Origin of the sequence: Defluviimonas salinarum (assembly GCF_026013545.1) — a bacterium.
In the GTDB taxonomy this organism is placed as follows: domain Bacteria; phylum Pseudomonadota; class Alphaproteobacteria; order Rhodobacterales; family Rhodobacteraceae; genus Albidovulum; species Albidovulum salinarum.
Genome location: NZ_JAPDOG010000016.1, coordinates 57,672 through 106,959, shown reverse-complemented (window position 1 = coordinate 106,959; position 49,288 = coordinate 57,672). Strand labels below are relative to the sequence as shown.

48 protein-coding genes (1 of these 48 running past the window's edge) are annotated in these 49,288 nt (G+C 64.5%); 21 read left to right on the top strand and 27 right to left on the bottom strand.

Features of this window, described 5'->3' with window-relative positions:
• Positions 1-789 (bottom strand): Tn7 transposase TnsA N-terminal domain-containing protein (locus OM960_RS16940; protein WP_264772784.1); only part of this gene is annotated, 789 nt, incomplete at its 3' end.
• A 473-nt stretch (positions 790-1,262) separates the two neighbouring features.
• On the opposite strand from OM960_RS16940, the gene OM960_RS16935 reads away from it, so the two are divergent.
• Complete coding sequence (locus OM960_RS16935) at positions 1,263-1,931, top strand: hypothetical protein (RefSeq protein ID WP_264772783.1); 669 nt, start codon at positions 1,263-1,265, stop codon at positions 1,929-1,931.
• A gap of 266 nt (positions 1,932-2,197) precedes the next feature.
• Positions 2,198-3,256, top strand: a complete 1,059-nt coding sequence (locus OM960_RS16930) for an endonuclease domain-containing protein (protein WP_264772782.1) — start codon at positions 2,198-2,200, stop codon at positions 3,254-3,256.
• Positions 3,257-3,381: 125 nt separating this feature from the next.
• On the opposite strand, the gene OM960_RS16925 is transcribed toward OM960_RS16930, so the two are convergent.
• The 4 genes from OM960_RS16925 to OM960_RS16910 are packed head-to-tail and all read right to left on the bottom strand — an operon-like array spanning position 3,382 to position 6,159.
• Complete coding sequence (locus OM960_RS16925; protein WP_490372114.1) at positions 3,382-3,831, bottom strand: ubiquitination-like system serine protease family protein; 450 nt, start codon at positions 3,829-3,831, stop codon at positions 3,382-3,384.
• 5 nt (positions 3,832-3,836) lie between these two features.
• Positions 3,837-5,246, bottom strand: coding sequence for a ThiF family adenylyltransferase (locus tag OM960_RS16920; protein ID WP_264772781.1), 1,410 nt, complete (start codon positions 5,244-5,246; stop codon positions 3,837-3,839).
• On the bottom strand, positions 5,243-5,623 hold the full coding sequence (locus OM960_RS16915; protein ID WP_264772780.1) for an E2/UBC family protein: 381 nt from the start codon (positions 5,621-5,623) through the stop codon (positions 5,243-5,245). The genes OM960_RS16920 and OM960_RS16915 overlap by 4 nt, the downstream gene beginning before the upstream one ends.
• Complete coding sequence (locus OM960_RS16910; RefSeq protein ID WP_264772779.1) at positions 5,620-6,159, bottom strand: multiubiquitin domain-containing protein; 540 nt, start codon at positions 6,157-6,159, stop codon at positions 5,620-5,622. The genes OM960_RS16915 and OM960_RS16910 overlap by 4 nt, the downstream gene beginning before the upstream one ends.
• 155 nt (positions 6,160-6,314) lie before the next feature.
• On the opposite strand from OM960_RS16910, the gene OM960_RS16905 reads away from it, so the two are divergent.
• Both OM960_RS16905 and OM960_RS16900 read left to right on the top strand, forming a co-directional pair.
• Positions 6,315-6,704, top strand: a complete 390-nt coding sequence (locus OM960_RS16905) for an MbcA/ParS/Xre antitoxin family protein (protein ID WP_264772778.1) — start codon at positions 6,315-6,317, stop codon at positions 6,702-6,704.
• On the top strand, positions 6,685-7,431 hold the full coding sequence (locus tag OM960_RS16900) for an RES family NAD+ phosphorylase (protein WP_264772777.1): 747 nt from the start codon (positions 6,685-6,687) through the stop codon (positions 7,429-7,431). Before OM960_RS16905 ends, OM960_RS16900 begins: the two co-directional genes overlap by 20 nt.
• Before the next feature lie 12 nt (positions 7,432-7,443).
• On the opposite strand, the gene OM960_RS16895 is transcribed toward OM960_RS16900, so the two are convergent.
• The 5 genes from OM960_RS16895 to gyrB form a co-directional block, all read right to left on the bottom strand.
• Positions 7,444-8,166, bottom strand: a complete 723-nt coding sequence (locus OM960_RS16895) for a M48 family metallopeptidase (RefSeq protein ID WP_264772776.1) — start codon at positions 8,164-8,166, stop codon at positions 7,444-7,446.
• Complete coding sequence (locus tag OM960_RS16890; protein ID WP_264772775.1) at positions 8,156-11,224, bottom strand: type I restriction endonuclease subunit R; 3,069 nt, start codon at positions 11,222-11,224, stop codon at positions 8,156-8,158. Before OM960_RS16890 ends, OM960_RS16895 begins: the two co-directional genes overlap by 11 nt.
• A 42-nt stretch (positions 11,225-11,266) precedes the next feature.
• On the bottom strand, positions 11,267-12,505 hold the full coding sequence (locus OM960_RS16885) for a restriction endonuclease subunit S (protein WP_264772774.1): 1,239 nt from the start codon (positions 12,503-12,505) through the stop codon (positions 11,267-11,269).
• Positions 12,502-14,952, bottom strand: a complete 2,451-nt coding sequence (locus OM960_RS16880; protein WP_264772773.1) for a type I restriction-modification system subunit M — start codon at positions 14,950-14,952, stop codon at positions 12,502-12,504. The genes OM960_RS16885 and OM960_RS16880 overlap by 4 nt, the downstream gene beginning before the upstream one ends.
• A 257-nt stretch (positions 14,953-15,209) precedes the next feature.
• Positions 15,210-17,648 (bottom strand): DNA topoisomerase (ATP-hydrolyzing) subunit B, encoded by a 2,439-nt coding sequence (gyrB, locus tag OM960_RS16875; protein WP_264772772.1) that lies wholly within the window; start codon positions 17,646-17,648, stop codon positions 15,210-15,212.
• A 330-nt stretch (positions 17,649-17,978) separates the two neighbouring features.
• On the opposite strand from gyrB, the gene OM960_RS16870 reads away from it, so the two are divergent.
• Positions 17,979-18,458: a GNAT family N-acetyltransferase gene (locus OM960_RS16870; RefSeq protein ID WP_263339384.1), complete on the top strand. Its 480-nt coding sequence runs from the start codon at positions 17,979-17,981 to the stop codon at positions 18,456-18,458.
• A gap of 391 nt (positions 18,459-18,849) precedes the next feature.
• Here OM960_RS16870 and OM960_RS16865 read toward each other — a convergent pair whose 3' ends face one another.
• The 8 genes from OM960_RS16865 to mutM form a co-directional block, all read right to left on the bottom strand.
• The gene (locus tag OM960_RS16865; RefSeq protein ID WP_263339381.1) at positions 18,850-19,476 is read right to left on the bottom strand and encodes a LysE family translocator; all 627 of its coding nucleotides are present in this window, start codon (positions 19,474-19,476) and stop codon (positions 18,850-18,852) included.
• 38 nt (positions 19,477-19,514) lie between these two features.
• Positions 19,515-19,955, bottom strand: a complete 441-nt coding sequence (locus OM960_RS16860; RefSeq protein WP_264772771.1) for a VOC family protein — start codon at positions 19,953-19,955, stop codon at positions 19,515-19,517.
• Positions 19,952-21,067 (bottom strand): DNA replication/repair protein RecF, encoded by a 1,116-nt coding sequence (gene recF / locus OM960_RS16855; protein WP_264772770.1) that lies wholly within the window; start codon positions 21,065-21,067, stop codon positions 19,952-19,954. Before recF ends, OM960_RS16860 begins: the two co-directional genes overlap by 4 nt.
• Positions 21,068-21,127: 60 nt before the next feature.
• A complete protein-coding gene (gene dnaN / locus OM960_RS16850; RefSeq protein WP_263339374.1) occupies positions 21,128-22,246 on the bottom strand; it encodes a DNA polymerase III subunit beta in 1,119 nt (372 codons plus the stop codon).
• 115 nt (positions 22,247-22,361) lie between these two features.
• On the bottom strand, positions 22,362-23,726 hold the full coding sequence (gene dnaA / locus OM960_RS16845) for a chromosomal replication initiator protein DnaA (RefSeq protein WP_264772769.1): 1,365 nt from the start codon (positions 23,724-23,726) through the stop codon (positions 22,362-22,364).
• A 532-nt stretch (positions 23,727-24,258) separates the two neighbouring features.
• Positions 24,259-24,525 (bottom strand): 30S ribosomal protein S20, encoded by a 267-nt coding sequence (gene rpsT / locus OM960_RS16840; RefSeq protein WP_263339370.1) that lies wholly within the window; start codon positions 24,523-24,525, stop codon positions 24,259-24,261.
• A 149-nt stretch (positions 24,526-24,674) separates the two neighbouring features.
• Positions 24,675-25,451 carry an enoyl-CoA hydratase gene (locus OM960_RS16835; protein ID WP_263339368.1) on the bottom strand — a complete coding sequence of 259 codons (777 nt, stop codon included), beginning with the start codon at positions 25,449-25,451 and terminating at the stop codon, positions 24,675-24,677.
• A gap of 61 nt (positions 25,452-25,512) precedes the next feature.
• Positions 25,513-26,364 carry a bifunctional DNA-formamidopyrimidine glycosylase/DNA-(apurinic or apyrimidinic site) lyase gene (gene mutM, locus OM960_RS16830; RefSeq protein ID WP_264772768.1) on the bottom strand — a complete coding sequence of 284 codons (852 nt, stop codon included), beginning with the start codon at positions 26,362-26,364 and terminating at the stop codon, positions 25,513-25,515.
• Between the two features lie 84 nt (positions 26,365-26,448).
• Here mutM and ubiE point away from each other — a divergent pair, with 84 nt between their 5' ends.
• Together ubiE and ubiB are read left to right on the top strand one after the other, a co-directional pair.
• Positions 26,449-27,201, top strand: coding sequence for a bifunctional demethylmenaquinone methyltransferase/2-methoxy-6-polyprenyl-1,4-benzoquinol methylase UbiE (gene ubiE, locus OM960_RS16825; protein ID WP_263339362.1), 753 nt, complete (start codon positions 26,449-26,451; stop codon positions 27,199-27,201).
• 3 nt (positions 27,202-27,204) lie between these two features.
• Positions 27,205-28,734: a 2-polyprenylphenol 6-hydroxylase gene (gene ubiB, locus OM960_RS16820; RefSeq protein WP_263339359.1), complete on the top strand. Its 1,530-nt coding sequence runs from the start codon at positions 27,205-27,207 to the stop codon at positions 28,732-28,734.
• A 38-nt stretch (positions 28,735-28,772) separates the two neighbouring features.
• Here the strand turns inward: ubiB and OM960_RS16815 are convergent, their stop codons facing one another.
• Together OM960_RS16815 and OM960_RS16810 are read right to left on the bottom strand one after the other, a co-directional pair.
• Positions 28,773-29,444 (bottom strand): flagellar hook capping FlgD N-terminal domain-containing protein, encoded by a 672-nt coding sequence (locus OM960_RS16815; protein ID WP_264772767.1) that lies wholly within the window; start codon positions 29,442-29,444, stop codon positions 28,773-28,775.
• A gap of 11 nt (positions 29,445-29,455) precedes the next feature.
• Positions 29,456-30,133 carry a flagellar hook-length control protein FliK gene (locus tag OM960_RS16810; protein ID WP_264772766.1) on the bottom strand — a complete coding sequence of 226 codons (678 nt, stop codon included), beginning with the start codon at positions 30,131-30,133 and terminating at the stop codon, positions 29,456-29,458.
• A gap of 1,241 nt (positions 30,134-31,374) precedes the next feature.
• On the opposite strand from OM960_RS16810, the gene OM960_RS16805 reads away from it, so the two are divergent.
• The 7 genes from OM960_RS16805 to OM960_RS16775 all read left to right on the top strand — a co-directional run bounded on the left by OM960_RS16805 (position 31,375) and on the right by OM960_RS16775 (position 35,956).
• A complete protein-coding gene (locus OM960_RS16805) occupies positions 31,375-31,665 on the top strand; it encodes a rod-binding protein (protein ID WP_263339350.1) in 291 nt (96 codons plus the stop codon).
• On the top strand, positions 31,655-32,011 hold the full coding sequence (locus OM960_RS16800; RefSeq protein WP_264772765.1) for a hypothetical protein: 357 nt from the start codon (positions 31,655-31,657) through the stop codon (positions 32,009-32,011). Before OM960_RS16805 ends, OM960_RS16800 begins: the two co-directional genes overlap by 11 nt.
• Positions 32,012-32,213: 202 nt before the next feature.
• Positions 32,214-33,737, top strand: a complete 1,524-nt coding sequence (locus OM960_RS16795; RefSeq protein WP_263339405.1) for a flagellin — start codon at positions 32,214-32,216, stop codon at positions 33,735-33,737.
• An 87-nt stretch (positions 33,738-33,824) separates the two neighbouring features.
• On the top strand, positions 33,825-34,199 hold the full coding sequence (gene flaF, locus OM960_RS16790; RefSeq protein WP_264772764.1) for a flagellar biosynthesis regulator FlaF: 375 nt from the start codon (positions 33,825-33,827) through the stop codon (positions 34,197-34,199).
• Positions 34,196-34,600, top strand: coding sequence for a flagellar biosynthesis repressor FlbT (gene flbT / locus OM960_RS16785; protein ID WP_263339344.1), 405 nt, complete (start codon positions 34,196-34,198; stop codon positions 34,598-34,600). Before flaF ends, flbT begins: the two co-directional genes overlap by 4 nt.
• Positions 34,597-35,424, top strand: a complete 828-nt coding sequence (locus OM960_RS16780) for a DUF1217 domain-containing protein (RefSeq protein ID WP_264772763.1) — start codon at positions 34,597-34,599, stop codon at positions 35,422-35,424. The genes flbT and OM960_RS16780 overlap by 4 nt, the downstream gene beginning before the upstream one ends.
• Before the next feature lie 286 nt (positions 35,425-35,710).
• Complete coding sequence (locus tag OM960_RS16775) at positions 35,711-35,956, top strand: hypothetical protein (protein WP_263339340.1); 246 nt, start codon at positions 35,711-35,713, stop codon at positions 35,954-35,956.
• Between the two features lie 627 nt (positions 35,957-36,583).
• On the opposite strand, the gene OM960_RS16770 is transcribed toward OM960_RS16775, so the two are convergent.
• Positions 36,584-37,201, bottom strand: coding sequence for a TetR/AcrR family transcriptional regulator (locus OM960_RS16770; protein WP_264772762.1), 618 nt, complete (start codon positions 37,199-37,201; stop codon positions 36,584-36,586).
• A 192-nt stretch (positions 37,202-37,393) separates the two neighbouring features.
• On the opposite strand from OM960_RS16770, the gene OM960_RS16765 reads away from it, so the two are divergent.
• The 4 genes from OM960_RS16765 (at position 37,394) to rlmN (ending at position 40,775) form a co-directional block, all read left to right on the top strand.
• Positions 37,394-37,933, top strand: a complete 540-nt coding sequence (locus OM960_RS16765; protein WP_263339337.1) for a YgjV family protein — start codon at positions 37,394-37,396, stop codon at positions 37,931-37,933.
• A gap of 31 nt (positions 37,934-37,964) precedes the next feature.
• A complete protein-coding gene (gene cysK / locus OM960_RS16760; RefSeq protein WP_290428681.1) occupies positions 37,965-38,960 on the top strand; it encodes a cysteine synthase A in 996 nt (331 codons plus the stop codon).
• A gap of 67 nt (positions 38,961-39,027) precedes the next feature.
• Positions 39,028-39,417, top strand: a complete 390-nt coding sequence (locus OM960_RS16755) for a rhodanese-like domain-containing protein (RefSeq protein ID WP_263339334.1) — start codon at positions 39,028-39,030, stop codon at positions 39,415-39,417.
• A gap of 170 nt (positions 39,418-39,587) precedes the next feature.
• Positions 39,588-40,775: a dual-specificity RNA methyltransferase RlmN gene (rlmN, locus tag OM960_RS16750; RefSeq protein ID WP_263339331.1), complete on the top strand. Its 1,188-nt coding sequence runs from the start codon at positions 39,588-39,590 to the stop codon at positions 40,773-40,775.
• Here the strand turns inward: rlmN and OM960_RS16745 are convergent.
• Genes OM960_RS16745 through bioB form a run of 6 tightly spaced genes read right to left on the bottom strand, consistent with a single transcriptional unit; the run spans position 40,772 to position 46,194 of the window.
• A complete protein-coding gene (locus OM960_RS16745) occupies positions 40,772-41,551 on the bottom strand; it encodes a methyltransferase domain-containing protein (RefSeq protein ID WP_263339328.1) in 780 nt (259 codons plus the stop codon). The genes rlmN and OM960_RS16745 overlap by 4 nt on opposite strands.
• Positions 41,548-42,165 (bottom strand): pimeloyl-ACP methyl esterase BioG family protein, encoded by a 618-nt coding sequence (locus OM960_RS16740; RefSeq protein ID WP_264772761.1) that lies wholly within the window; start codon positions 42,163-42,165, stop codon positions 41,548-41,550. The genes OM960_RS16745 and OM960_RS16740 overlap by 4 nt, the downstream gene beginning before the upstream one ends.
• Before the next feature lie 7 nt (positions 42,166-42,172).
• On the bottom strand, positions 42,173-43,456 hold the full coding sequence (bioA, locus tag OM960_RS16735) for an adenosylmethionine--8-amino-7-oxononanoate transaminase (RefSeq protein WP_264772760.1): 1,284 nt from the start codon (positions 43,454-43,456) through the stop codon (positions 42,173-42,175).
• On the bottom strand, positions 43,443-44,084 hold the full coding sequence (gene bioD, locus OM960_RS16730) for a dethiobiotin synthase (protein ID WP_263339322.1): 642 nt from the start codon (positions 44,082-44,084) through the stop codon (positions 43,443-43,445). The genes bioA and bioD overlap by 14 nt, the downstream gene beginning before the upstream one ends.
• Entirely contained in the window at positions 44,081-45,220 is a 1,140-nt protein-coding gene (locus OM960_RS16725; protein WP_264772759.1) for an 8-amino-7-oxononanoate synthase, read from the bottom strand. Before OM960_RS16725 ends, bioD begins: the two co-directional genes overlap by 4 nt.
• Positions 45,217-46,194, bottom strand: coding sequence for a biotin synthase BioB (bioB, locus tag OM960_RS16720; RefSeq protein ID WP_263339319.1), 978 nt, complete (start codon positions 46,192-46,194; stop codon positions 45,217-45,219). The genes OM960_RS16725 and bioB overlap by 4 nt, the downstream gene beginning before the upstream one ends.
• A 244-nt stretch (positions 46,195-46,438) precedes the next feature.
• Between bioB and nadA the strand changes: the two genes are divergently transcribed.
• The 3 genes in view from nadA to nadC are tightly spaced (at most 6 nt apart) and all read left to right on the top strand, a layout consistent with a single transcriptional unit that may run on beyond the window.
• Positions 46,439-47,470, top strand: coding sequence for a quinolinate synthase NadA (gene nadA / locus OM960_RS16715; protein WP_263339317.1), 1,032 nt, complete (start codon positions 46,439-46,441; stop codon positions 47,468-47,470).
• 6 nt (positions 47,471-47,476) lie between these two features.
• Positions 47,477-49,042 carry an L-aspartate oxidase gene (locus tag OM960_RS16710; protein WP_264772758.1) on the top strand — a complete coding sequence of 522 codons (1,566 nt, stop codon included), beginning with the start codon at positions 47,477-47,479 and terminating at the stop codon, positions 49,040-49,042.
• Positions 49,039-49,288 carry the 5' portion of a carboxylating nicotinate-nucleotide diphosphorylase gene (gene nadC, locus OM960_RS16705; RefSeq protein WP_264772757.1) on the top strand. Its footprint extends 593 nt past the window's final position, so only the first 250 of its 843 coding nucleotides appear in the window; its start codon is at positions 49,039-49,041; its stop codon lies beyond the right edge, outside the window. The genes OM960_RS16710 and nadC overlap by 4 nt, the downstream gene beginning before the upstream one ends.

Below are 49,288 nucleotides of genomic sequence, written 5' to 3'. Positions count from 1 at the left end.
ATGTGAAGAGCGCGTCTGCCGGGGCGCGACGCGTTCCCCACACTCAACGACATGCACGCTCAACTGGCCGAGTTTTGCTCCGCCACGTGGACGGTTTTTACGCCGCCGTTGACAATCGCCGTTGCCGAAATGAATCAGGGCCTTCGGACCGAGAGGAACGACCGCGAGATCGCAGGAGAAGATCCCGCGCAACAAGCCGAGGAAAAGATGGCGCTGCGTCAGGGATGTCGCTTCGAGGAGGCGACGCGCAGGCAAAGGGTGATCTGCCGCCACCGGCTCGCGGGACCATTCTGGCATGCACTCGGTTGATCCGACATGCGGTTTAAGGAGCCTCAGATTGCGGACGAGTGTGTCAGGGAAAAGCCCTTCGGTCACCATCTCGATGCGATGGCCGAGACCGCGCACTGCGGCGATCACCTGAGGAAAATCTTCGTGCCTCCCCAGCCAGCGCGTGCCTTTTCCCTCTACGAAGATCGTGCTGCCGTCCCGGAGCGTGAAGCGGAAGTCCGGGGTGTAGACCCAAGGTTTGTAACCGCGATCGTGTCCGGTCGACACGAGATCCTGCTTGGCGGCGTATTCGCGGCCGGTGTTGAGGTCGAAGGTGACGGGCTGGCACTCGATTTTTATCACCCGCGGGTCGACCTCCGCCGCGATCGCGACGTTCGATTCCAGCATGCTTTCAAGCTGATTCACCCCGGACATCTTGGTTCCGGACAGAAGGTTGACCTTCTTCTGAAGACCGAGAGCGTGAATGACACGCGCCGGTGCAGGACGATCGTCGTCGAACATCTCGTGAGCCCCCATTCTCAACCAAAGCGAGAATGCGCGCGTCTTTTCAAAAGAAAAAGGCGAAATTCGGGCTAAGTGCCAGAAAGGCAGACAAAATACCGAGTAGAGACGTCTTCGGATATGCAGGAGTTTCTGCGGAAGTGGCTATCCTGTGTGGTTGTTGCTCCAACGATCCGTACGCGACCGAAGTGTCTCGTTTAGTGGCGCGCCGTGCTCACTTCGGGATGAACGGAAGCCGACCCAGATCGTGCTCCGCCAGGAGTGCCGACCGTGCCACCATGCACGACGGAACCCGCCGTGACCTAAAGCGCGCGCCGGGACGGGCGGTGCGGGCGGATATGCACGCGCGCCCAGCGTGTTTCGAGTTTCCTTTGGCCAACCGCGGTGACATGGTGCGCCAGGCGGATTGAAATTGCTGGTTCTGGCTCATGCTTCGTATAGTCCTTTTCACCCTTTGCGCCGTTTCGGCGCTCGTGTCCCGCACAGCCATCGCCTCGCCTTGGGAACTTGTCGAAGCATGGCAGGATCCGTTCGTTGGCGAGGTCGTTCCCGCTGCGCGCGTTGTAAACGATGATGGCTACAGCTTCGCGATCTTCCGCAGTGCGGACGGCCGGGTGCGGGCCTATTACGCGCTGCCGCCCTCGACATTCGACAGGCTCCCCGCCGAGGGGCGCGTGCTGATGATCCGGCCGGGCACAATGGACAGCGTGGAAATCGAGGCCGAGATCGTGCCAGGCCGGTTCGTCGAAAAGGGTCGAACAGACGGCCTGTCGGTCCGCGACCTGATCTGGCATGGCCAGGAGCCTGCGCCGACGCGTGGGACACTGCGCAACCTGCTCGACAGCGACCGGCTCCATGCTCGCTTCTTCCTCGATGACGGCCGCACCGTCGACACGGACTGGATGCTCGATGGCGCTCCGCCCGTCATCGCACAGGCGCTGACAATCGAGACCGAAGTCGACCAGGCCGAGCGGGACTGGGCGAAGATCCTTGCGGCGACCTTAATCGGGCGAGTGCAAAGCTGTTCCGCGAACGGTCTGAACAGGGCCTGCATCAACACCCTCGACGCGTGTGGCGCGATCCTGGACAAGGATCGTGACACGGTCGGCTTCGAGGCCTGCATGGCGGCCCGGGGGTTCTGATGTGGCCGGGCTCTTTCGCGAGAGACAGGCGGACATCCATCCGCGCCACCCAGTTCAAGACTATTTCGCGGATTCTGTCCGGGCTAAAATCCGGAGCTTTGGATCATTCCTGAGCAGTCGTCGGCTGGTTCGGGCGGCTTGCCGCTTTTCAAGGCTGTCGGCAGACCGGTCGGACCGCATTGTGGGGATTGCCGGGCCGAGAGCCCGCGGATACCGTCGCGGGCATTTCCCCTCCCTGCTTCAGAGGATTTCAATTGAACTTGCCGTTGAGACTTCTTTTCGTCGTTCTCTTCTGCCTGATCGGCCTCGTCTTCCCGCTCGCCTTCGTGCTCGCGGGTCTTGCGGCATGGTCGATCTGGATCGACTGGGCAACTCCAGCGAATGTCACGCCACCGGGTTATGTCGATCACACCAGGCTGACGGCCCGCGACCCGGACTGGTTCAGGCATTTCTCGGAGCGAACCGAATCCCCGGCGGAAGCCGCCTTTCTCGAAGCCACGGTCCGGGCCTTTGATCTCGTGCCTGAAAACGGGCGGCTGGTCGGCAAGGACATGGTGATGGAGCTCCAGGCGCCGGTACCGCCCTACCGGCTGGACTTCCTGGTCGACAGGTTCCTTGCCGTCGAAATCGATGGCGCCGCCTGGCATTCGGCACCGGAAGCGGTCGAGAACGACCGCCGACGCGACCGAGTGCTCCGTAGCCAAGGTTACGACATCCTGCGCATTCCCGCGAAGGTCACGCTCAACAACCCGGGCGAGGCTATCGCGCGGCTGCGCAGCGCCCGCCGCGAGCTTGCCAAGAAACGCGACGAGGCATCCCGGCGCAGGTCCGAGACCTTGCACAAGGCGATGGATGACTGGCGTCCGGGCAATGCTGCCCACTCGCTCGGCCGGGTTCTCGGCGCCGCCGCCCAGGCCACCGCCCAGACCATCCACCGGCTTGATGACAGGGCGCAGGAGATCCATCGCCGCCAGATCGACGCGGCCGCGAAAGCCGCCGAGGAGCTGAACCAGGCACGGGTCGCCTTTGAGCGTGTACAGGCGGAGTTCGACAAGGCCGACCGGGCGCGGTCCGAAGCGGTCAAGGCAATGTTCGCGCGCAGCGAAGAGCCCGGGGTCGACGGCGAGATTGCCGCCCTTAAGCGCGCCCATCATGCCGCCGAGACCCGGGATTGGCAGCGGCTGAACGAGGCAATCCGTCGATACCACGCCGCCGAAGGTACGGAGGCCAGGCCCTACACGCCCGCGGCGCCATGTGCCGACGACCGGCTCTGGCTGTCGCAGGCCCACGAGAAGATCCTGTACCGGGAAGAACTGGGCTTTTGACCCGGAGCGCGGGACATGTAGTGACACGCGAGTTCATTCCTGTGATATCTTCCGGTGAACCGGTTGATCTCCACACATGCCGACTTGGTCGCAACATGGCTCTCGTCTTGCGCGGTAGTGCGGCGTCAGGTGTCTGAGGTCGATCGCGATGGAATACCCTTCAGCTGCGCAGTTGCGACGACCAACTGTAGAGAATGTGAATGGGACCGTTTCATCGGCTGAGCTTTTCTTCCGCTATCCCGACACCATTCTACGCGTCCTTTTCGGATCCAAAAGTGACACCGGCATTCGTTCAGTTGGCGCACGGACGGCGCCGCTGTTGGTCGTGCCAGCCAGTCGATGTTCACTTTCCATCTGGGACGCCGGTTCCGGCTCAGTGATAATTTGAGCACTTCACCGCACCCACCGGGGCACAGAAAGCAGGCCCATTTATCGACCCCGTCCCGAACCACGATCATCTGCCCCAGAAGGATCTGTTCGGCACTGGGGTGGTTTGGGGTGACTTGGGCAACAAGATCACTTCGAGGAATGAGCCGAAGGATTTCGAGGCCCTTTCGCACAATTTCTGCAACCATACCTTTCACCCGATCCTGTCGAGAAACGGTTCGACGTCACCCAGACCCCAGTATTCCTGCTTGCCACAAATCGGGCACCCTGCCCGTGGCTGAACTGCCTGTGTGCGTTCGATGGCCATGTCGAGCTTACGGTAGCGTTGCCACGTCCACCCACCGCTCCCCCGGAAGCCAACGAGGCCGGCGAGAAGCTCATTCACGGCCATGGTCGCGGCCTCGGTGGTGAACGTGACGACCGCCGGTGCGGGGTTCCCCGCGCCGCGGACATAGGCCTCCGTCTTCTGGCGCTCGAATTCGACGGGGTTGCAACGTCGGAGATCTTCTTCCCGCGCCCTGATCGGATCGACTGTCCCCCGACAGGTGAGACAGGCGGTGGTAGGAAACAGAACGCTGACCCGGGCCGCCATTTCGAGCAGCCCAGGTTCGTCTCCGTCGCGCGGCAGCAGAACCAGCCCAACATCAATGACGGGGATCAGATAGAAATGCGACAGGCGGTTCAGAAATAGGCGGCCCGCGTGGTCATCGGTGCAGCCGAAGATGACGTCGCACGACTTCAGGGCATCGCGTGCATGCGGAGCATCAACGCGACCGTGCAAAGCGCGGATTTCAACATCGAGCCCCATTCGCGTTGCCTCTCGGGCCATGACATCCACTTTCAGCACCTTGTTGTCTGCATCCTCTCTCGTTGCGCCGTGGAGGCGGTTCAGATTGGAATGCTCGACAATGTCGTCGTCGATGAGGACGATGCGACCAACGCCAAGTCGAGTGAGAAGTTGCACTACGGGGCTGCCCGTACCGCCACATCCGACAACTGCAACAGAGAGCTGCTTGAGGCGAACATTCACCTCGGGACCGAATGCCAGAGCTTGGCGCGAATGGAATTCCGACGGTGTCGGCTCTGCGAGATCCTGAATGATGATCCCTGATCCGATACAGGACACACGATGGCATGGCTTGGGATGGCTTTCATCCTCCCAGACTCGTGCGCGGTAAAGGTCCATTCCCACTTGAAGGATGCTCAATAGCCGCGTGCCCGGGCCATTCCGGTTCCGGGCCATGATGAAGAGATCGCGCTCGTTGCGATCGTCCTGCCGCGAAAATCCGTCGTATCCATCCGGATGACTGTGGACGATCGCTGGCACGAGACCTTCTTCCTTCGCGCGACGGCAAAGCCGAGCGAAGGAGTTGGTATTCCAGGTGACGTGCTTGGCACTGGCGGAGACCCGATCTTCTTGCGGGATCTCGACAACTTCGTAGGACATGTAGCGTGTCCGTGGATGCAAGCCCCACGGGTCCACGGCAATGTCACTCTTCCCGAAGAGCACGTAGGCCGCACCTTCGATCCCATTGGGATGGGCGAGGAGGGCCTGGATCTGATCACGGTGGCGCTCCTGCAGGATGACGTCCGACCTTTTCATTGCGCCACCTCAAGCGCCTCTTCGACGCGCTTCACCATTGTCCAGAGGCCATCGGTTCCGGGTCGCCAATGGTTATTGTGACGCGACCAGCGTTGCCAGTCTTGGCCGTCGAAGATTAGGCGTGCCTCCGTGCAGCGAGGCGGCTGCTGTTCTGGCATCAGCCTGAGATGCGGAAGGGCATAGAACATGTCCGGGGCAACATCCGGATAGGAGGTCGGTAGCAGGATCAGAATGTCCGCCTCACCCACCTGGTATTTGCCCTCTGGCAGTGTGATCCCAGAAAGAATCACGCCCTTTTCGTTGCCGTATGTGGCTTCGCGGAAGGCGATCCCGCGGTCCTCAAGGTAGCGGCGATCCTGACGGGGAAGAAGGCTCATACGACACCTCCCTCCGTGGTCTGGGGCACCCCAGTAAAGAAGTGTTCGAGGCCATCGCTGGCAAGGCAGACCAGGTCAGTGTCACCGATCGGGATGTCATCCTGTCCGGGGATCACCTGCCAGATACCGAACTTCGTCGGATCAACTCCAGCCAGCCTCTTCAGAACCAGGCCACTGATCACCTTGTACCCCCATTCCAAACGCTTCCCATCGATGTCGAAGCGGAAAGACGCGGCGCTCGGGAACACCAGAAAACGCTCGACGTCACCCGATCGCAGGTCAGCAGTTTCTTCGAGGCGAAGTTCTTCGAGTTCACCGTTGCGCAGCACCTGGAACACCAGGTGGTCTTCTGCGTTGCGAAGACCAGCGCCCTCGATGATCTGGCGACCTGTGGGCACGGGATCATCGATGATCGTTGTCGTGTAGTTCAGGTCATGATCTCCAACCATCACCTGGTAGGGTCCGTGATCGCGGGGCTTGCGGCCTGCCCGCAGGCAGGCCAGGAGATCTTCGATTTCTATCGGTTCGATCGTCATGGCAGCATTCCTTTGCTCGATATCGCCTCAACGGCGGGTTTTACTTGCATATCGAGTCATGTGGACTAATAGTGTCCATGAGTCTCGATGTGGACAGTCTGCATTGGGACTCATGATCAGGTCAAGTCCATATTTGGACTGGGAGGGCAAGAATCATGACACAACCGGGACCCGGGTCGGCTGCGGCCGCGGGGGCAAATGGGATTCCAGCCGCGATGGAAGCATTCTCGAGGCTGTCAGATATGTGGGGACTATCCACAGACGAGCAGATCACCCTGCTTGGATCACCAGGCCGATCCACCTTCTTCAAATGGAGGAAGTCCGGCGGCAACCTACCCAACGACACAATCGAGAGGATTTCTCACCTATTGAGTATCTACAAGGCACTGCAAATCCTCTTACCCAACCCCAATGCTGCGGACAGTTGGGTAAAGAAGGAGAACAAGTTCTTCGACGGCCAATCGGCGCTCGACGTCATGCTCGGGGGGCAGGTTGCCGACATCTACAAGGTCCGGGAGTACGTAAATGCCCAGCGAGGCGGCTGAATTTCCGATCGTCTCTGTCCAGAGTGACTTCTACCTTTTGATCCCCTCGCGCTTCCCGACGATCGAGCTGTTCGAACGAATTGCGGCGAACAGGGATGACGAGGTCGCCGCGATCGAGAACAGAACGAATCCACGGCTCCGAGCCAAGGAAAGGCTGTCCAGACAGTCGCCGTATGTCGTGGATGGTGACCCCCCGAGGCTCCAGAACTGGAACCTCGCGCCCTTCACCTATCCCAACCCGGAAGGAACCGTCCTCTTTCCGAATTCTGTCCGGTGCCTTGAGATGTCGGGCGACCCGCAGACGGCGCTCGCTGTCTCGGTCGCAAAACGGGAGCGGTTCTTGGGGCGGACGAATGAAGATCCGATCGGGCTCGATATGAGAATGCTGCGCCGAAAGGTTGAAGGCCGGTTTGTGGACGCCAGGACGGTGACGGGTGCGCTTGATGGCCCGACTCTTCGAGATCTTGGCGATTCAATAATGGGCTTGGATTCGGGCGTTCGATTTGATGGAGTTCTCTTCCACACCTCCGAACGCCCGACCGGCACGCGGATCGTGGTGCTCAATGGTGATGTGCTTGGTCGAGCCATCCAGTGTGAGCACTATCGATTCCAGTGGAACGGCGAGCGGATTTCGAGAATCTACAATTTCGACAACTCCATCCCTACCGAACAAAACTCGATAGATCCGGCCAAGTTGAAGCATGAAGAGAACCTCTTCGCCGCATGAACACGGCCCGATTTATCCTTCCGTCCATGCGGGAAGGGGAAGTGCGTTCAGATCGGCGCGGACCTGGCGCCATGTCGGCATGTGAGTTTCAAGGACTTTAAGGAATACCTCATCGTGGCGCGGTGACACGAAATGCGCGATCTCATGCAGGATCACATAGTCGATCGCAGAGACCAGCTTCTTCGAAAGTTCCGAATTCAGCCAGATGATCTTCTTCGCCGGATTACAGCTGCCCCATTTGGTCTTCATCGTTCGGATACCCCATGAGGCAGGGTTGCATCCGATCCGCTCGGACCAATGGATGATACGAGGGGATGCTACACGGCGCAGCTCTGCCCGATACCAGGCTTCCATCCATCGGCGTCGCTGATCATGAGAACTGAGTTCAGGGACGTGAAACTCGATCCCATCATTGCCGACCAAGAGGATCCGATGGCCCCTGCCTGTCTGGGTCGTCACGGACAGGCGGCGCGCTCGGCCGAAGACGAAATGAGTTTCACCCGATACATACAGGCGTTCTTGCTGGCGTGATTGCCGCATAAACTGCTGCTGCTTGCTTCGGATCCATGTCATCCGGGTCAAGACCGCCGACCTGATCGCATCGGCGCTTAGCGCCTCGGGCGCGGCAACCCGTACAGATCCGTCGGGCGGATAGACACCCACATGCAGGTTCTTGACCCGCTTTCGGCGGACCTCCACCCGAATGCCCGCGATCTCCAGAACGTCAGTATTCATGGTGCTGATGAAGAAGCTCGAGAATGCGCTCGACGGTTTCAGGGCTGACCAGAACGGCCTCAAGGCAGCGTCTTAGCTTTCTCTCCTTCATTCCGTTTCCACGCCAACCGTGCGGCGCGGTGTCCCGGACAGCGCCGTCAACTTTCATGACGAGATCCTCATCTCCATCCAGGTTGTCGAAGAGGGCCTTTCGACCGGGCGTATCGACGGAAGATGGATAGGTCTTACCGTGCCCGGCCTTTGCGTCCCGGACCAGCGCCGCGATCCTTTCCAGATACTCGGCATAGGCGATTGCGTCATCGCGTCGCTGCCGGATCAGGTCCGTCAACAGTTCCGACATCCGCTCGTAGAAACGAGGGTTCACAGGTGTCTCGTCGATAATGAGCCGGCGGACGTTGTTCTCGATCGCCGCGGCCGCGTTCTCTCGGTTCCTCCTGACCGGGGCAGGCAGATCGCCTTCCGCGTCCGCACCTTTGCTTTCAACAAGGTCGATCAGACTGATGTCGTCGAGACGCGAGATCACCTCCGAGTCGTCGGCCCTGATATAGGTGTCGATCATGTGGCGCATCGCCGGTTCGTAGAGCTTCAGATCCACCGCATCGCCGCTGTGAAGCCGCACAGCATCACGAATACCGATGGCGCGTTCGACCTCGTTGCGATACTCGGCGAGTTCAAGATCATTAAAGCTGGAACCCGATGGCTCAGAGGCGACGTTCGCATATGACCGGGCATACGTGCCCGCGATCCGGTAGAGCGCTTGCCGACGGCGTGCCTTGTCCTCCGCTTCCGGATCGTGTTCGATTCCCATGGGGCTTGAGAAATAGGCGAAGATTTCGTCATCGCCCTTTGGCTGCTCGACTGCGTCCAGAAGTCCGAACCAGGCATCCCGCGCGGCGCGCAGATCGTCGTCCGCCCGTTCCGAACGGTTGGTGATCAGACCCTCGACATCTTCCTTGTCGAAGGTATCGAACGCCTCCGACGTATAGTCGTCCACCGCGCTTTCGATGTTCCGGAACAGATCCTTGTAGTCGACGATGTAACCGAAATCCTTGTCGTCCCCGTCCAGCCGGTTCACACGGCAGATCGCCTGGAACAGCCCGTGATCGCGCATCTGTTTGTCGATGTAGATGTAGGTCGCCGTCGGTGCATCAAAGCCGGTCAGAAGCCGGCTCACGACGATCAGCAACTTCATCCGGCCTGGTTCTTTCTTGAAGAGCCTCAGGGCCTCCTCCTCGTAGTCATCCTCCGAACGCTCGCCGAGCAGATCCTGATAAACCCGATGGACATATTGCCGCTCGGTCTCCCCCATCCCGGTTTCTTCGCCCGTGAGTTCAGGCGCCGCACGCTTGTAGGAGGTCACGATCGCGCATTTGTCGGCCAGCATGGACCCAGACTTCCGGAAGATCTCGAAGAACTTGCAGGCCTCTGGGATCGAGCCGGCCACCAGCATCGCGTTCCCGGTGCCGGCCTTCAGACGGGGCTTCATCTCCATGTCCATGATGATGTCGCTCGCGATCTGCTCCAGCCGATCACGGCTCGAAAGAACCCGCTGGAGGGTGCCCCATCGCTGTTTCAGGGTCGCCTTGGCGACCTGCGTCAGGCCCTTGGTCTTCGCCTCGAACCAGGCGTCGATCTTGCCGGGCGCGCTGATCCGCTGATCAATGTCGCGCGCCTCGTAGCGAAGATCCAGAACCACGCCATCCTCCACGGCCTCGTCGAACCGGTAGGGCTTGCCGATATAGGGCCCGAAGGTCTCCAGCGATGTCTCCTTGTCCGACCGCAAGAGTGGCGTGCCGGTGAAGCCGATGAACACGGCATCGGGCAGCACCTGTCGCATCGCCTTCGCGAGCTTGCCGGACTGGGTGCGGTGGGCCTCGTCGATGAAGACGTGGAAGTCGCCGACCGGCGCGCCGATCTTTGCGTTCTGAATATCTGAGATCAGCGCCTCCATCTCGCTCTCTTCCCTCTTGCCGAACTTGTGGACAAGGGAGCAGACGATGCGATCCTTCGGATCCGCGAGCGCCGCCAACAGATCGTTGCCACTGCGGGCGCGGCGGACCTTGTCGCCGGTATTGCCGAAGACATCCTCGATCTGGCCGTCCAACTCCTTCCGATCGGTGACGATCAGGATGCGTCCGTTGGGAAAATGCTCGCGGATCCAGCGCGCCAGCATCACCATGATCAGGCTCTTGCCCGATCCTTGAGTCTGCCAGATGATCCCGCCTTCCTTTGCCCGCACCCGATCCTGCGCGGCCTTCACCGCAAAATGCTGGTTCGGGCGGGCGATCTTCTTGATGCCCGCATCGAACAGCGTGAAGTCGTGTATCAGTTCCAGGAACCGCGCGGGCGCCATCATCTGCGTCACGTCGCGGTCGAGGCGCGCGGTGATTTCGCTCTCTTCCTTCCAGGCCAGCCAATAGGGCTGCGGCGTCTGGATCGGGGCATAGCGCAGCCCTTCGCTGTCATTCCCGGCGAAGGTGATCTGCACCGTGGTGAAGAAGTGCCGGATGAATTCGGGCCGCTGGTTGTCGAGCGTCTGGCGGATGCCTTCGCCCACGCCCACGGTGGATTTCTTCAGCTCCACCACGCCAAGCGCGATCCCGTTGACATAGAGCACCAGATCGGGCCGCTTGTTCCAGGCCTTGGCGTCCTTGCCCTTGATCGAGGCCTCTTCGGCCACGCCGAGGTCATTCGCGCCCGCATCGCCCCAGTCGATGAAGCGCACGGTGACGGGGGCCTCGCCCGGGCCGGGCGCGACGGCCACACCGTAGCGGAGCATGTCGTAGAAGGCCTTGTTGGCCTCGTAGAGCTTTGATCCCTCCATCCGTGCTTCGCGCTTGAGGAGGGTAATGGCCTGCGTGACAATCTCGGGCGCATGGCCGCGGGAGATAAGCCAGGGGCGCAGCAGATCCTCCTCGATATTGGCGTTGCCCTCGCGCTTCTGCCAATCGCCGAGATAGCGCCAGCCGAGGCCGCCGGGCGCGCCGGTGCGGTGGCCGCTCAAGAGGTCGATAACCCGGTTCTGCGCCTTGCGCTCCGCCTCGCCGATCTTGCTCATGCCGCCGTCTCCATTCTCGAAATCACTCGTTGAAATAAGTCGTCAGACCAGCCTGATCCGTCCGGTCAAAAGGTTCTGCATCATGCCCTCCTTGATCGCCCGCGCCTTTTCGAGGCGGGTTTCGAGGGTCTGGATTTCGGCGTCCATGTCGTTCAGCAAAAGGGCAATTCCCATCTGCTCCTCGGAGCACGGAAGTGCGACTTTCGCCTCTCGAACTTGCTGCAAGCTGATCTGCGGATATGCCTGTCCTGTCACGATCGAATTGAAATATCCAAGGTATTCAGGGCGAGATAGCTGATGAAACACAAAGTCGGGATTTACGTCCTCCGCCGTGATCCTGATCCGTGCAATGTGCTGATTGATATTTGCTTGTTCGAACGCATGGGGAAGACGCACCACGCGCCCGACATTGCCCGTAATCGTGATGAGAATATCGCCGCCCGAGACTTCGCTACGTCGTGTGGCCCTGTGCGCTTCTTCCGAGATGAACATCGACTGTGACAGATCGAGACCTCTTGGCGAAACGCATTCGCTTCGGAGAAACAAGATGCCGTGCGTTTCCCAACCAAACCCATAGGTCGTGGGGGTGGCGCCTTTCGTGATGAAGGCTGAAATGCTGCTCAAGGGGCGCTCCACCCACTCCCCCGAGAACCCCGGAAGGCGGCGCTTGGCGGTCAGGAGCTCCTGCATCGCGCCCTGCTTGATGAGCCGCTTCTTGGCGATCAGCCGCTCGATCCCCTCGATCAGCGCATCCGCATCCGAAAGCGCCTCGGCGATGGCTTCTTGTTCAGACTTGCCAGGGAGAGCAATCTTGATCTTCGAAAGGCTTTGTTGGCCAATGTTGGCTCGAATGCCACCTTGGCCCGCAGCCATGATTTGTTGTCGGACGATCTGAGACCGCAGGCCATAGCCGGCAAACAGCGGGTCGAGTGCGTCCGATATCGGCTTACCGCGCAACACGAAGCCACCAAAAAGGATTGGTTCGTCGTCCAAATAGACGGACCCGAGACCGACTTCCTCTTGGGTCTCGGAGGTTCTATTGAACAGAATATCGCCTCTCTGAACGAGGTATCGGTTGGTTTCCGAGGCCGAGGTGGCAACCCTTCCTGGAATCAGGTTCGCCTTGAGATGTGTGTTTGTAATGACTTCCAGCACGTTGGCGAAGCGCAAGCCATGCCCGTAGGCTGATTTGTCTGTGTTGAAGCCATTCTGAAACTTCATAAGGTCACCGAGAGGTATGAACGACCAACCTTCCGGTAGCGGCGCGCTGCCTTCGGTCATACCGAATATCCCATCGTGCAAAGATGCACGGTGACCTTCTGGTCATAGTCCCGCATCAAATCAGTCAAAGATGGCAGCGTCTCCGCATACCGTTCGACCAAGATGCGCAGCCTTGTCGTCAACCCATCGGTGCGGGCCTCGATTTCACCCTCGATCAGTTCAGCAATGTCGGTCAGCCATTTATCATCCACAACGAGGGTGCGGATTTCGTCTTCGGTCAACTCCGAGTATTTCTTAATAGTAGCCGCGTTCAGCGCCGCCTCCGCTTCCTTGGCAGCCTTCTTTGTCGCAGCTTCATCCTTCAGCAGCTTCTTTGCCCTGTTCAGGGCCTTTTTCTCGTCACCGTCTACACCCGCCGCTTTGAGGCGTTCATTGACTGATTTCTGCGTCATCTTTCCGTCGTCGGGAACGGCATGGAACAGATCGCCGTCTTCGACACCATGCTGTTCGACCATCTCTTCCAGTTGCCGCGTGACTTCCAAGGCTTCCGCCTCGGCCTGATCAAGATCGGCCTTCAACAGAGGGAGGAACTTTCCCACAACAAGTGCAGGCGGAATCACCTCACACATGAGCCTCGTAGTCTTTCGTCCTTCTTTGACAATCAGATCTCCTGGCTCCAGCCACTTAATCTTTCCGTCCTTGTCGGTCTCGTAACGCGCTTCGCGAATCTCCCGGCAGGCATTCCAGCCATCGTGTGCGATGATGAAGACATCGTCCTGCATCGTGTCGGCCCAATAGGACATGAGCCGCTGATACGCCTCATACTTGTCGATCAGCGGGGCAGCGGCGAACCGTTCCAACATATCCTCGGCGATCTCATGGATCAGAGCCTTGGGGTTTTCGCCCACCTCGATCCCATCCATCAGCGGCGCGTTCGCCCCTGCCCAGCCGTCGAGGATGGCGTGAACTCGGTCGCGGAAGGCGTCGAATTCGGGATGCTGGCAGATGATGGCGCGGACCTCTTCCGGCGCGACCAGCGGATCGGAATAGCCCGGGCGCGGGTTCGGCCCGAACAGGGTCGCGCGGATGCCCGGCATGACCGTCCAGAACTCGGCCAGCCCGTCGATGTCGCGGTTCGGAACGCCGCCCTTGAGATGCGCCTCGATGTCCTGAAGATCCTCGGGGTCCGATCCATCGATGTAGCGCGGGATGTTGAGGTTGAAGTCGTTGCGCGTGATCTCGGCATAGGGGACGAGACGGGAATAGCCGGGGATTTCCAGCTGGCGGGTGTAGGCGTCGGTGATCTTGTGGATGTCCCGCTCTCGCAGGCGGTTCTTGTTGCCATCCTTCATGAAGCCGCGGGAGGCGTCGGTCATGAAAACGGGGCGCTCGGCGCAGGCGCCGGACTTGTCGAGCACGATGATCGAGGCGGGGATGCCGGTGCCGTAGAAGAGGTTCGCGGGCAGGCCGATGATCGCCTTGATGTAGCCGCGCTTGAGGATCTTCTCGCGCAGTTCCGCCTCCTTGTTCCCCCGGAAAAGGACACCATGGGGAAGGATGACGGCGCCGGAGCCGGTGGCCTTCATCGAGGCGAGGATGTGGAGCAGGAACGCGAAATCGCCGTTCTTTTCCGGCGGCATGCCGAGATCGAAACGACCGTAGCGGATGTCGGCAGTCAGGCCCGAGCCCCAGGCCTTGGCAGAGAAGGGCGGATTGGCAACGACGAAGTCGAAAGTCTGGATCGCGGTGTCCGATGCCTTGAACTGCGGTTCCGCGATGACATCGCCCTGCGCGATCTCGGCATCCTCGCGTCCGTGCATGATCATGTTCATCTTGGCGAGGCCGCGGGTGGTGATGTCGAACTCCTGACCATAGATCGTGAGGTCGACGCCCGCCGCGTCAGCCGCCTTGAGAAGGAGCGACCCGGATCCGCAGGTCGGGTCATAGACGGTCTGTTTCGGGCTGGTGGCCCGATTGATGCCGGCGACAGCGGCAACGACGCGGGAGACCTCGGCAGGCGTGTAGAACTGGCCCTTGCTCTTGCCGGACTCGGTCGCGAAGTTCCGCATCAGGTATTCGTAGGCGTCGCCGAGGATATCGTCGCCGTCAGCCCGGTTGCGGCTGAAATTCAGCTCCTCCCGGCTGAAGATGTTGATGAGCGCGGTGAGGGTCGTCACCATCTTCGGGCCACGACCGAACTTCTCGCTGTCGTTGAAATAGGCGCGGTCGATGACGTTCTTCAGGTCGTTCGCCTCGGCGATCCCGGCGATCGCCTTGTCGATGCCCTCGCCGATATCCTTGGTGCCCCGGAGCTTTCGAATGTCGCCGAACGAACAACCGTTCGGCACTTCGATCAGCGCATCCGGACGACCCGCGCGATCGGAGACGTATTTCACGAACAGCAGCGTGAGGATGTAGTCCTTGTAAAGAGACGCATCCATGCCGCCGCGGAGCTGATCACAGCTGTCCCAGAGCGACCGGTAGATGTCGCTTTTCTTGATTGCCATTCGGGATCCTCGCCAACCGGGTGTTCCGGAGGACTATGAATCGATTTCGACGGGAGGTGCAACGAGGCGAACTCACCCGCGCATGGACTTCATGTAAATCCGGAATTTCCGTCGGCGTCTCATCGGAGAAACTGGCCGTTTTTCCGGAAAAATCTGACCGGATCCGGATGGCAACAAGATTCGGGCTGCGCAGCGTTATGGGGAAATCGCGCAAACCTTTGGGTAGAACGCAAGATTTTGCGCGATCCTACACTCGCTCAGAAGTCCAGGTTCTCTACGCTCAGCGCATTCTGCTGGATGAACTCCCGCCGCGGCTCCACGACGTCGCCCATGAGCTTGGTGAAGATGTCGTCAGCCTCCGCGAGGTCGTCGATCTTCACTTGGTTCAGCACCCGCGCCGCGGGGTCGAGCGTGGTTTCCCAGAGCTGCTCGGGGTTCATCTCGCCGAGGCCCTTGTAGCGCTGCAGCGTCAGCCCCTTCTCGCCCTCGGCAAGGATCGCCGCGAGAAGCTCCATCGGCCCGTGAATCAGCTGCTCGCGGTCCTTGCGCACCAGCTTGGCGATGCCGCCATAGACCTCCTGCAGCGCCGCGGTATGGGTCGCGAGCCGCCGCGCCTCGCCCGAGCGCAGGATCTGGCCGTCGAGCGTGCGGACCTCCTCGACGCCCCTGAGCGAGCGCGAGAACCTCAATCCGTGGTCCTGGGTCGGACGGCCCTGCCAGCCGCGCTCGTATTCCACCGCCACCTCGTCGAGCCGGCGCGAGACCTCGTCGGCCACGCCCTGCGCATCGGCATCGACCCGGCCCGCGACCAGCGCGCCGGCGATCGTCGCCTGTTCGAGGATGTGCATCGGGTAATGCGTCGGGAAGGCCATCAGGCTTTTCCGCACCACCCGCGCCTCCTCGACCACGCGGGAGAGATCGGCGCCGGTGATTTCCTCGCCGGTGCCGAGCCGCAGCACCGCGCCCTCGACGCCCTGCTGGATGAGGTAATCCTCCAGTGCCGCCTGGTCCTTGAGGTAGACCTCCGACTTGCCGCGCGCGACCTTGTAAAGGGGCGGCTCGGCAATGAAGAGATGGCCGTGCTCGATCAGCTCCGGCATCTGCCGGAAGAAGAAGGTGAGCAGAAGCGTCCGGATATGGGCGCCGTCGACGTCGGCATCGGTCATGATGATGACCTTGTGGTAGCGGAGCTTGCCGAGGTTGAACTCGTCGCGCCCGATCCCGGTGCCCAGAGCGGTGATCAGCGTGCCGATCTGCTCCGAGCCGAGCATCCGGTCGAACCGCGCCCGCTCCACGTTGAGGATCTTGCCCCGGAGCGGCAGCACCGCCTGGTTCTTCCGCTCGCGCCCCTGCTTGGCCGACCCGCCGGCCGAGTCCCCCTCGACGAGGAACAGTTCCGACAAAGCCGGATCCTTCTCCTGGCAATCGGCGAGCTTGCCGGGCAGCGAGGCCACATCCATCGCCGTCTTCCTGCGCGTCAATTCCCGCGCCTTGCGCGCCGCTTCCCGCGCCAGAGCCGCCTCGATGATCTTGCCGACGATCACCTTGGCCTCGGCGGGATGCTCTTCGAACCACTCGCCGAGCTTCTCGCCCACGAGGTTCTCGACCGCCGGCCGCACCTCGGAACTGACCAGCTTGTCCTTGGTCTGCGAGGAGAACTTCGGATCCGGCACCTTGACCGACAAGACACAGGTCAGCCCCTCGCGCGCGTCGTCGCCGGTGAAGTCGACCTTCTCCCTCTTGGCGATGCCCGAGGATTGCGCATAGGCGTTGATCGTTCGCGTCAGCGCGCCGCGGAAGCCCGCCAGATGCGTGCCGCCGTCGCGCTGGGGGATGTTGTTGGTGAACGGCAGCACCGTCTCGTGGTAGCTGTCGTTCCACCACATCGCGACCTCGACGCCGATGCCGCCGCGCTCGCCGGTGATGAAGATCGGCTCGGGCATCGCCGAGGTCTTGTGACGGTCGAGATATTTCACGAACTCGCGCACGCCGCCGTCATAGAAAAGCTCCGTGCGCTGCAATTCGGCGCCGCGATTGTCCTCGAGGATGATCTTCACGCCGGAATTTAGGAAGGCGAGTTCGCGCAGCCGCGTCTCCAGCGTCTTGAACACATAGTCGAGGTTCGAGAATGTGCCGTTCGGATCGCTGACCTTCGACGAGGCGAGGAACCGAACCTCGGTCCCCTTCTCGCCCGGCGCGGCATCGCCCACGACCCGCAGCGGCTCGGCGGTCTCGCCATGCACGAACTTGGCGTAATGCTCCTTGCCGTTCCGCCAGATCCGAAGCTCCAGCCAGTCCGACAGCGCGTTCACGACCGAGACGCCGACGCCGTGAAGCCCGCCCGAGACCTTGTAGCTGTTCTGGTCGAACTTCCCCCCGGCGTGGAGTTGGGTCATGATCACCTCGGCGGCAGAGACGCCCTCGGTCGGGTGCATGTCGGTCGGAATCCCCCGCCCGTTGTCGCGAACCGAGACCGAGTTGTCGGCGTGAATCCGCACCCGCACGAAGTCGGCGTGACCGGCCAGAGCCTCGTCGATGCCGTTGTCGACAACCTCGTAGACCATGTGGTGCAGGCCCGAGCCGTCGTCGGTGTCGCCGATATACATGCCGGGCCGCTTGCGAACAGCCTCCAGGCCCTTGAGAACCTTGATGGAATCGGCGCCGTATTCGCTCGGCTTCTGCGTCTCGTCGGTCATGCCCGCTCGCCCCGGTTTTTGCTGCCCATCTTATAGGGGCTGCGGGGGGGATTGTCACGCCGAAGCCACAAGATTTAGGGGTGCGGGCGAGGTCGAACACGGCGCGCGGAGCATAGTTCGTCTGCCCCGTCGCGTCACCCTCCCTTCCTGATGCGGATGGCTGTCTTGCTGACGAAGCAGTCGTTGGCGGCATTCGCTACTTTGTGGTAGCCTCCGGTCCGTAACATCTATTTGCAGGAGGCTTAGTCACCGCAAGTCCATTGCTCCTGTGCGGACCCAAGAGTAACCTCCACATCATCGCTGAGCATAGTTCTCTTCAGGACTCCGCAGATGGCTTCGCTCAACCTGGTGATAAGGCCTGCACGCGCCGGTGACGGGGCCTCGGTATTCGAGATCACCCGCGATTCCGTTGCAGGGCTGGCCGGAGACTTCTACTCGGAACAGCAGATCATTAACTGGATGGGTGAAAGAACCCCCGAGTTCTATGAAAATCTCATATCGCATGGCCGTATGTTCGTTGCGGTGCGAGAGGATGGCAGGGCGGTCGGGTTCGTCGATACGGTGCCTGGCGAGGTGACACGAATGTTCATCTTGCCGGAGGCCGCAGGTCAGGGCCTGGGATCGCACCTGCTAGCCCTGGGAATCGCCAAGGCATCGGAGGGCTTTTCTGGTCCGATCACCGTGGAAGCTACACTGAACGCCGTGCGGTTCTACGAGAAGCACGGCTTCGTGGCGCTGCACCGCTCAATTTCTTCTCACGCGGTGGGTGGCGCCACCTTCGAGATCATGCACATGGAACTTGTGAAATGACACCAATGTACTTTTCAACCAACGCAGTTTCTGTCCTTGCGGAAACTGGTTCGCATTTCTCTGACAGCACCCTTTAAGAGGGTGCCCGGGCAATCTCACCCGACCGACATCTGCCACGGATGGGCTAAAACAATCCTCGAACGACGAAAATACATCAATGCCAAGACTATAGAGAAGCGCCGCTTGCTGCATCGACAAAGCGCGGCAAAAGCAGAAAGCTCAATGAGCCCGGCCTACCGTTCGAAATCGGCTGCTCGCATTCCAATTCATCTGCAGACGAACACTCATCATTCGTTGCATCTATGGGCAGGCGGAAAGTAGCAACAGGAATCGCGACCGGCAATTTGGGAATGACCGCTCTGGGCTCGATGCGGCCGTCAAGGCTCAGGCTTCAAACCTCCACCAGCCCGATCACCAGCCCGACCGCGATCAACATCACCCCCGCCGTCACGTTGATCCGCCAGAGCGCGCGGGGCGACTTCAAGAGGCTCCGCGCCTCGCCGACCAGCAGCGCCAGGAGGAGGTTGCCAATCAGCGGCACCGTCATAGAGGCCAGCGCGATCGCCACGATGTCGGGCGCGCTCACATGGCGCAGGTCGAAGAAGCCCGGCAGCACGCCCATGTAGAAGAGGACCGCCTTGGGGTTGCCGAGGATCGCCGCGATCCCGGCCATGAACCCCGCCCATCGCCCCGGCCGGGTCAACCGCCGGTCGGTCGAGACCGGCTCGCCCGCGTGGCGGATCAGGAGCCAGCCCATCACGACGAAAACGACGACCGCGACATAGCGCATGACCGTCATGAACTGGTCGAACTGATCGACGACCCAGGCGAGCCCGAAGATCGCGACCAGCGGCCAGACGAGATCGCCGATGGTGACGCCGACGGCGAGCGGCCAGGCGCTCGCGAAGCCACCCGACAGCGCGCGCGCGGTGAGCGCGACCCAGACCGGCCCGGGCGTCAGCCACAGGAGGCCGAGCGCGCCGGCATAGAGGAGAAGGGAGGCGGGGGTGACGGTCATGGCGGTCTCTGTCCGGTGTCGGTACGCGCGCTGTACGCTTACGGCACGCCGGCTGCACGGGAAATGTTCAGCGATCCGTCCTCTTCGAGCGGCCAGAAAGGATTCATCGCGACCTCCCAGACATGGCCGTCGGGATCGGCGTAATAGCCTGAATAGCCGCCCCAGAACACCTTCTCGGGCTTCTTGAGTGCCTCGGCCCCGGCGGCGACCGCCGCCCTCCACGCCGCATCCACTTCCGCCTCGCTCGCAAAGTTCTGCGCCAGCGTCATCGCCCCGGTCCCGAGCCGCACACCGGGTCGCCCCTGATCCTCGGCCAGCGCCGCGCGTCCGAAGAGACCGAGCACCGCGCCATGGATCTGGAAGAAGACCACGTTCTCCTGCGCCTCGGCCGGATGCCAGCCGAGCGACTCGTAGAAGGCCCGCGACCGGGCGAGGTCGTCGACGCCGAGGGTGATGAGCGTAACCCGTTGTGGTGTCATGACAAATCCCTCTCTCTCACGGTCGACAACCCGCTGTCGTCGGTCACTTCGAACGCCTGCGCCCGGGCGCCCAGCGTCTCGAACAGTTCCGCCCCGGTCCCGGTCAGGAAGGCCTGTGCGCCCAATGCACAAAGCTCGTCATAAAGCGCGGCGCGGCGCCCGGCATCGAGATGGGCCGCGACCTCGTCGAGCAGGAGGATCGGCGGCGCCCCGAAATCCTCGGCCAGCGCACGGGCATTGGCAAGGATGAGCGAGATCAGCAACGCCTTCTGCTCGCCGGTCGAGGCCTGCGCGGCAGGCATGCCCTTGGCCGCATAGACGGCGCCGAGATCGGCCCGGTGCGGTCCGATGAGAGTGCGCCCCGCGGCCATGTCGCGGCTCCGAACGGCGCTATAAGCTTCAGACAACGCACTGGCACCATTGGGAAAATCATCTCCTTCCGGCCCGAGGATCGTCAGATCCGCCACCGGAAAGGCGGTTTCCGCCCCCGCCTGTGCGGCGGTCACCCGCGCCACCGCGGCGGCACGGTTCGCCTGGATCGCCGCCCCCGCCTCGGCCATCTGCACCTCGAGTGCCGCGTACCAGCCCGCGTCGCGCACCTCGTCCCGTAGAAGCCGGTTCCGCTCCCGCATCGCCTTTTCATAGGCGAGCACCGCCTCGGCATGGGAGGGCTCGAACGAGAGCGTCATCCGGTCGAGAAACCGCCGCCGCCCCTCGGCCCCCTCGATCCAGAGCCGGTCCATCGCCGGCACCAGCCAGAGCATCCGGGCGATCCGCCCCAAGGCCGCCTGCGCCGCCGCCTTGCCGTCGATCGTGACCGCCCGGCTCGCGCCCGGTTCCGCGAAGGTCTCGACCTCGTGGACCTGGTGCAGGCTCCGGAGTTCCGCCCTCAGCTTCCAGCCGAGCGCCTCCGGCCGCCGCGCGATCTCATCGGGCGTCGCGCGCCGCAAGCCCCGCCCCGGCGACAGGAGCGACACCGCCTCGAGAATGTTGGTCTTGCCCGCCCCGTTCGGCCCGAAGATCGCCACCGGACGGCCGTCGAACGCGATCTCCGTCCGCCGGTGCGAACGGAAATGCGACAGGAGCAGAAATGTCACGGCAAGCCCCGGCAAGACCGCTCAGCCTTTCATCTTGCCAATAATATCCCCGCCGGAGGCTCCGGCGAAGCCGGATCAGACCCGCATCGGCATTACGACATAGACCGCCGAGGTGTCGTTGCCCTCGCGCATCAGGGTCGGATCGCCCGAGGAGTTGAACAGGAACACCGCGTTCTCGCGGTCGACCTGGCTCGCGATCTCGAGGAGATACTTGGCGTTGAAACCGATCTCCAGCCGCTCGTCGCCGTAAGCCACTGCCAGTTCCTCCTCGGCCGCGCCGGCATCCGGCGCGTTGACCGAGAGGACCAGCCGGTCCTCGTCGAGCTGCAGCTTGACCGCGCGCGAGCGCTCCGAGGACACCGTCGCCACCCGGTCCACCGCCTTGGCGAATTCCTGGGCATCGACCTCGAGCCGCCGCGTGTTGCCGGTCGGGATGACGCGGGAATAGTCGGGGAAGGTGCCGTCGATGACCTTGGACGTCAGCGTGATAGCCGGTGCAGCGAAGCGGACCTTGGTCTCCGAGACCGAGACCGCGATCTGGGTCTCGTCGTCGTCGAGCAGCTTGCGGAGCTCGCCCACCGTCTTGCGGGGCACGATCACGCCCGGCATCGCCGACGCGCCCTCCGGCAGGGCCGCGTCGATCCGCGCCAGCCGGTGACCGTCGGTCGCGACGCAGCGCAGGACCTGGCCGTCCTCGCCCTGCGCCACATGCATGTAGACGCCATTGAGGTAGTAGCGCGTCTCCTCGGTCGAGATCGCGAACTTCGACTTGTCGAAGAGCCGGCGCAGCACCGGCGCGGGGGCCGAGAAATTCGCGGTGTATTCCGACGAGGCCATCACCGGGAAGTCTTCTTTCGGCAGGGTCGCGAGCGAGAAGGTCGACCGCCCTGCCTCGACTGTCAGCCGCCCCGCGGCGCTGTCGTCGGTCAGTTGCACCAGCGCCCCGTCGGGCAGCTTGCGCACGATCTCGTGCAGCATCACCGCCGAGACGGTCGTCGCGCCGGCACGCTCGACCTGGGCCGGGGCCTTGTCCACGACCTCGATGTCGAGGTCGGTGGCGCGGAAGCTCACCGTATTGCCTTCCGCCTCGATCAGAACGTTGGCGAGAATGGGGATCGTGTTGCGCCGCTCCACGACAGACTGCGCCTGGCCCACCGCTTTCAGAAGCGTTGCGCGCTCGATACTGATCTTCATATCCGTCCCCTTGAGATCGCCGGGAGGGGAAAGTTAGCAACTTTCCCCCGAGGCTCAAGAATTTTCGGGACTGTCCGATGGAATGGACAGAGGGTCAAGGCCGCTTCGCGCGCTTTCAGCCTTCCAGGAGCCGACGCAGCATGTTGAGATCCTCGGAGAGCTGGCTGTCCGTCGTCTTCAGCTCCTCGACCTTGCGGATCCCGTGCATGATCGTGGTGTGATCGCGCCCGCCGAACCGGCGGCCGATCTCCGGCAGCGACCGGGTGGTCAGCGTCTTGGCGAGATACATCGCCACCTGCCGCGGACGGGCAATGGTGCGCACCCGCTTCGGGCCGATCATGTCGGACAGCCGGATGTTGTAGTGCTCGGCCACCTTGCGCTGGATCTCCTCGATCGTGACCTTGCGGTCGGAAGCGCGAAGGATGTCGGCGAGGCAGTCCTGCGCGAGGTCGAGCGTGATCTCGCGCCCGACGAGGCTCGCGAAGGCGAAGAGCCGGGTCAGCGCGCCCTCGAGAACGCGGACATTGGTGGTGATCCGGTGGGCGAGGAATTCCAGCACCCCGTTCGCGAGCTTCAGCGCCGGATACTGGCCGCGGTACTGCTCGGCCTTCTGCTGGAGGATGCCGAGCCGCAGTTCGTAGTCGGTCGGGTGCAGGTCGACGACAAGCCCGCACTGCAGGCGGCTCTTGATCCGCTCCTCGAGATCCTTGATCTCACCCGGCGCGCGGTCGGCCGAGATGATGATCTGCTTGTTCTGGTCCACGAGCGCGTTGAACGTGTGGAAGAATTCCTCCTGCGTCGATTCCTTGCCGGCGATGAACTGGACGTCATCGACCATCAGCACGTCGACCGAGCGGAACATCTCCTTGAAGCCCATGATCTCCTTCTCGCGCAGCGCCTGCACGAAACGGTACATGAATTGCTCGGCCGAGAGGTAGAGCACGCGGAGATCGGGCTGGCGGGTCTGCAGCTCGTGGGCGACGGCATGCATGAGGTGGGTCTTGCCGAGGCCGACGCCGCCGTAGAGGAACAGCGGATTGAAGGTCACGGGGCCGCCCTCGGCGACGCGGCGGGCGGCGGCGTGGGCAAGCTCGTTCGGCTTGCCGACGACAAAGCTGTCGAAGGTGAAGCGGGCGTCGAGCGGCGCGCCGGGCAGCTCGGCATCGTCGCCGGCGCGCGGAGCGTTGCGCGAGGCACGATTCGGCTTGGCCTCGGCCTTGGCGGGCGCGGCGTCGCGCTGCGTCGGGACGTGGAACTCGACCCGCTCGACCTCGGCGCCGACACGGGTCAGGTGCTGGCGAATCTGTTCGGCGAAATTGCGCGACACCCAGTCGCGCATGAACTTCGTCGGGACCTCGAACCTGGCGATGCCGTTCTCGAGCGTGTCGAGCTTCAGCGGCTCGATCCAGGACGCGAAGTTGTTCTTGCCAACGGACTTGAGAAGTTCATTTCGGACCTGCCCCCAGGATTCTTCGATCATTTTTCGCTTTCTCACGTCTCTTACCAAAGTCCCGCGCCGCAGAAGCGCAGGCCCCTCCACCCATGTCGACCCAGCGTCCGTCCGGGTAGATAACGCTCCGCCGTCCGGCTGGTTACCGGCTTCGTCTCGCCTCCAGCCGGAGGCGTAAGCATCATGGACATGGCAGCATCGGATAAGAACCAGATCCCGCCGGACCCGGCCCCCCAACAAGAGCCTGAAGCACAGACCGACGGTCCGCACCTTGAACCAAGCCCGCGCGCCGCAAACATCGACGCACGCACTGGGACTAGGCAGGTGCAGCGCCTGCCCGATCCCACTGGTTACCGCATGTCTCCCCAAGACGATGTGAATCGCAAGCTGACGCTAGCAAGTCGGGCGAAGGCCCCGCAACAGAACTTCGCGCTTGACTCACGCTTTGCCGAAACGAATCCGCCAGGTCGTGCAAAAGGGGCACAGGGGCGTGCTGGCGATGCAAAATGCAAAAGGCGCAGCCCCGGGCTGCGCCTTTCGATTTCTCATTCTTTTGAAGGCCTTAGGCGGTCAGAGCCTTCACGCGAGCGGCCAGGCGCGACATTTTGCGCGCGGCGGTGTTCTTGTGAACGACGCCCTTTGTCACGCCGCGGGCCAGTTCCGGCTGGGCGGCGCGCAGAGCGGCTGCGGCCGATTCCTGGTTGCCGGAGGCGATCGCCTCTTCGACCTTCCGAAGGAAGGTGCGAATCCGCGAACGGCGGGCTTTGTTGACGTCTTGACGGCGCTCGGACTGGCGGGCGCGCTTCTTGGACTGGGGCGTATTGGCCATATGTGGTTTCCCAACTTCCGGGTCTGTTTCGATACGATAACGCGACAGAACCCGGGTTCCCAGTGAACCGGTCGATTCTAGCCTGAGCGGGCTCCACGCGCATGTGACCGCGCTCCCTTAAGGGAAAACGCGGGCAATGGAAAGAGGTTTCAGCGGTCGCGGAACTGCGGCTGGCGCTTTTCGAGGAAGGCGCTCATGCCCTCCTTCTGGTCCTCGGTGGCGAAGAGCGCGTGGAAGAGGCGCCGCTCGAATAGGAGGCCCTCGCGCAGCGTCGTCTCGTAGCTGCGGTTCACCGCCTCCTTCACCGCCATCGTGGCGAGCGCGGATTTCTCGGTGATCTTGCGGGCCGCGGCCATCGCCTCGGGCAGGAGCTTGGCGGCCGGCACGACGCGGCTGACGAGACCCGAACGCTCGGCCTCGGCGGCGTCCATGAAACGCCCGGTCAGGTGCATGTCCATCGACTTTGCCTTGCCGACGAAGCGTGTCAGCCGCTGGGTGCCGCCGATTCCGGCGACGACGCCGAGATTGATCTCGGGCTGGCCGAATTTCGCGGTGTCGGCGGCGATGATGAAGTCGCACATCATCGCCAGCTCGCAGCCGCCGCCGAGCGCATAGCCCGCGACGGCCGCGATGATCGGCTTGCGGCAGCGCAGCATCGGCTCGGTATTTGCGCCGAAGAGGTCGCTGGTGAAGACGTCGACGAAGCTCTTCTCCGACATCTCCTTGATGTCGGCGCCGGCCGCGAAGGCCTTTTCCGACCCGGTGAGGACGATGCAGCGCACCTTGTCGTTGGCGTCCGCGGCGGCGAGTGCGTCGCCCAGTTCGTCGAGGAGTTTCGCGTTGAGCGCGTTGAGCGCGTCCGGCCGGTTCAGGCGGATGAGCGCGACGTAGTCTTCGATCTCGACGATCAAGGTCTCGTAAGCCATGCGAGGGGCCTTTCGTTCTGCTTTGATGGCAACACCTATCAGCCCGACCGGCGGGATCAAGTCATCTTTGGCAGGCGGGGCAGTAGAAGGTGGAACGTCCGGACTGGACGATTCGGCGGATCGTGCCGGTGCAGCTGTCGTTCCGGCAGGCCTCGCCCGCGCGGTCATAGGCGCGGAAGGCATGCTGGAAATAGCCGAGTTCGCCATCGGCCTGGCGGTAGTCCTTGAGGGAGGATCCGCCGGCCTCGATCGCCTCGCCGAGGACCGAGCGCACAATTGGGACAAGCGCGGCGACCCGCGCCGCCGCGATCTGCCCGGCCTTGCGGCGCGGGTCGATCCGGGCGCGGTTTAGGACCTCGCAGACATAGATGTTGCCGAGCCCCGCCACGAGCCTCTGGTCGAGGAGCGCGGCCTTGACCGGCGTGCTCCGCCCCTTGAGCCGGGCAACCAGGTAGTCCTCGTCGAAACGGTTGCCGAGCGGCTCGGGGCCGATGTCGCGCAGGAGCCAGTGGTCGTCGGCCTCCGCCGTCTCCATCAGGTCCATCGCGCCGAAGCGGCGGGCGTCGTTGAAGGTCACGCGCGCGCCACCCTCCATGTCGAGGACGACATGGTCGTGTTTTGCCGGCAGCGGATGGGCATGGTGAAAGCCGCCGATCGTCACACCCGAGATCAGCATCCGTCCCGACATGCCGAGATGGACAAGGAGCGTCTCGCCGGTCGAAAGGTCGGCGAGGATGTATTTCGAGCGCCGCCTGAGCCCCAGAACCCGCGCGCCGGTCAGCCGCCCGGCCATCCGTTCGGGGAAGGGAAAGCGCAGGTCCGGGCGGTTCACCTGCGCGCGCTCGATCACGCGCCCCTCCATCGCGGGCACGAGCCCCCGGCGCACGGTTTCGACTTCGGGCAGTTCGGGCATTTCGCCTCGTGTCCTTTCCGCCGCATTGTCTCTGCGGCCAAGGCTTCTATAAGAAGGGCGAGTTCAACGGAACGGCAAGGGGCCATGACCGAGACCGATACCCGCACCACCCATTTCGGGTTCAAGACCGTCGCCGAGGGCGACAAGGCCGGGATGGTGCATGGCGTCTTCACCCGCGTCGCCAACCGCTACGACATCATGAACGACCTGATGAGCGCGGGAATCCACCGGCTCTGGAAGGACGCGATGATGGACTGGCTCGCACCGCGTCCGGGCTCGCGGCTCCTTGACGTCGCGGGCGGGACCGGCGACATCGCCTTCCGCTACCTCAAGCGTGCCGAAGGCGCGACCGCGACCGTGCTCGACATGACCGAGTCGATGCTACTCGAAGGCCAGAAACGCGCCGATGCCGAGAACATGGCTGACCGTCTCACCTGGGTCGTGGGCGACGCGATGGCGCTGCCGTTCGAGGCGAACACCTTCGACTGCTACACGATCAGCTTCGGGATCCGGAACGTCACCCGCATTCCCGACGCGCTGTCGGAGGCTTACCGCGTGCTGAAGCCCGGCGGCCGGCTGATGGTGCTCGAATTCAGCCAGATCCCGAACCCGGGCCTGCAATGGGCCTATGACCGCTATTCCTTCAACGTGATCCCGGTGATGGGCCAGATCGTCGCGAACGACCGCGACAGCTACCAGTACCTCGTCGAGTCGATCCGCAAGTTCCCCGACCAGGAGAGCTTCGCCGCGATGATCCGCGCCGCGGGCTTCGAGCAGGTCAAGTACCGCAACCTCACGATGGGCGTCGCGGCGCTCCATTCCGGCTGGAAGATCTGAGCATTGCGCGGTCCCCATAATCTCTGGCGCCTGATCCGTACCGGCGCGACCTTCGAGCGGACCGGCGCGATGAAGATCGCGCTCGAGGCGATGGAAACGCCGCCGCGGCTCCGGCTTCTCGCGCGCGTCGTCGGCTGGCCGTTCAAGTGGCTTGGCTATCGCGGCAACCCGGCCGAGCCGCCGGTGACGCGGGCACTGACGGCACTCGGACCCGCCTACATCAAGTTCGGCCAGATGCTCTCGACCCGGCCCGACGTGGTCGGCGAGGAGCTCGCGAACCAGCTCCGTGTCCTGCAGGACAAGCTGCCGCCCTTCCCGACCTCGGTCGCCAAGGCGACGGTCGAGGCCGAGCTCGGCCAGCCGGTGGATGCGCTATTCTCGGAATTTTCCGAGCCGGTGGCGGCGGCCTCGATCGCGCAGGTGCACCGCGCCCGGCTCGCCGGCAGGGGCGAGGAAGTGGCCGTCAAGGTGCTGCGCCCGGGGATCGAGCGCGCGTTCCAGCGCGATATCGACGCCTTCCATTTCGCTGCCGGACTGATCGAGCTGCTGCTGCCGGGATCGCGGCGGCTCCGGCCCTCCGATGTGATCAGCCATTTCGAGAGCGTGGTGATGGGCGAGCTGGATCTCCGGCTCGAAAGCTCTGCCGCCTCGGAATTCGCCGCCAACACCGAAAAGGACGAAGGCTTCCAGGTGCCCGCGCCGCATTGGGACCTGTCGTCGCGGCGGGTGATGACGCTCGGTTGGGCCGAGGGGATCCCGCTCGGCGATGTCGCGGCGATCCGCGCGGCGGGCCACGACTGCGTGGAACTGTCCGAGCGGGTGTTGCAGCTCTTCCTCAGCCACGCGCTGCGCGACGGCTATTTCCATGCCGACATGCACCAAGGCAACCTCAAGGTCGCGCCGAACGGTGACATCATCGCCTATGATTTCGGCATCATGGGCCATATCGACGAATACACCCGGCGGGTCTATGCCGAGATCCTGATCGGCTTCATCCGCAAGGATTACCGCCGTGTCGCCGAGGTCCATTTCGAGGCGGGCTACGTCCCGCAGGACCGCGACATCGACGAGTTCGCCCGCGCGCTCCGTGCCGTGGGAGAGCCGATCTTCGGCATGGATGCGAGCCGGATCTCGATGGCGCGGCTTCTGTCCTACCTTTTCGAGGTGACCGAGCGGTTCGGGATGCAGACCCGGACCGAGCTGATTCTCTTGCAGCGCACGATGGTCGTCGTCGAGGGCGTCGCCCGCTCGCTCAATTCCAACATGAACATGTGGCAGGTCGCAAGGCCGGTGGTCGAGCGCTACATCCGCGAGAGCGTCGGCCCGAAGGCTCTGGTCCGCGACCTGGTCCTCACTGCGCGGGTGCTCGGCCGGTTCGGCCCTCGCCTGCCGCAGATCGCTGAGGCGATGCTGATCAACCAGACCGAACGCGCGGAGCCCGCGCGTCGTCGGCCGGCGCTGGAAACGGCGCTGCTGATCACGCTCGGCGCCGCGCTGGCGGGCGGCGGGTTCGCGCTCGCGATGTTGATCTGAACCGATAACCACGGCGCGCGGCGGTGCGGCGGCGGCCGTCACTGCGGCCCGGCGCCGCGCATCGCTTTGATGTCAGACGGCGAAACCACCGCGCCGCCATCCAGCACCACAACCGGGCCGTCCGGACCGTTCTGGACCTCCGCAATGCGCGCGAAGCTTTCGACATCGGAGATGCCCAGCGGCTCGCCGGCCGCGTAGCTTTCGAGCCGGAAGCTGTAGAGGCCCGCTGGCAGAGGCCCGCCCCGCGAATCCGTTCCGGCCCAGACCAGCGGCTCGTCCGAGGCCGGCGCCGGCGATCGCATCACCTCGCGCCCCTGGGAATCGTAGGCGACAAGCACGGTCTGGTCCGCGCCGGATTCGGGCGCCGGATAGAGCGTCAGGGGGGCGCCGTCGAACAGGGTTGGCGCCGCACTTCGCGCCTCCATTCCGACCCAGGACGCCATCTGCGCCATGCCCGAGAGACCGAGCTGAGACGAAAGCGATTCCAGGAGCGTGTTGGTCTTCACCTGCTGCTCGACGCCAGAGAACGTCGCCAACTGGGCAGCGTAATCGGTGGAATCGATCGGGTTCAGCGGGTCCTGGTTCTGCATCTGGGTGGTGAGCATCACGAGGAAGGTCTGGAAGTCGCTGTTGATCAGCGTCCCGTGCTGCTCTCTGGCGCGGGCCGTGGGTGCCGCCGCCTGTGATCCTGTCTGAGAGACTGCGTCCATTTCGTATTCCTTCACAGCCTGAGGTCGAGTCCGCCAGCGTCGCTCTGGCGCGACGAAATGCCTGTCGCCTCCGCCCGGTGGGCTGCAGATGCCGACTCGGCCTCTAGATCGGCGGGATCGCCTTCGGAGTCGCGTTGTGTCGCGACTGGCCGGTCCTGACCGTGCCCGAATGAAAAGGCCAGATTCGAGAAGCCGAGTTCGCGGAAATCCTGCGCCAGAATGTCGATATGGCGCCGCAGCAACTCAACCGTTTCTGGCCGGTCGGCCTGCACGTTCAACGTCAGGGCTCCGTCCTGGCTCGACATGGAAATCCGGACCCGTCCGAGTTCCTCCGGTGACAGGGTCAACTCGACCGCACCGTCGGGGAAATTCGTGATGGCGTCAGCGAGACGGTGGCCAAGACCCGGCGGCAGATGCATTGCCACAGGCCCGGCCGGTGCGGCTCGATCCGCTGCTCGGCCGCGTTGGGCAGGGTCCTGTGCCGCGTGGGCCGCAAGGTCTGAAACGCGTTCGCCGAAGGCACTGTCCGAGGGGTTCGGGCCGGACAGGTCGCCGACCGGCGTTGGTGCTGCCGCCTCGGCCGGCGTGGCGGTTCTGCTTGGCGGTGCGGTTTTCTCGGCCGCGGTCGCCGCAGGTGTCCCGATCTCTGCCGCGTTGCCGGATCGGGGTACCGGAGCGGCAGTGGTCATTGACGCTTGGACGGAAGGCGACGGGCTCGGCGCGACGGCCCGTTCCGTACTGGCCCGCGCTCCGGCTGCCGTCCCGGTTATCCGCGGCTCATCTGGATCTGCGTCAACAGCCTCGGGAACCGCGTCCCGAACTGCGCCGAGCCCGGAGGCCTCAGGCGGCGGGACTGCAGCCGCGGATTCGCGCGCCCGGAAGGATGCTGACCAAGGCATCGGTGGTTGCCCAAAGCCGGCGGGCGCCGGCGGGGTGTCGACGCGGCCTGCCGGGCCCCCGCCGGCCGCTGGCTCTGGCAGCGGCGGACCGGCTGTTCGCCGGTCCGCGTCCGATGGTGTGGCGCGCACCGGCAAAGCGAACGGCATTGCGATGTCGGGCGCTTGGCTTGCGCCCCCGGAGGATGCTGGGCCCGATGCGGTCTGAGAAGGCGGCGATATCGTCTGCGCTGCGCGAGTCGCCATCGGCGGCGCGGGCCGGAGCGACTGCGGGTTAGGCATTGCCGGTATGTGCAAAGGACCCGGATCCGTTCGCGCAGCAACTCCGATGGGCGGGGCGGACGGCAGCGAGACCGCCGGCATGTCGTTCCCGGGGCCTTCCCGGTCGAAATCGCCACGGCCCGGCGTGAGCACGCCTTCGGGTGCCTCGTCCCTCTCGCCGTGGTCCCCGGTAGATGGCGGCGTGTCCGGCCTCACATTGTCCGAAGCGGCCGGCGACGCGGCAGATGGCGCCCGCGCATCGGCGGCCGGCTCCGGGCTTACGGATGCCTGTCTTGGAAGCGGTGTGGCAGCGTCCTCATTCGCCTCCAGCGCCAGTATCGGCGCGTCGGACCTCACGGCGAATGAGGGCGGAACGAACTTGTCCTCTGCGAACGATTGTTTCTCTTCGGCCGCGAGGCAGTTGCAGGAGGATTGCCCGTCCGTGCCGTCACACCGCACGGCAGCGCCTTCCTCGGTCAGGTCCGAAGCGATCCGGGCACACCCTGGAAAGCCGTTGTCGGGCGTGGCGCCTCCCGAACCGGAACCGGCCGGTTCGTCGAGTGCGGCCAGGAAGTGAGCCAGGCGGCCGGTGGGGCCGGGTTCTGTCGGGATGTCGTCCTGGGGCGGACGGGTTGCCCGCAACGGGGCCGCGAACGTGATCGGGTCCATGCTTCACGACTTCTGCCTGTGTCACGCCAACAATGGCAGGACGAGATTACCGCTTCTTTACTCCGCTCCGGTCATAGTCCGCGAAACGCGCATGTTCGGAGATAATGCCGATGACCGGGATATCCGCGACACCTTTGCCACAGGCTTCGACCGAGCCGCGGATCCAGGCGCTGCGCTCTGCCGCCGATGCGATGGAGGCACAATTCCTCAGCGAGATGCTGAAGTCCGCCGGGCTGGACCAGGCGCGTGACAGCTTCGGCGGCGGTGTCGGAGAGGAGCAGTTCGCCTCGTTCCTGCGCCAGGAACAGGCGAGTGGGCTGGCGCGAAACGGCGGAATCGGTCTGGCAGAAAGCATCTTCGAGGCGCTGAAGAGGAGGGCCGGCGATGCTCCATGATCCGGTTCGGGTGATCGACGATCTCGAGGATCTCCTTGTGGCGGAACACCGTGCGATCCAGGCCGGTGATCTGGCGGCGCTTGCGGCCTTTGTCCGGCGCAAGACGGCGTTGGTCGAGGCGCTCGCGGGGATCGAGGACCGGCTTGCCACTTCCCGCCTCGCCGGCGTGCGCGAGCGGGCGGAAACCAATCGGCGCCTGCTGGCGTCGGTCCTGTCGGGAGTGAAGGCGGCGCGCGCGCGATATGATCTTGTCCGACAGGCGGGCACGCGGCTTGAAACCTACGACCAGAGCGGTCGCCGGCAGAGTGTGGCATTCGGCGCCGGCACCGTCGAACGCCGCGCGTAGGTCTCGGGTTTCGTTAAAAAGCTTCGAAATCAATGTCTTGCATTAGCGATGTCTTAGATTTTGAGCGTCAGGTTCAGTCTTGCATCCGGGATCGGATGGCGCGGCGGGTGGTCCCTGCCGCAGCGGTCAGAACGCCTCCGGCGCCGCCAGCAGCGGCTTGTGTAACCCGGCGCAAAGCGCCGAACTTGTGAAGGATCGAAGCATGTCGAGCATTCTGACGAATACCAGCTCCATGGTGGCGCTGCAGACGCTCAAGGGCATCAACTCCAGCCTGTCGAAGACCCAGGCCGAGATTTCCACCGGCAAATCCGTGGGCTCGGCCAAGGACAACGCCGCTGTCTGGGCGATTTCGAAGGTGATGGAGGCGGATGTGAAGGGATTCAAGGGGATTTCCGACAGCCTCAACCTCGGCGAATCCTCGGTTGCGGTGGCGCGTCAGGCCACCGAAACCGTCACGGACCTTCTGACTGAAATCAAGGGCAAGGTCGTCGCGGCGCAGGAACAGAACGTCGACCGAGGCAAGATCCAGACCGACATTGATGCGCTGACCGAACAGATCAAGTCGGTCGTCAACGCGGCTCAGTTCAACGGGCTGAACCTGCTCAAGGGCACCGAGGACATGAACATCCTGTCCTCGCTCGACCGTGCGGGTGACGGCTCGGTGACCGCCGCCAACATCACGGTCGGGCGCAAGGATCTGACGACGAGCGCCGGGGTATATGGGGGCGGGACGTCGCTTGCCCCGAACGCAACTGTTGCGGGCGGCGCCAGCGCGGTCGCTTCGACGGGCAACAGCGCCGTCGTGACCTTTGCCGGCACCGCCGCCGACTACTCGGCTGCAAACGCGACCCTGACAGTGGCGGGGGTCGATCTCAACTATACAGGCCAGGCCGGACACACCGAATCCAATGCGGCGTCGTTCTTCTCTGCCGCGATCAATGCGCTCGGTCTCGAGGGAATCACGGCTTCCGCGTCGAGCGGGGCGCTGACGGTCACGTCGACGCGGGCATTCGACAGCGCCAAGGTGACCGTCGGGGCGCTGGCCGGCAACGCTGCGGGTTCCCAGATCACGTCCCTCAACGGTTCGGCTGTCACGCAGGCGAGTGGCGACATTGCCAACCGGGCCGAACAGATCGACTTTTCCACATCTGCCGCCGTCAAGGAGGGCGATGGTTACAAGGTCACGATCGGATCCGGCTCCTACAACTACGTCGCCGGCAAGGGCGAAACGATGGAGGATGTGGCCAGGGGCCTCAAGACCGCGATCGACTCGGCCGGTCTCACCGGTATCACCACCAAGGTCGTTCAGGACGCGTCGACCGGCCAGTGGAGCCTCAAGGTCGACAATTCCGGTGCCAGCAAGAGTTTCTCCTCGACGGGCAACGAAGGCGGGACGGCATCGGGAGGGCTCTTCGGACTTGATGCGATTGACGTGACGACGAATGCGGGAGCGGATGCCGCGCTCGACAACATCGAGACGATGATCAACAGCTCGATCGCCGCAGCCGCCTCCTTCGGTTCCGCCCAGGGCCGAATCGAAATCCAGTCGGAGTTCGTCGGCAAATTGTCCGACGCGCTCAAGACCGGGATCGGAACCCTGGTGGACGCCGATATGGAGGAGGCCTCGGCCCGGCTCCAGGCGCTGCAGGTGCAGCAGCAGCTCGGCGTCCAGTCGCTGTCGATTGCCAACCAGGCGCCGCAGAACATCTTGTCGCTGTTCCGGTAACGGCTTTGGCCGGGGCGCCCGAACGGCGCCCCGGATCGCCGCGGTAAACCCGTATACCGACGAAAATCGTCATCGGAAGGTAACCAAGTGAACGCACATCTTCTGGCCAGATCAGCCTATGCCAGCGCCGCCACCCCCACCAGGACAACGCGTGGCACGGAGTACGAGATCTTCGCCCGTGTCACCCACCGGCTGAATGCGGCCGGTCGCGGCGACGGCGATTTCATCGCCCTGGCGGGCGCGCTGCATGACAACCGCACGCTCTGGACCGCGCTTGCGGCCGATGTCGCGCTTGAGACCAACGCCTTGCCGAAAAGCCTCAGGGCGCAAATTTTCTACTTGTCGGAGTTCACCACCCAGCATACCCGCCGCATCCTCGCGGGCGAGGCCGGCGCCGATGTGCTGATCGATATCAATACCGCGATGATGCGCGGCCTGCGCAACGAGGGGGATCCGGCATGAGCGGCCTCGTCCTCAAGCTGGCGCCGCGCGAGCGCGTGCTGATCAACGGCGCGGTGATCGAGAACGGCGACAAGCGCTCGCGGCTCGCGGTCATGACGCCGAACGCCAATATCTTGCGTCTGCGCGATGCGATCCACCCCGAGGAGGTCAACACGCCTGTGCGCCGGGTCTGCTACATCGCCCAGCTCGTGCTCTCGGGGGACGCCGATCCAAAGGATGCCCGCCACCAGATGCTGCGGGGCATCGAGCAGCTGAGCCAGGCGCTGACCGATCATGACAGTCGGACCCAGCTTGGCGCCGCGACGGCCGCTCTGCTTGCTGACCAATTCTATCCGGCTCTCAAGGCGCTCCGCGCTCTCCTGCCAAGGGAAGCCCGCCTTCTGGCGGCCGCCCGCGTATGAGCTTCACGCCGGTTATCCCGTTCGGCGGCTACACCGGCTGGAAGTTCCTTGCCAAAACGCGGGCCGCACAACAGGAAGCGTTCTTCACCAGTGCCCCGCAGCAACGGGAGGAAGCATATTTTCGCGAGCGTATCGGATCGATCGGGAGCGCCGAGGCGTTGGTCGCGGATCGTCGCCTGCTCTCGGTCGCTCTGGGCGCCTTCGGGCTCGGTGACGACATAAATAACCGGTACTTCGTCCGCAAAGTGCTTGAGGATGGCACGCTCGACCCCGACGCGCTGGCGAACAAGCTCGCCGACAAGCGCTACCTTGAACTCTCCAAAGCGTTCGGATTCGGAGACTACGCAGTACCACGCACGCGGCTGTCGGACTTCGCTGACCGGATCCTGGAAGGTTACCGGATGCGCCGATTCGAGGCCGTCATCGGTGAGCAGAACCCGCAAATGCGATTTGCGCTGAACGCCGAGCGTGAACTCGGTGCGATCGCGACAAGGTCGATCTCCGACGATGCGAAATGGTTCAACGTGCTCGGCTCACCTCCCCTTCGCGAGGTGTTTCAGGTCGCGTTTGGCCTGCCGAGCGCCTTCGTCTCTATTGATCTCGACCGGCAGGTGTCGGTGCTCAAGGATCGGGCCAGGAGATTTCTAGGCTCATCCGGCGTTGTACAGTTCGCCGACCCAGCAAAGGTGGAAAACCTTGTGCGACTGTATCTGTTGAGATCAGAGACGCGAGGTTTCGGAGCCGGCTATTCGGCGTCGACAGCGGCGCTCACGCTTCTGCAGAATGGCGACGCGAGCGGTGGCTTGCTGTCGCGCCGAATTTGATGCGATGACGCCGCCTTACGTGATCCCTAATCGCCGCAGATGAGGGTCGATTTTTCCGCATCTCATCCTGCGTGCCGGATGCTTGGATTCCTCCGTAATCGCCGCGCAAGACACCGCGCTTGGTTCACGGTTGGTGTATCGACATCGTGTGCGCGGTCCTTGCCGTAGTCCGGGGGCCATATGAATCCCGGAATAGAAATGGGCAGCGGAAACGGTCGGATGTTCTTACCGTCAGCGAGTATAACGCCGCATCTTTCGCCTGTGGCAACGAGCTGAAGGCGGGGAGATGTATGCTGTGGACCTTTACGGGCTGGTGCGCCGGGCGTGCCATGTCGACGCGATGAGCAAGAGCGAAGCGGCACGGATGTTCGGCATCGACCGCAAGCCGGTGGCGAAGGGCCTGAAGCACTCGGTGCCGCCGGGGTATCGTCGGTCGAAGTCACCTGTCCGGCCGAAGCTCGATCCCTTCATTCCGATCATCGACCAGATCCTGGAGGACGATAAACGCCAGTTGGCAAAGCAGCGGCACTAGGCGCACCATTATCTTCTTTCGGCGGCTGTGCGGACGCTGTCTCTGACGCAAGTCTTCTCGGAGAGTGAGGCGGCGGCGCACCGGCTTTTTTTTGGCCCCGATTGCCAGAGACGGACAGCGCGCCGGCATCTGCAATCTGGCGATCAGGCACCGGTTCGATAGCGCCTCTTGTGATCGGCGGTTCCCCGAACCCGACGACCGCGGTGCGCCGCGTGATCTCGCCGCTCAGGCGTTCGACTGGACTCGTCGATGGCAACTTGCCCCGGCGCGCCTCGAAAAGGACACCATCAGCCGTTAGGCCGCGAAGCCGATCAGTTCCGGCGGCATTCCACATTGGAGGCCTTCTCCACAACACGCGAAAGTCTTGCATCAGGGAAGCGTGTCTGATGTTCCGATCTCGGTTGATGTCAGAAATCAGATCCATCCGGTACATCGCCGGCGACTACCTCCGACGTGCTTACTCCCAGAGGCTCGACAGCGGCCAGCTTAGCGCCATGGTGCCCTGGGCGGCGCTCGTGACCAGGTGGCGCCGCGATCCCGGCTGGAGGGCGACGCGGAAAACTCCGACTACACACGGTGCCGTTTCAGGGGATCGCGTCACAGGCGATTCCCGCACCGCTTCTGCGATCAGCGAGCCGTTGGAAAGAGCAGCGTCAGGTAGTTCCGGAACTGCTCGGACTGCCACCTCGTGGTGTCGGTGTCGCCATGCGCCCTTTGCAGAACCAGGCCGCCCTCGCTGACCGAGACGATCATCTCGGCAAGTTGCCGCGCGGTGATCGGCAGCGCGGGCTCGTAGCGGTCGAGGACATCCTGGAACATGCGGACGTAGATCGAGGTCCATTGCCGCAGCGTGTCTGAGACGAAGTCGAGCACATCGGCGTTGAACTGCCGGCTTTCGTAGGTGTAGACCGCGTACATGCAGCCGGGGGCGGGGTCCTCGGAATTGCTGATGTAGACTTCGAACAGCTTCAGGAATGCCATGACCTGTTCGAGCGGATCGTCGCTTTGTTCCTGCGCCTGGCGCTGGAACTCCTGGAACATCTTCAGGTCCTTCAATGCGTAACGCCTGACCAGCTCGCGCGCGAGGTCCGCCTTTCCCTTGAAGTGATGAAAGAAGGCGCCCTTCGTCAGCCCGGTGGCCTTCAGGACATCGTCGACCGAGGTCCCTGCGAATCCCTTTGCCATCACGAAGTCCCGCGCAGCGTCAAGCAACCGGTCGCGAGTCGATTCTGCTTTCTGAGTCATACGCTTTTCCATACCAACTAGTTCGTATTGATGCGGTGCGGAGCTAATTCTCAAGTCACAAGTCAAACTATTAAGCATTTAAATACAGTATATTACGAGATTTCTGTATTTGCGGGGGGGAAGTGCATTGACGACATACCGTTCGGTCTGCCTATTATACCGACCAGTTGGTATTTTTGGGAGACCGATCCGATGGACCCGATCAACCTCATCACGCAACACCCCGCAGCCGCGATGTTTGGCGCCGCCGGGCTCGCCTGCCAACTGGTCTGGCCGCTCTTCTCTTCCCGCCGCGCCATGCTCGGCGTTCAATTCGGGATCGGCACGAACTACGGGGCACAATACGCGCTTATAGATGCCTGGAGCGGTGCTGCGGTCTGTGCCCTTGGCGCGACGCAGACGATGATCGCCCTGATTGCCGGAAACCGGCCCTGGCTCCGCTGGATGGGCCTCGCGTTTCTGCCCGGTGTCGTCGCGGTCTGCGTGCTGACCTGGTCGGGCCTGCCGTCCTTCTGCTCGATGACGGCCTGCAGCCTCGTCATGCTCGGCCGGCTCCAGAGCGATCTCCTCCGGTTCCGCTCGCTGATGCTCGCCGCCGCGCCCTTCGGCATGGGCCACGACCTCGCCGTCGGCTCGATGCTCGGCCTCGCCGGCGCCTGCCTCTCCGCCACCCTCGCGGCCGTGGCTCTTCGCCGGGAGATCCACGGGCGGTCATCCGGCCGCGCCACCTGACCAACCCATCAACTCAGGAAAGGACCCTGTCATGACCCATCAAATGCAAACGACCCTCGCCGCGACGCCTGCCATAGAAGCTCGCGGCCGGGTCTACGGCTCGATCACCGAAACTGTCGGCAACACGCCGCTCGTCCGGATCAACCGCATGGCGCAGGAACGTGGCGCCGGCGCGCGCGTCCTCGCCAAGCTTGAATTCCTCAATCCGCTTGGAAGCGTGAAGGACCGGATCGGCGTTGCCATGCTGGACGCGCTGGAGGCGCGGGGTGAGATCGGACCGGGCAGCACCATCGTCGAGCCGACCTCGGGCAATACCGGCATCGCGCTCGCCTTTGCCTGCGCCGCTCGGGGCTACCGCTGCATCCTCACGATGCCGGACAGTTTCTCGGTCGAGCGCCGCAAGCTGATGCGGTTCCTCGGCGCCGAGCTGGTCCTGACGCCGAAGGAGAAGGGCATCAACGCCGCGATCGAGAAGGCGCGGGAGATCGTTTCGGCGACGCCGGGTGCGGTGATGCCCTGGCAGTTCGGCAACCCGGCCAATCCCGAGATCCATGCGCGCACCACCGCCGAGGAAATCTGGCGCGATACGAACGGAGAGGTCGATGCGATCGTGCTCGGGACCGGGACGGGCGGTACGCTGACCGGCGTTGCGCGTGTGCTGAAGGCGAAGAAACCCGGGCTGCGCGTCATCGCCGTCGAGCCGGAGAACAGCCCGGTCATCTCAGGCGGCGCGCACGCGCCGCACATGATCCAGGGGATCGGGCCGGGGTTCATCCCCGAAAACCTCGATGTCACGCTGGTCGATGCGGTTGAGACCGTCTCCAACGACGACGCCTTTGCCGCGACCCGGGACATGGCCGTGAAGGAGGGGATCGCAGCGGGCATTTCGTCAGGCGCCGCACTGCAAGTCGCGCTGCGCGTCGCCGCCCGCGAGGGCATGGCGGGCAAGACCGTCGTCACGATCTTCGCGAGCGCCGCCGAACGCTACCAGTCGACTGTGCTTTTCGAGGGGTTCGGGGCGGACTGATCCCCAAATCCAGCCGCCGCCCCGGACAAGAACTTTCACGCCAGCCAGTGAAGAACAGGAGACTAAAATGACCAAGTGTTTCGATACCCTCGTGGCTGAAGCCAAGACCGCCGTTCCCGCGATTTCGGTTCGTGAAGCCCATGATCTCCATTCGAAGGGAACGGCCGTCTTCGTCGATCCGCGCCCGACCGAGGCCATCGCCTCCACGACCGGCCTGATCCCCGGCGCGTACAATGTCGGGCTGGACGATCTGCGGGAGGGGATGCTGCCGCCTGCGCTCAAGGACCGGACCACCCCCATTGTCACCGCCTGCCAGGCCGGCCCGATGGGCGCGCTGGCGGCGCATGCCCTCCAGATGCGCGGCTTCACCGATGTCCGCTACCTGTCCGGAGGCACCCAGGAATGGCGCGAGGCCGGGCATCCGACCGAGGCCGAGGTGACTTCTCCGTTCGGGTGACGCCGCCCCGTACAATCGTCGAAACTCGCAGCGCCGCCCGCACCGGGCGGCGCTGTTTCATGCCGTGAACGGGCCAGTTTCCCGTGCGCAACGGCGGCCGAATTCATCCTGTTCCGTTCCGGCCAATCTTCGACTATATGATGCAGCCTTGAGCTTTTGGACCGAGACGCATGACCGACACCCGCCCCTCCGCGCCTATCACCCAGGATGTGGTGACGATTGCCCGCAAGCTGCCGGAAGGCGGCCGGGTGAACCTCGTCGGCCTGACCCGTGACCAGTTGCGCGACGCGCTGATCGCCGCCGGGACGCCCGAGAAGCAGGCGAAGATGCGCGTGGGCCAGATCTGGCAGTGGATCTATCACTGGGGCGTGCGTGACTTCGCGTCGATGACCAACCTCGCCAAGGACTACCGGGCGATGCTGGCGGAGAAGTTCGAGATCTCCCTGCCCGAGGTCGTCACCCGCCAGGTCTCGGCCGACGGCACCCGCAAGTACCTCCTCCGTATCGCCGGCGGGCACGAGGTGGAGACGGTCTATATCCCCGAGGAGAACCGCGGCACGCTCTGCATCTCCAGCCAGGTCGGCTGCACGCTGACCTGTTCCTTCTGCCATACCGGCACGCAGAAGCTGGTGCGCAACCTCACGGCGGCAGAGATCGTCGGCCAGGTCATGCTGGCCCGCGACGATCTCGACGAATGGCCGGAACAGGGCGCGCCGAAGAACGAGACGCGGCTTGTCTCCAACGTCGTGCTGATGGGCATGGGCGAGCCCTTGTACAATTTCGAGAATGTCCGCGACGCGATGAAGGTGGTGATGGATGGCGAGGGGCTGACGCTCTCGCGCCGCCGGATCACGCTCTCGACCTCCGGCGTGGTGCCGGAGATCGCGCGGGCGGCCGAGGAGATCGGCTGCCTCCTCGCGGTCAGCTTCCACGCCACCACGAACGAGACCCGCGACAAGCTGGTGCCGATCAACAAGCGCTGGAACATCGAGACGCTGCTTGCAGCCCTTCGCGACTATCCGCGCCTGTCGAACTCGGAGCGGATCACCTTCGAATACGTGATGCTGAAGGGCGTGAACGACAGTGACGAGGACGCGAAGCGGCTGGTGAAGCTCATCCGCGGCATCCCGGCCAAGATCAACCTCATCCCGTTCAACGAATGGCCTGGCAGCCCCTATGAACGCTCGGACTGGGAGCGGATCGAGGCCTTCGCCGACATCGTCTACAAGGCCGGTTACGCCTCGCCGATCCGCACCCCGCGCGGCGAGGACATCATGGCGGCCTGCGGCCAGCTCAAGTCGGCGACAGAACGGGCGCGCAAGAGCCGCGCCGAGATCCAGGCCGAGGCCGGGCTCTAAATCTCTTTCCTGAGGATCAGGTAGACCGGCGCGTAGGTCAGCCGGAGCTTGCCACCGTCGGAATGGCGCTGGCGATAGGCATCTTCGATCGCTGCGAGCTGTCCGCGCGTCCAGGCGCCGCCAGTGCGGCCGTTGACGCCGGTCTGCCGCAGGTGCCGGAGAAGCGCGCGGAGATCGGCGAAATGCTGGCGATCCGAACGTTCCTCCGCCGCGACGAGGCTGACGCCCGCGGGCAGGAGCCCGCGCCATTCTGCCACCGTTGCGTAATGCGGCGCGGCGCCGGTCGCGCCGAGTTCGGCGAGTTCGGCGAACTGGCCGGGGCCGAAGCCGCTCAACGCCATCCAGCCACCGGGTCGGAGATGGTTGGCCAGACGGGCGAGAAGCGCCGCCGGATCGTCGAGCCACTGCACCGTCGAGGCCGAGGAGATGAGGTCGTAGGGACCGGAAAGCGGCGCGAATTCCACGGGGCCGGAGAGGAAGGACCAGCCGGATACGCGGTCCCCGACCAGCGGGGCGAGATACGGCCGGCATTCGGAGACGAGGTCGTTGAGTGTAAGCTCCGACACGGTGAACCGGTCGAGGAGCGCGCCGGTCAGATGACCGGTGCCGGCACCGAATTCAAACACCCGATCGAAGGCGTTGGGCGCGCCGGCGTCAGCGAGAAGCGATGCGAGGTGCCGCGCGATCCGGGCCTGTACCGAGGCCTCGGCGTGGTAGGAGCCGAGGCTGCGGCGGAAGCTGTCATGGACACGGGCGCTGTCGGTGCGGGCGGTCACGAGAGCGCCTCCCAATCCGACCAATGGGCGAAGGGCGCGTGGGCCGCGTCGATCTCGGTGATCCGGCCGGCCTGCCCCTCCCAGGCCCGGCGCTGGTTCGCGGTCGGGATGATGCGGTCGGCCGTACCGATCCAGATCTTGTCGAAGCGCACCTCCGGCGCCGGCCCCCGGTCGCGCACCGATTCCAGCTCGGCCGTCATCGCCGCGACATCGACCGCGCGGCGCGGCTGGTCGGCACCGTGCGAGCGGGCGAGAAAGGCGTGGAAGCTCTCCTCGCTGAGGCCCGCGAGCGTCATCGCAAAGACCTTGGGCGGGATGCCACGCTCCCGGTCTACCGGCGCGAGCGTCCCGTTCACGACGACCTTGCGGGTGAAGGGATCGGACCGGCCCACCTGCCAGTGGCCATAGGCGGCGACGCCGAAGGACCAGGCCACGAGCAGCCTTTCGGCATAGGCCGAAAGGTCCGGGAGTTCGTCGAGCACGCGCCAGTCGCGGACGAAGAGCACATCATATGCCCCGCCGAGACGAGCGACGTCCGAGGGTTCCGCCCCCCAGCCGGCGAAGAAGACCACCACCCGCGCCGCGCCGTCCCGTCTGAGCCAGATCGCCTCCATCGCCGCCTCAGAGCACCTTCGCGAGCGCCAGCATCCCGTCGGTGATGCGGGTGAGTTCGTCTTGCGTGGTGACGAAGGGCGGCATCGCGTAGATGTTGCGGCCGAAGGGGCGCAGGAAAACGCCCAGTTCCCGGCAATACCCGTGTGCGCGGTCGGCGCTGACCGCATGGTCCATCTCGATCACGCCGATGGCGCCGAGGACGCGCACATCCGCCACGCCCGGCAGCGCGCGGGCGGGCGAAAGCTCGGCTTGCATCTGCGCCTCAATCAAGGCCACCTGCCTCTCCCAGTCGCCAGTCGCCAGCAGGTCGAGGCTCGCACAGGCGGCGGCACAGGCCAAAGGGTTGGCCATGAAGGTCGGCCCGTGCATGAAAAGCCCCGGCTCGCCGCCGCCGATCACCTCGGCGACCCGGGTTGAGGCGAGCGTCGCCGCGAAGGACATGGTGCCGCCGGTCAGCGCCTTGCCGAGGCACAGGATATCCGGTTCGATCCCGGTGAAGCGGGTGGCGAAGAGCCGCCCGGCCCGGCCGAAGCCGGTGGCGATCTCGTCGAAGATGAGGAGAAGCCCGTGCTCGTCGCAGATCGCGCGGGCGCGGTTCAGGTATTCGGGGTGGTAGAAATACATCCCTCCCGCACCCTGCACCACCGGTTCGAGGATCAGCGCCGCGAGCCGGTCTTTGTTGGCCGCGACCAGCCGCGCGAGATCGGCAAGCCCGTTCCGCTCCGGATCCTCGTCCCAGTCGTCGCCGAGCCGCAACGGCGGCCGCTCGGCGAAATGCTGGACCGAGAGCGCGCCCTTGAAAAGATGGTGCATCCCCGTCACCGGGTCGCAGACGCTCATCGCCTTCCAGGTGTCGCCGTGATAGCCGCCGCGGATCGTGGCGAACTGGCTGCGTGCGGGCCGCCCGGCGGAATGCTGGTACTGCACCGCCATCTTCATCGCCACCTCGACCGAGACCGAGCCGGAATCGCAGTAGAAGATCCGCGTCAGCGAGGGTGGCGCCATTGCCAGCAGCTTGCGGCCGAGATCGACCGCCGGGTCATGGGTGAGCCCGCCGAACATCACGTGCGGCATCCGGTCGAGCTGGTCGTGCACCGCGGTCATGATCGCCGGGTGGCGGTGGCCGTGGATCACGCTCCACCAGGACGACATCGCGTCGATGAGTTCGGTTCCGTCGTCGAGCGTGATCCGCACGCCCTCCGCGGATTTCGCGAGGAAAGTGGCACCCGGTTTCACGACATTGGTGTAGGGATGCCAGAGATGGGCGCGGTCGAACTCAAGCTGGGACATGGCCGAGCCTTTCGCGGATGGGCGCGAGGTCGATGCCCGCGGCGATGCCGGACCGCAGCGTTTCGGCCGTAACAGGGTCTAGTTTTGCCAGCCGCCCGAGGTGGCGAACCCCGCCGAAATCGCGGATCGTCGCCTCGACCAGAGGTTCCGCGTCACCGACGAAGATCACGCCCAGAACCTCGATCCCGCGCGCCTTCGCGGCTTCGAGCGAGAGAAGCGTGTGGTTGATCGTGCCGAGCGCAGTGCGGGCGCAGAGCACCATCGGCAGGCGCCAGTTCGCGAACTGGTCGATCTGGAGAAGCTGCCGGTTCAGGGGCACCATCAGCCCGCCCGCGCCCTCGACGACGAGCGGCCCCTCGACCTCGGGCAAGGAAAGCCGGACCGGGTCGATCACCGCGTCCTCGGCCTCGGCCGAAAGATGCGGCGAGGCGGGGAGCTTGAGGCGGTAGGCCTCTGGCAAGGTCTCGGCGCCGGTAAGGCGGGCCACGACCTCGCTGTCGGTCTCCTCCTCGAGCCCCGATTGCACCGGCTTCCAGTAGCGCGCGGAAAGCGCGCCGGTCAGCCCGGCGGCGACAAGCGTCTTGCCGATGCCGGTATCGGTGCCCGCGACGATGAGAGCGTTCGTCATGCCGGTACCGCCTCCGTGATCTCGGCGAGCGCGGTGAAGAGGTCGGTCACGACCTCGGCGCTGGTGTTGAGGGTGATCGAGATGCGCAGCCGCGAAGTGCCGCGCGGTACCGTGGGCGGGCGGATGCCGCGCACGTCGAAGCCGCGCGACTGCAGCGCCTCGGCCACCGCCATCGTGCGGCGGTCGTCGCCGAGGATCACCGGCAGGATCTGGCTTTCGAAACCGTGAAGCCCGCAAAGCGCGCGCGCCGCCTCATGCGCCTGGGCGCGCAGCGCCAGCGCCGCCTCGCGCCGCGCCGGGTTGGTCGCGAGGTCGCTGAGCGACGCCCGCAGCAGGGCGGCGTTCAGGGGCGAGGGCGCGGTCGCGTAGATGAAGCTCCGCGCCTTGTTGACCAGCATGTCGACGAGCGGCGCCGCTGCGGTCACGAGCCCGCCGTGAACCCCGAGCGCCTTGCCGCCGGTATGAAGCGAAACCACGTTCTCGCGCCCCGCGACGGCATGGGCGAGCCCGCGCCCCTCGGGTCCGAAGAGCCCGGTCGCATGGGCCTCGTCGACGATCAGCATCGCCTCGTGCCGTTCGGCGACCGCGGCGAGATCGGCGACAGGCGCCAGATCGCCGTCCATCGAATAGACCGCCTCGGCGGCGATCCAGACCTGCCCGGTCCCGCCCTCATTGCGCCAGCCGCGGATCGCGTCCTCGGCTGCGGTCACGTCGTTGTGCGGGAAGCTGCGTGCCTCGGCCCGGCCAAGCCGCATCCCGTCATGGGCGCTGGCATGGATGAGCGCATCATGCAGCACGAGGTCGCCATGCTGCGGTAGCGCGGAGAAGATCGCGAGATTGGCGGGAAAGCCGCCGCCGAGATAGAGCGCGCGTTCGGTCCCGAAGAAGGCGGCGGCCTCCGCCTCCAGCGCCTCATGCTCGGCGTCGTTGCCGCGCAGGAGCCGCGAGCCGCCCGCACCCACGGCGACGCTGCGCGCCAGGGCGTCCGAGGCGGCCTGCCGCAGAAGGTCCGACCCCGCGAGCCCGAGATAGTCGTTCGACGCGAAATCGGCCCCCGTACGCGGCATCAGGCGGCGGAGCCGCCCCCGCGCCTCGAGCGCCTCAAGCGCGCGGACCTGCCGCGCAAGGCCGCTCATCTCTGCCCGTCGCACCCCGGCGCCATCGCGGTGATGCCGAGGCGGGCGAAGAGCGCCGCATCCTTGTCCTCGCCGGGATTGTCGGCGGTCAGCAGCGTGTCGCCGACGAAGATCGAGTTCGCCCCGGCGAAGAAGCACATCGCCTGCATCTCGTCCGACATCTCGGTCCGCCCGGCGGAGAGCCGGACATGAGACTTCGGCATCAGGATCCGCGCCAGCGCCACCGTGCGGACGAACTCGATCGGGTCGAGCGGCTTCGTCTCGGCCAGGGGCGTGTCGGCGATCGGGATCAGCATGTTGATCGGCACGCTGTCGGGATGGCTCTCCAGCGTCGCGAGGGCCAGGAGCATGTCGATCCGGTCCATCTGCTCCTCGCCCATGCCGACGATGCCGCCGGCGCAGACCTTGATTCCGGCCTCGCGCACGCGGTTGATCGTCTCGATACGGTCGGCGAAGGTCCGGGTCGTGATGATCTCGGAATAGTAGCGTTCCGAGGTGTCGATATTGTGGTTGTAGTAGTCGAGCCCGGCGCCCTTCAACTTCAGGACCTGGTTGTCGTCGAGCATCCCGAGCGTCATGCAGCTTTCCATGCCGAGCGCCTTCACGCCCTCGACCATCGCCACCAGCGTGTCCATGTCGCGCTCTTTCGGCGACCGCCAGGCGGCCCCCATGCAATAGCGCGTGGCGCCGGCTTCCTTGGCCTTGCGCGCCTCGGCCAGCACCCGCTCCACTTCGATCAGCTTCGAGGCCGAGAGCGTCGCGCCGTTGCGCGCCGACTGGCTGCAATAGGCGCAATCCTCCGCACAGCCGCCGGTCTTGATGCTGAGCAGCTTCGACCGCTGGACCTGGTTCGGGTCGAAATGCTGGCGGTGGATCGTCTGGGCCTGAAACAGGAGGTCGTTGAAAGGCTGGTTGTAGATCCGGTCCGCTTCCTCGCGGGTCCAGTCGGTCCGGATGGTCAGATCGTCGAGCACTGGCGTCTCCCGTTCCTGAGATATCCCGGTGCCGTGTCCGTCGCCGACCCCGTCACCGAGCATCGACTAGTCGTTGCGCAAACGCTTTGCAAGTGCGGCGATTCAGAGCTTTCAGTGCCCATCCGCAACCTCGCGACGGTGTCGGCGCTAACATCGCATCCGCCTCTGGCACTTCGCGAAACGCTCGTATACGCAACGTCAACGTCGTTTTCCGGGGGGAAATCCATTGCTTGACCTCGCCAACATGCGCGCGACCCTTGCCGATCACTACGACCTCGCGCCATCGCTCGACCTCGCGGAGGCGCAGCGCCACATCCATGCCCGCATGGACCGGGTCCTGCCCTTCGCCGATTGGGCGATCCACGCGCCCTATGTCGCCGCGATCAACCGCCTGAAGAAAGAGCGGAACGCGGTGATTCTCGCGCATAACTACATGACGCCCGACATCTACCACGGCATCGCCGACCATGTCGGCGACAGCCTCCAGCTTGCGATCAAGGCGACCGAGGTCGAGGCCGAGGTGATCGTGCAATGCGGCGTGCATTTCATGGCCGAGACCTCGAAGATCCTCAACCCGGCCAAGACCGTGCTGATGCCCGACATGGCGGCGGGCTGCTCGCTCGCCGAAAGCATCACCGCCGAGGGGGTGGAGGAGATGCGCCGCCGATATCCCGGCGCGCCGGTCGTCTCCTATGTCAACACCACCGCCGAGGTGAAGGCGGCCTCCGACATCTGCTGCACCTCGGCCAACGCGCTCCAGATCGTCGAGGCGATGGAGGGCGACACGGTGATCATGACGCCCGACCGCTACCTTGCGCAGAATGTCGCCAACCAGTCCTCTAAGAAGGTCGTGTTCTGGCCCGGTTCCTGCATCGTGCACGAGCTCTACACCGCCGAAGACCTGCGCGCCTACCGGGCGCACGATCCAGAGGTGAAGATCCTCGCCCATCCCGAATGTACCCCCGAGGTCGTGGCCGAGGCCGATTTCACCGGCTCGACCGCCGGGATCATCAAGTGGGTGCATGACCACAAGCCCGCGAAGGCGATGCTGGTCACCGAATGCTCGATGGCGACGAACATCTCCGACGAGCTGCCGGAGGTCGATTTCGCCCGGCCCTGCAACATGTGCCCCTACATGAAGAAGATCACGCTGGAGAAGGTGCTCTACGCGCTCCACACCATGACCGGCCAGGTCGAGGTCGAGGCCGGCGTCGCGGCCCGCGCGCGGGTGGCGGTGGAGAAGATGATCGCGCTCTCGCGCCAGCTCGGGGTCTGATCTTAGGTGCAGCGGATCGCGACCGACCGGGTGATCATCGTCGGCGCCGGGCTCGGCGCGCTGTCGGCCGCGCTCCGGCTCGCGCCGCATCCGGTGGTGCTGATCTCGCCCGAGCGGCTTGGCGAGGGCGCAAGTTCCGCCTGGGCGCAGGGCGGCGTCGCCGCCGCGATGGCGGCCGCCGACACGCCCGAGGCCCATGCCGCCGACACGATCCGCGCCGGGGCCGGGACCGTGGATGCGGGCGTCGCGCATCGGGTGACCGCCGCCGCCCCCGGCCATATCGCAAGCCTCAGCCGGCTCGGCACGCCGTTCGACCGCGACGCCTCGGGCGGCTATGTGCTGTCGCGCGAGGCCGCGCACAGTTTCGCCCGCGTGGTCCGGGTCAAGGGCGATCAGGCCGGGGCCGAGATCATGCGCGCGCTTGTCGCCGAGGTGCGGCGCGCGGCCTCAGTTCAGGTGCTCGAAGGCGCGATAACGACGGGGCTGGAGGTGGCGGGCGGAACCGTCACCGGCGTGGTGGTGGAATCCGCAGATCCGGCCGGTTCAGAGCCTGTTTTCATCGCCGCCCCCGCCATCCTTCTCGCCGGCGGCGGCTCGGCCGGGCTCTACGCGCTGACCACCAACCCGCCGCGCATCCGGGGCCAGGTGATCGGCCTTGCCGCCCGTGCAGGCGCAGTGATCGCGGATGCTGAGTTCGTGCAGTTCCACCCGACCGCGATCGACGCCGGCGAGGACCCCGCACCCCTTGCCACCGAGGCGCTGCGGGGCGAGGGCGCGATCCTCGTCAACCGCCACGGCTGCCGCTTCATGGCCGGGATCCACCCCGATGCCGAGCTTGCGCCCCGCGACATCGTCGCCCGCGCGATCCATGCCGAATGGCGTCAGGGCAATCGGCCGATGCTCGACACCCGCGCCGCGCTGGGCGCCTCGGTCCTGACCCGCTTTCCAGCTGTCGCCGCCGCCTGCGCCCGCGCCGGGATCGACCCGGTCACGGAGCCGATCCCCGTCGCCGCCGCTGCGCATTACCACATGGGCGGCATCGCGACCGATGCGGCAGGCCGCGCCTCGCTCGGCAATCTCTGGGTCTGCGGCGAGGCGGCCTCGACGGGGCTGCACGGCGCCAACCGGCTTGCCTCGAACGGGCTTCTGGAGGCGCTGGTCTATGCCGAGACCTGCGCAGAGGGCATCGCCGCCACCCTGCCTGCCCCCCGTTCCGCTGCGCCGGTTATGCCGGAGTTTCGGCCCGGTGGCGTGCCCGTCGACCCCGAAGCGGTTGCCCGGCTCAGGCAGGTGATGACCGCTGATGTGGGCCTGATCCGCGACGAAAAGGGTCTGCGCAGCGCGCTCGCCACGATCGCCGCGCTCGAGGCCCGGCACGGCGACAGCGCCACCTTCCGCAACATGACCGCTACCGCGACACTGATCGCCGCCGCCGCGCTGATGCGCGAGGAAAGCCGCGGCGCGCATTTCCGCAGCGATTTTCCGCGCGCCGCCGACACGGCTCGCCGCTCGCGCCTGACACTCGCCGAGGCAATGGCGCGCCGCGCCCTGCCCGAGAAGGAGCCGACATGACCCCGCTTCCCGACCTGATCCTCGAACCCCTCGTGCGTGCCGCGCTGATCGAGGACCTCGGCACCTATGGCGACGTCACGACCCGCGCCGTGATCCCTGCCGGCATCCGCTACACCGCCCGGCTGAACGCCCGCGCGGCGGGCCGCGTCTCGGGGATGCAGATCGCGGCACTCGCCTTCCGCCTCGTCGATCCGGCGCTGGCCGTCACCACGAAGGTTCCCGACGGCGCGGCCTGCGCGGCGGGCG

Excerpts from the sequence above, each read along its gene's own strand:
- OM960_RS16860 (WP_264772771.1), bottom strand. The coding sequence starts at position 19,955 with ATGACACCACAACGGGTTACGCTCATCACCCTCGGCGTCGACGACCTC.
- OM960_RS16885 (WP_264772774.1), bottom strand. The coding sequence starts at position 12,505 with ATGACCGAAGGCAGCGCGCCGCTACCGGAAGGTTGGTCGTTCATACCT.
- OM960_RS16815 (WP_264772767.1), bottom strand. The coding sequence starts at position 29,444 with ATGGACGCAGTCTCTCAGACAGGATCACAGGCGGCGGCACCCACGGCC.
- OM960_RS16895 (WP_264772776.1), bottom strand. The coding sequence starts at position 8,166 with ATGAATACTGACGTTCTGGAGATCGCGGGCATTCGGGTGGAGGTCCGC.
- OM960_RS16920 (WP_264772781.1), bottom strand. The coding sequence starts at position 5,246 with ATGAAAAGGTCGGACGTCATCCTGCAGGAGCGCCACCGTGATCAGATC.
- OM960_RS16915 (WP_264772780.1), bottom strand. The coding sequence starts at position 5,623 with ATGAGCCTTCTTCCCCGTCAGGATCGCCGCTACCTTGAGGACCGCGGG.
- OM960_RS16800 (WP_264772765.1), top strand. The coding sequence starts at position 31,655 with ATGCTCCATGATCCGGTTCGGGTGATCGACGATCTCGAGGATCTCCTT.
- bioA (WP_264772760.1), bottom strand. The coding sequence starts at position 43,456 with ATGTCCCAGCTTGAGTTCGACCGCGCCCATCTCTGGCATCCCTACACC.
- OM960_RS16780 (WP_264772763.1), top strand. The coding sequence starts at position 34,597 with ATGAGCTTCACGCCGGTTATCCCGTTCGGCGGCTACACCGGCTGGAAG.
- cysK (WP_290428681.1), top strand. The coding sequence starts at position 37,965 with ATGACCCATCAAATGCAAACGACCCTCGCCGCGACGCCTGCCATAGAA.
- ubiE (WP_263339362.1), top strand. The coding sequence starts at position 26,449 with ATGACCGAGACCGATACCCGCACCACCCATTTCGGGTTCAAGACCGTC.
- OM960_RS16770 (WP_264772762.1), bottom strand. The coding sequence starts at position 37,201 with ATGACTCAGAAAGCAGAATCGACTCGCGACCGGTTGCTTGACGCTGCG.
- OM960_RS16905 (WP_264772778.1), top strand. The coding sequence starts at position 6,315 with ATGACACAACCGGGACCCGGGTCGGCTGCGGCCGCGGGGGCAAATGGG.
- OM960_RS16740 (WP_264772761.1), bottom strand. The coding sequence starts at position 42,165 with ATGGAGGCGATCTGGCTCAGACGGGACGGCGCGGCGCGGGTGGTGGTC.
- OM960_RS16880 (WP_264772773.1), bottom strand. The coding sequence starts at position 14,952 with ATGGCAATCAAGAAAAGCGACATCTACCGGTCGCTCTGGGACAGCTGT.
- OM960_RS16865 (WP_263339381.1), bottom strand. The coding sequence starts at position 19,476 with ATGACCGTCACCCCCGCCTCCCTTCTCCTCTATGCCGGCGCGCTCGGC.
- rpsT (WP_263339370.1), bottom strand. The coding sequence starts at position 24,525 with ATGGCCAATACGCCCCAGTCCAAGAAGCGCGCCCGCCAGTCCGAGCGC.
- gyrB (WP_264772772.1), bottom strand. The coding sequence starts at position 17,648 with ATGACCGACGAGACGCAGAAGCCGAGCGAATACGGCGCCGATTCCATC.
- mutM (WP_264772768.1), bottom strand. The coding sequence starts at position 26,364 with ATGCCCGAACTGCCCGAAGTCGAAACCGTGCGCCGGGGGCTCGTGCCC.
- bioD (WP_263339322.1), bottom strand. The coding sequence starts at position 44,084 with ATGACGAACGCTCTCATCGTCGCGGGCACCGATACCGGCATCGGCAAG.
- OM960_RS16890 (WP_264772775.1), bottom strand. The coding sequence starts at position 11,224 with ATGAGCAAGATCGGCGAGGCGGAGCGCAAGGCGCAGAACCGGGTTATC.
- flbT (WP_263339344.1), top strand. The coding sequence starts at position 34,196 with ATGAGCGGCCTCGTCCTCAAGCTGGCGCCGCGCGAGCGCGTGCTGATC.
- OM960_RS16805 (WP_263339350.1), top strand. The coding sequence starts at position 31,375 with ATGCCGATGACCGGGATATCCGCGACACCTTTGCCACAGGCTTCGACC.
- OM960_RS16870 (WP_263339384.1), top strand. The coding sequence starts at position 17,979 with ATGGCTTCGCTCAACCTGGTGATAAGGCCTGCACGCGCCGGTGACGGG.
- nadA (WP_263339317.1), top strand. The coding sequence starts at position 46,439 with ATGCGCGCGACCCTTGCCGATCACTACGACCTCGCGCCATCGCTCGAC.
- OM960_RS16765 (WP_263339337.1), top strand. The coding sequence starts at position 37,394 with ATGGACCCGATCAACCTCATCACGCAACACCCCGCAGCCGCGATGTTT.
- OM960_RS16795 (WP_263339405.1), top strand. The coding sequence starts at position 32,214 with ATGTCGAGCATTCTGACGAATACCAGCTCCATGGTGGCGCTGCAGACG.
- OM960_RS16775 (WP_263339340.1), top strand. The coding sequence starts at position 35,711 with ATGTATGCTGTGGACCTTTACGGGCTGGTGCGCCGGGCGTGCCATGTC.
- OM960_RS16900 (WP_264772777.1), top strand. The coding sequence starts at position 6,685 with ATGCCCAGCGAGGCGGCTGAATTTCCGATCGTCTCTGTCCAGAGTGAC.
- rlmN (WP_263339331.1), top strand. The coding sequence starts at position 39,588 with ATGACCGACACCCGCCCCTCCGCGCCTATCACCCAGGATGTGGTGACG.
- OM960_RS16755 (WP_263339334.1), top strand. The coding sequence starts at position 39,028 with ATGACCAAGTGTTTCGATACCCTCGTGGCTGAAGCCAAGACCGCCGTT.
- OM960_RS16925 (WP_490372114.1), bottom strand. The coding sequence starts at position 3,831 with ATGGTTGCAGAAATTGTGCGAAAGGGCCTCGAAATCCTTCGGCTCATT.
- OM960_RS16910 (WP_264772779.1), bottom strand. The coding sequence starts at position 6,159 with ATGACGATCGAACCGATAGAAATCGAAGATCTCCTGGCCTGCCTGCGG.
- dnaN (WP_263339374.1), bottom strand. The coding sequence starts at position 22,246 with ATGAAGATCAGTATCGAGCGCGCAACGCTTCTGAAAGCGGTGGGCCAG.
- OM960_RS16810 (WP_264772766.1), bottom strand. The coding sequence starts at position 30,133 with ATGACCACTGCCGCTCCGGTACCCCGATCCGGCAACGCGGCAGAGATC.
- OM960_RS16725 (WP_264772759.1), bottom strand. The coding sequence starts at position 45,220 with ATGAGCGGCCTTGCGCGGCAGGTCCGCGCGCTTGAGGCGCTCGAGGCG.
- OM960_RS16835 (WP_263339368.1), bottom strand. The coding sequence starts at position 25,451 with ATGGCTTACGAGACCTTGATCGTCGAGATCGAAGACTACGTCGCGCTC.
- dnaA (WP_264772769.1), bottom strand. The coding sequence starts at position 23,726 with ATGATCGAAGAATCCTGGGGGCAGGTCCGAAATGAACTTCTCAAGTCC.